The sequence below is a fragment of the Halopseudomonas sp. 4NH20-0008 genome, from assembly GCF_057548395.1.
Window position 1 is genome coordinate 230,686 of sequence record NZ_BAAJMD010000004.1, and the last position, 45,204, is coordinate 275,889.

Annotated in this window: 38 protein-coding genes (1 of these 38 only partly in view); 22 read left to right on the forward strand and 16 right to left on the reverse strand. The window is 57.4% G+C overall.

The features are described from left to right. A protein-coding gene (gene prpB, locus AC27HQ_RS06285; protein WP_487155267.1) for a methylisocitrate lyase crosses the window boundary here: on the reverse strand, positions 1–746 show its 5' portion. It extends 139 nt beyond the left edge of the window; only the first 746 of its 885 coding nucleotides appear in the window; its start codon is at positions 744–746; its stop codon lies beyond the left edge, outside the window. Then, positions 746–1,453: a GntR family transcriptional regulator gene (locus AC27HQ_RS06290; protein ID WP_487155268.1), complete on the reverse strand. Its 708-nt coding sequence runs from the start codon at positions 1,451–1,453 to the stop codon at positions 746–748. Before AC27HQ_RS06290 ends, prpB begins: the two co-directional genes overlap by 1 nt. A gap of 229 nt (positions 1,454–1,682) precedes the next feature. Here AC27HQ_RS06290 and rloB point away from each other — a divergent pair, with 229 nt between their 5' ends. From rloB to pabB, 3 genes are read left to right on the forward strand one after another with little or no spacing between them, the layout of a single operon-like run. Further along, on the forward strand, positions 1,683–3,212 hold the full coding sequence (gene rloB, locus AC27HQ_RS06295; protein ID WP_487155269.1) for an osmotic stress tolerance membrane protein RloB: 1,530 nt from the start codon (positions 1,683–1,685) through the stop codon (positions 3,210–3,212). Between the two features lie 9 nt (positions 3,213–3,221). After that, a complete protein-coding gene (locus AC27HQ_RS06300; protein WP_487155271.1) occupies positions 3,222–4,244 on the forward strand; it encodes an alpha-L-glutamate ligase-like protein in 1,023 nt (340 codons plus the stop codon). Continuing rightward, positions 4,241–5,590 (forward strand): aminodeoxychorismate synthase component I, encoded by a 1,350-nt coding sequence (pabB, locus tag AC27HQ_RS06305; protein WP_487155272.1) that lies wholly within the window; start codon positions 4,241–4,243, stop codon positions 5,588–5,590. The genes AC27HQ_RS06300 and pabB overlap by 4 nt, the downstream gene beginning before the upstream one ends. Positions 5,591–5,826: 236 nt before the next feature. Here the strand turns inward: pabB and thrH are convergent, their stop codons facing one another. Next, the gene (gene thrH, locus AC27HQ_RS06310; RefSeq protein ID WP_487155273.1) at positions 5,827–6,444 is read right to left on the reverse strand and encodes a bifunctional phosphoserine phosphatase/homoserine phosphotransferase ThrH; all 618 of its coding nucleotides are present in this window, start codon (positions 6,442–6,444) and stop codon (positions 5,827–5,829) included. A gap of 263 nt (positions 6,445–6,707) precedes the next feature. Between thrH and AC27HQ_RS06315 the strand changes: the two genes are divergently transcribed. Beyond that, complete coding sequence (locus AC27HQ_RS06315; protein ID WP_487155274.1) at positions 6,708–7,442, forward strand: phosphoadenylyl-sulfate reductase; 735 nt, start codon at positions 6,708–6,710, stop codon at positions 7,440–7,442. A gap of 85 nt (positions 7,443–7,527) precedes the next feature. Here the strand turns inward: AC27HQ_RS06315 and cysB are convergent, their stop codons facing one another. The 3 genes from cysB to AC27HQ_RS06330 form a co-directional block, all read right to left on the reverse strand. Then, positions 7,528–8,502: an HTH-type transcriptional regulator CysB gene (gene cysB / locus AC27HQ_RS06320; RefSeq protein WP_487155276.1), complete on the reverse strand. Its 975-nt coding sequence runs from the start codon at positions 8,500–8,502 to the stop codon at positions 7,528–7,530. Positions 8,503–8,636: 134 nt separating this feature from the next. Next, complete coding sequence (locus AC27HQ_RS06325; RefSeq protein ID WP_487155277.1) at positions 8,637–9,548, reverse strand: 5'-nucleotidase; 912 nt, start codon at positions 9,546–9,548, stop codon at positions 8,637–8,639. Between the two features lie 9 nt (positions 9,549–9,557). After that, the gene (locus AC27HQ_RS06330; protein WP_487155278.1) at positions 9,558–10,514 is read right to left on the reverse strand and encodes a putative 2-dehydropantoate 2-reductase; all 957 of its coding nucleotides are present in this window, start codon (positions 10,512–10,514) and stop codon (positions 9,558–9,560) included. Positions 10,515–10,738: 224 nt separating this feature from the next. On the opposite strand from AC27HQ_RS06330, the gene AC27HQ_RS06335 reads away from it, so the two are divergent. Next, entirely contained in the window at positions 10,739–11,812 is a 1,074-nt protein-coding gene (locus AC27HQ_RS06335; protein WP_487155280.1) for a 3-deoxy-7-phosphoheptulonate synthase, read from the forward strand. A 734-nt stretch (positions 11,813–12,546) separates the two neighbouring features. After that, positions 12,547–13,476: an alpha/beta hydrolase family protein gene (locus AC27HQ_RS06340; protein WP_487155282.1), complete on the forward strand. Its 930-nt coding sequence runs from the start codon at positions 12,547–12,549 to the stop codon at positions 13,474–13,476. An 83-nt stretch (positions 13,477–13,559) separates the two neighbouring features. Here AC27HQ_RS06340 and AC27HQ_RS06345 read toward each other — a convergent pair whose 3' ends face one another. Both AC27HQ_RS06345 and AC27HQ_RS06350 read right to left on the reverse strand, forming a co-directional pair. After that, positions 13,560–13,844 (reverse strand): GNAT family N-acetyltransferase, encoded by a 285-nt coding sequence (locus tag AC27HQ_RS06345; RefSeq protein ID WP_487155283.1) that lies wholly within the window; start codon positions 13,842–13,844, stop codon positions 13,560–13,562. A gap of 90 nt (positions 13,845–13,934) precedes the next feature. Next, positions 13,935–15,335: a GntP family permease gene (locus AC27HQ_RS06350; protein ID WP_487155284.1), complete on the reverse strand. Its 1,401-nt coding sequence runs from the start codon at positions 15,333–15,335 to the stop codon at positions 13,935–13,937. A 206-nt stretch (positions 15,336–15,541) separates the two neighbouring features. On the opposite strand from AC27HQ_RS06350, the gene AC27HQ_RS06355 reads away from it, so the two are divergent. Then, entirely contained in the window at positions 15,542–15,799 is a 258-nt protein-coding gene (locus tag AC27HQ_RS06355) for an Lpp/OprI family alanine-zipper lipoprotein (RefSeq protein WP_487155286.1), read from the forward strand. A gap of 47 nt (positions 15,800–15,846) precedes the next feature. Here the strand turns inward: AC27HQ_RS06355 and AC27HQ_RS06360 are convergent, their stop codons facing one another. From AC27HQ_RS06360 to AC27HQ_RS06370, 3 genes are read right to left on the reverse strand one after another with little or no spacing between them, the layout of a single operon-like run. Continuing rightward, positions 15,847–16,809: a L,D-transpeptidase family protein gene (locus tag AC27HQ_RS06360; RefSeq protein ID WP_487155287.1), complete on the reverse strand. Its 963-nt coding sequence runs from the start codon at positions 16,807–16,809 to the stop codon at positions 15,847–15,849. Next, complete coding sequence (locus AC27HQ_RS06365) at positions 16,796–17,134, reverse strand: hypothetical protein (RefSeq protein WP_487155288.1); 339 nt, start codon at positions 17,132–17,134, stop codon at positions 16,796–16,798. The genes AC27HQ_RS06360 and AC27HQ_RS06365 overlap by 14 nt, the downstream gene beginning before the upstream one ends. Continuing rightward, a complete protein-coding gene (locus AC27HQ_RS06370; protein WP_487155290.1) occupies positions 17,134–17,775 on the reverse strand; it encodes an arylesterase in 642 nt (213 codons plus the stop codon). The genes AC27HQ_RS06365 and AC27HQ_RS06370 overlap by 1 nt, the downstream gene beginning before the upstream one ends. Before the next feature lie 11 nt (positions 17,776–17,786). Here AC27HQ_RS06370 and AC27HQ_RS06375 point away from each other — a divergent pair, with 11 nt between their 5' ends. The 4 genes from AC27HQ_RS06375 to AC27HQ_RS06390 all read left to right on the forward strand — a co-directional run bounded on the left by AC27HQ_RS06375 (position 17,787) and on the right by AC27HQ_RS06390 (position 22,773). After that, positions 17,787–18,467 carry an ABC transporter ATP-binding protein gene (locus AC27HQ_RS06375; protein WP_487155291.1) on the forward strand — a complete coding sequence of 227 codons (681 nt, stop codon included), beginning with the start codon at positions 17,787–17,789 and terminating at the stop codon, positions 18,465–18,467. Then, entirely contained in the window at positions 18,464–20,965 is a 2,502-nt protein-coding gene (locus tag AC27HQ_RS06380) for an ABC transporter permease (RefSeq protein WP_487155293.1), read from the forward strand. Before AC27HQ_RS06375 ends, AC27HQ_RS06380 begins: the two co-directional genes overlap by 4 nt. Next, positions 20,966–21,463, forward strand: coding sequence for a transcription elongation factor GreB (greB, locus tag AC27HQ_RS06385; RefSeq protein WP_487155294.1), 498 nt, complete (start codon positions 20,966–20,968; stop codon positions 21,461–21,463). It abuts the gene before it with no gap. A 146-nt stretch (positions 21,464–21,609) separates the two neighbouring features. Continuing rightward, positions 21,610–22,773, forward strand: coding sequence for a GGDEF domain-containing protein (locus AC27HQ_RS06390; RefSeq protein ID WP_487155295.1), 1,164 nt, complete (start codon positions 21,610–21,612; stop codon positions 22,771–22,773). Between the two features lie 3 nt (positions 22,774–22,776). Here AC27HQ_RS06390 and AC27HQ_RS06395 read toward each other — a convergent pair whose 3' ends face one another. Further along, positions 22,777–23,709: a glutathione S-transferase family protein gene (locus tag AC27HQ_RS06395; RefSeq protein WP_487155297.1), complete on the reverse strand. Its 933-nt coding sequence runs from the start codon at positions 23,707–23,709 to the stop codon at positions 22,777–22,779. Positions 23,710–23,851: 142 nt separating this feature from the next. On the opposite strand from AC27HQ_RS06395, the gene AC27HQ_RS06400 reads away from it, so the two are divergent. From AC27HQ_RS06400 to dacB, 4 genes are all read left to right on the forward strand, one after another. Beyond that, positions 23,852–25,564, forward strand: coding sequence for a DEAD/DEAH box helicase (locus tag AC27HQ_RS06400; protein WP_487155298.1), 1,713 nt, complete (start codon positions 23,852–23,854; stop codon positions 25,562–25,564). Positions 25,565–25,576: 12 nt separating this feature from the next. Continuing rightward, positions 25,577–26,377 (forward strand): TatD family hydrolase, encoded by an 801-nt coding sequence (locus AC27HQ_RS06405; RefSeq protein ID WP_487155300.1) that lies wholly within the window; start codon positions 25,577–25,579, stop codon positions 26,375–26,377. Between the two features lie 44 nt (positions 26,378–26,421). Then, positions 26,422–27,576: a PDC sensor domain-containing protein gene (locus AC27HQ_RS06410; RefSeq protein WP_487155302.1), complete on the forward strand. Its 1,155-nt coding sequence runs from the start codon at positions 26,422–26,424 to the stop codon at positions 27,574–27,576. A gap of 104 nt (positions 27,577–27,680) precedes the next feature. Beyond that, a complete protein-coding gene (gene dacB, locus AC27HQ_RS06415) occupies positions 27,681–29,150 on the forward strand; it encodes a D-alanyl-D-alanine carboxypeptidase/D-alanyl-D-alanine endopeptidase (protein WP_487155332.1) in 1,470 nt (489 codons plus the stop codon). On the opposite strand, the gene rlmKL is transcribed toward dacB, so the two are convergent. Beyond that, positions 29,139–31,352 (reverse strand): bifunctional 23S rRNA (guanine(2069)-N(7))-methyltransferase RlmK/23S rRNA (guanine(2445)-N(2))-methyltransferase RlmL, encoded by a 2,214-nt coding sequence (gene rlmKL / locus AC27HQ_RS06420; RefSeq protein WP_487155303.1) that lies wholly within the window; start codon positions 31,350–31,352, stop codon positions 29,139–29,141. The genes dacB and rlmKL overlap by 12 nt on opposite strands. A gap of 255 nt (positions 31,353–31,607) precedes the next feature. On the opposite strand from rlmKL, the gene rmf reads away from it, so the two are divergent. After that, the gene (gene rmf, locus AC27HQ_RS06425) at positions 31,608–31,823 is read left to right on the forward strand and encodes a ribosome modulation factor (protein ID WP_487155305.1); all 216 of its coding nucleotides are present in this window, start codon (positions 31,608–31,610) and stop codon (positions 31,821–31,823) included. Between the two features lie 104 nt (positions 31,824–31,927). On the opposite strand, the gene AC27HQ_RS06430 is transcribed toward rmf, so the two are convergent. The 3 genes from AC27HQ_RS06430 to AC27HQ_RS06440 form a co-directional block, all read right to left on the reverse strand. Further along, positions 31,928–32,959 (reverse strand): quinone-dependent dihydroorotate dehydrogenase, encoded by a 1,032-nt coding sequence (locus tag AC27HQ_RS06430; RefSeq protein ID WP_487155306.1) that lies wholly within the window; start codon positions 32,957–32,959, stop codon positions 31,928–31,930. Positions 32,960–33,021: 62 nt separating this feature from the next. Then, positions 33,022–33,246 (reverse strand): DUF2835 domain-containing protein, encoded by a 225-nt coding sequence (locus tag AC27HQ_RS06435; protein WP_487155307.1) that lies wholly within the window; start codon positions 33,244–33,246, stop codon positions 33,022–33,024. 12 nt (positions 33,247–33,258) lie between these two features. Next, positions 33,259–38,133 carry an NAD-glutamate dehydrogenase gene (locus AC27HQ_RS06440; protein WP_487155308.1) on the reverse strand — a complete coding sequence of 1,625 codons (4,875 nt, stop codon included), beginning with the start codon at positions 38,131–38,133 and terminating at the stop codon, positions 33,259–33,261. A 180-nt stretch (positions 38,134–38,313) separates the two neighbouring features. Here AC27HQ_RS06440 and AC27HQ_RS06445 point away from each other — a divergent pair, with 180 nt between their 5' ends. The 6 genes from AC27HQ_RS06445 to AC27HQ_RS06470 are packed head-to-tail and all read left to right on the forward strand — an operon-like array spanning position 38,314 to position 45,143. Further along, positions 38,314–39,273, forward strand: coding sequence for an AAA family ATPase (locus AC27HQ_RS06445; RefSeq protein ID WP_487155310.1), 960 nt, complete (start codon positions 38,314–38,316; stop codon positions 39,271–39,273). A 5-nt stretch (positions 39,274–39,278) separates the two neighbouring features. Then, on the forward strand, positions 39,279–40,226 hold the full coding sequence (locus AC27HQ_RS06450) for a DUF58 domain-containing protein (RefSeq protein ID WP_487155311.1): 948 nt from the start codon (positions 39,279–39,281) through the stop codon (positions 40,224–40,226). Continuing rightward, entirely contained in the window at positions 40,223–40,684 is a 462-nt protein-coding gene (locus AC27HQ_RS06455) for a DUF4381 domain-containing protein (protein ID WP_487155312.1), read from the forward strand. The genes AC27HQ_RS06450 and AC27HQ_RS06455 overlap by 4 nt, the downstream gene beginning before the upstream one ends. After that, positions 40,677–41,669 carry a VWA domain-containing protein gene (locus tag AC27HQ_RS06460; protein ID WP_487155313.1) on the forward strand — a complete coding sequence of 331 codons (993 nt, stop codon included), beginning with the start codon at positions 40,677–40,679 and terminating at the stop codon, positions 41,667–41,669. The genes AC27HQ_RS06455 and AC27HQ_RS06460 overlap by 8 nt, the downstream gene beginning before the upstream one ends. Beyond that, complete coding sequence (locus AC27HQ_RS06465; protein WP_487155314.1) at positions 41,659–43,464, forward strand: VWA domain-containing protein; 1,806 nt, start codon at positions 41,659–41,661, stop codon at positions 43,462–43,464. Before AC27HQ_RS06460 ends, AC27HQ_RS06465 begins: the two co-directional genes overlap by 11 nt. Continuing rightward, positions 43,461–45,143 carry a BatD family protein gene (locus tag AC27HQ_RS06470; protein ID WP_487155315.1) on the forward strand — a complete coding sequence of 561 codons (1,683 nt, stop codon included), beginning with the start codon at positions 43,461–43,463 and terminating at the stop codon, positions 45,141–45,143. Before AC27HQ_RS06465 ends, AC27HQ_RS06470 begins: the two co-directional genes overlap by 4 nt. Positions 45,144–45,204: the final 61 nt, after the last annotated feature.

Below are 45,204 nucleotides of genomic sequence, written 5' to 3' on the forward strand. Positions count from 1 at the left end.
ACGTTCTCGGCAGCCTTGTTCATGGCGCGGAAGGCGGATAACGGATACAGCACCAGCGACACGTCCACCGAGGCCAACTCCTCAGTAGTATAGAGCGGCGTGGCGCCAAACTCGGTGATATTGGCCAGAATCGGAGCCTGGATACGATCGGCAAAGGTCTTGTACATGGCCAGTTCGGTGATGGCTTCCGGGAAGACCATATCCGCACCCGCTTCCACACAAGCGGCGGCGCGGTCTAGCGCCGCATTCAGACCTTCCACGGCGAGCGCATCGGTGCGTGCCATGATCACAAAGCTGGGATCGGTACGGGCATCAACAGCCGCCTTGATACGATCGACCATCTCCTGTTGGCTGACAATTTCCTTGTTCGGACGGTGGCCGCAGCGCTTGGCGCCGACCTGATCCTCGATATGGATGGCGGCGGCACCAAACTTGATCATCGACTTGACCGTGCGCGCCACATTAAAGGCACTTGAACCAAAACCGGTATCCACATCCACCAGCAGCGGCAGGTCACAGACATCGGTAATGCGCCGCACATCGGTGAGCACATCGTCCAGGCCGGTAATGCCCAGGTCCGGCAAGCCCAGCGAGCCAGCCGCCACACCACCACCGGACAGGTAGATGGCCTTGAAACCGGCGCGCTTGGCCAGCAGTGCATGATTGGCATTGATGGCACCCACTACCTGCAAAGGATGCTCTGCGGCTACCGCATCGCGGAAAGCTTGACCCGGTGTTGTCGACATTACTTGATCCCTCCTGAGGATGTGTCTGCGTCGCGCTGAGCTTGCATGCGGCGCTCGATGTTGCGGCGTGAGGCGCTGATATGACGGCGCATCAGCATTTCCGCGAGTTCGCCATCACGATCAGCGATGGCCTCAATGATGCGGTGGTGCTCGGCAAAGGCCTGCTGCGGCCGTTTTGGCGTGGTTGAGTAGCGATAGCGGTACATGCGTACCAGGTGATACAGGTCACCACAGAGCATGTCGCTGAGGGTGCGGTTCTTGCTGCCCTGGATGATCAGATAATGAATATCCAGATCACCCTCTTGCTGATAGTAGGATTCGTTGGCTTTCAGTCCACTGTGTTTCTCATGGGTAGCCAGGACATCGCGTAAACCGGCGATCTCGTCATCACTCATATGCTCGGCTGCCAGGCGGCAGGCCATGCCTTCGAGGGCTTCACGTACGTGATAAAGCTCTATCAGCTCTTCATAACTGAGCGAGACCACCCTGACGCCTGCATGGGGTATGCGCACCACCAGACGACGGCCCTCCAGCCGCCGGATCGCCTCGCGAACAGGACCTCGGCTAATGGCAAAGGTAGTGGAGAGATACTGCTCACTGATGCGGGTCCCAGGCGGAATTTCGCCCTTGACGATAGCCGTCTGGATGCGCTGAAAAGCACCATCAGACAGCGTCAGCGCGGGGGCATCTTGCAGCTCTTCGGACAAAGCAGTCACCTTGTATACAATCCATCGAATAAAATTGATTTCAGGCGGAATATTGCGCCCACTAACACAAGATTGTCAACAATCCGAAAATATCCATTCTGGTCTATGCTGAAAAGAATGCATGCAAAGCACTCTACGAGGGACTGCCCGAGCGTGCTAACATGCCGCACTGTTGCGCCCGCGCCGCTTTATGTCGGTGCAACCGCCCTTCACTGCCGTTGAGACAACTATGCAATCGATCAATCTGCACCTGAAAATCCTCATCGCTATCCTGGTCAGCCTTGGCCTGGCCATCACGGCCTACCAGATTTACGTATTGGAAATTCCCGTCACCGAAGATGAAACCGATGACATCTGGAGTCTCGATGCGCGGTTCGAGTTTCAGGCCAGCCCCGGCGTACCGGTCAAGGCGCAGATGTATATTCCGCAATTGAATCAGGACTACATCAGCCTCAACGAAAGCTTTATCTCCAATAACTACGGCGTCAGCATCAATCAGCAGCAGGAAAACCGCAGGGTAACCTGGTCGGCGCGGCGCGCTTCAGGCTCACAGGCGCTGTATTACCGTCTGGTTCTGACCAAGCGCTTCAGCAATGAGGACGTCGCGCTAGCTGCACCTGCGCCGCGTCAGCCCGTTGTTCTTGAGGGCGCAGAACAGATTGCCGCTGATGCCCTGCTCAGCCCTATTCGTCAAACCTCCGCAGATGTTGAAACCTTTGTCAGCGAAGCCATTCGACGGGTCAACGACATCACCGATGACAACGTCAAGCTGCTGCTTGGTGGCAGCAACAGTGCATTGGACAAGGCCAGGGTCATCGACACACTGCTATCCCTGGCACGCATCCCGATGGAAATGGTCCACACCATTCGTCTGGACAATCTGCCAAGCCAGGAGCCAGAGCTCTGGTTGCGCAGTTATAACGGCGAACGCTGGCTGTATTTCCATCCGGAAACAGGGCAGCAGGGCATTCCGGACAATCGTTTGATCTGGTGGACCGGTCCAGCACCACTCTTCAGCCTTGAAGGTGGCCGTCAGGGCCGCGTCAGCATCACCATCAACAACAGCGAAATGAATGCGCTGCGCCTGGCCGAGATGACCACAGAAAATGCCTCCTCAGCGCTGCTGGAATATTCGCTGTATGGCCTGCCACTGCATGCACAACAGGTCTATCGGGTAATGATCATGATCCCGGTTGGGGTATTAGTGATTCTGTTGCTGCGCAATATCGTCGGCATTCAGACCCTGGGTACCTTCACGCCCGTACTGATTTCCCTGGCCTTCCGCGAAACCCAGATCGGCTGGGGCATCGTACTCTTTACCCTGATTACCGCACTGGGCCTGTCCCTGCGCTCGTACCTGGAACACTTGAAGCTGCAGATGCTACCCAGACTATCGATCGTTCTGACTTTTGTGGTGGTGGTCATTGCCATCATCAGCCTGCTCAGCCACAAACTAGGACTGGAACGCGCACTGGCCGTGTCGCTGTTCCCAATGGTGATTCTGACCATGACCATCGAACGTCTGTCGATTACCTGGGAAGAACGCGGCGGTGGGCACTCCTTCAAGGTCGCACTGGGCACCCTGGTTGCGGCCACGCTGGCGCACCTGCTGATGAGCATCCCTGAGCTGGCGTATTTCTTCTTCACCTTCCCGGCCATTCTGCTGGTGCTGGTAGGCTTCATGCTGGCCATGGGGCGCTATCGCGGCTACCGCCTAACCGAACTGGTGCGTTTCAAAGCACTGACCAGTAAAGGCTGAGGAGAGAGCATGTTTTTCTGGCAAACCTGGAAAACCCTCAAAGCCAACGGCGTGATGGGGATCAATCGGCGCAATGCGGACTATGTGCTGAAGTACAACAAGCGGCACCTGTATCCGGTGGTTGATGACAAGATCCTGACCAAGGAACGCGCCATCGCGGCCAATATCAATGTGCCTGAACTGTACGGCATCATTTCCACGGAAAAGGAAATCGACAAATTCGACGAGATCATCAAGGACCGCCGCGATTTTGTGATCAAACCGGCCCAAGGGGCCGGTGGTGACGGCATCATTGTCATCGCCGATCGCTTTGAGGGCATGTTCAAGACAGTGTCAGGCAAGATCATCAGCCGCGATGAGATCGGCCACCACATTTCCAGCATCCTCTCAGGACTCTACTCACTGGGCGGCCATCGTGACCGGGTTCTGATCGAATACCGCGTCAGCCCTGATCCGCTGTTCAAAAGCATCAGTTACGAAGGGGTTCCGGATATCCGTATCATCCTGCTCATGGGCTATCCGGTCATGGGCATGGTGCGGCTGCCAACCCGTCAGTCCGGCGGCAAGGCCAACCTGCACCAGGGTGCCATTGGCGTCGGCGTCGATCTGGCCACCGGCATTACCCTCAAGGGCACCTGGCTGAACAAGAAAATCAACAAGCATCCCGACACCACCAACCCGGTGGATGGTGTGCAGCTGCCTGACTGGGACGGCTTCATGCAACTGGCCGCGTCCTGCTATGAACTCTCGGGACTCGGCTACATCGGTGTCGATCTGGTTCTCGACGAAGAAAAAGGCCCCCTGATTCTGGAGTTGAATGCCCGCCCCGGCCTGAATATTCAGATTGCCAATGATACCGGTCTGACAACCCGCTGCCATATGGTCGAGCGCCATCTGGCAGCTCTGAAGAAACTGGGTCGCGAGGAAAGCGCCGCAGAGCGTGTTGCCTATGCGCAAAAGCACTTCCGCCAACCGGTGTCTGTGAGCGACCTTACCGAGAAGCCAGCGGAGGCCGCGGATACCCCGGCATGAAACCCGCTGTCCAGCCGTATCAGCTTATCGAACTGGCGTACCAGTCGGACCCCCTACCCCGACTGAGTCGCTTACGCCAGTTGGGCCACCCGGTATTGCTGGATTCGGCTGCCGGCACAAACCGTTTTGCCCGCTACAGCGTCCTGGCAGCCGGCCCACGCATGATCATCAGCCCCGAAGCAGGCGAATCAGGATTGGAAACACTGGGGCGTCTGAGGCAGGCGCTTGCAACCCTGCCTGCAGCCAGTTGGCCAGAGGGTTCACCCGGGCTACCCTTTGGCGCCGGCGCACTGGGCTTTCTGAGCTATGACTTTGGTCGTCGACTGGAAAGTCTCCCGGAGTTCGCCCTGGCCGACGTTCAACTGCCTGACCTGCAAATGGGCATCTATGCCTGGAGCCTGGTCAGCGACCATATCGACCAAGGCTGCTGGCTGGTTTGCCATCCCTGCCTGACCGAGGCAGAACGTCAGAGCTTACTAAAAATACTCGATTCACCAGCCCCGCAGGCAGGCGATTTTGCTCTGTGCGGCAGCTTTGAGGCCGAACAGTCGCGTGAAGATTATCAGGCCTCCTTTGACCGCGTACAAAGCTACATCAGTGCCGGCGACTGCTATCAGATCAACCTCGCGCAGCGCTTGCGGGCAGACTGCTCAGGTGATCCGTTAAATGCCTACGCTCGCTTGCGACGCGCCTGCCCTACCCCCTTCTCAGCCTATATCGAAGATCCCTCTTTCAGACTGCTGTGCCTGTCACCCGAGCGTTTTCTCAGCGTCCGCGAGCAGCAGGTGGAAACCCGTCCAATCAAGGGCACACGGGCCAGAGGCGCTACCCCGGAGCAGGACAAAGCGCTGTCCGATGATCTGCAGAGCTGCCTCAAGGATCGGGCAGAAAACCTGATGATCGTTGACCTGCTGAGAAATGACCTGAGTCGCAGCTGCGCCCTAGGCAGCGTCAGAGTGCCCGAGCTGTTCAAGCTCGAAACCTATCCCAATGTGCACCACCTGGTCAGCAGCGTTACCGGTACGCTGGCTGAAGGTCAGGATGCCATTGCCTTGCTGGCTGCCGCCTTCCCCGGCGGCTCGATCACCGGTGCGCCAAAGATTCGCGCGATGCAGATCATCGAGGAACTGGAGCCGGTCAGACGCAGCCTGTATTGCGGCAGCATCGGCTATATCGGCTGTGAAGGCCAGATGGACATGAACATCGCCATCCGCAGCCTGGTGCACCAGCACGACACCCTGTACTGCTGGGGCGGCGGCGGCATTGTCGCAGACTCCGAGGGTGAGTCGGAGTATCAGGAAAGCCTGACCAAGGTGAGAGTGTTGATGGAGGCGTTGGGGGCTTAAGCTGCAAGCTGCAAGCTGCAAGCTGCAAGCTGCAAGCTGCAAGCTGCAAGCTGCAAGCTGCAAGCTGCAAGCTGCAAGCTGCAAGCTGCAAGCTGCAAGCTGCAAGCTGCAAGCTGCAAGCTGCAAGCGTGATCAAAAAGGATCCAGAGACAGCATGTCAAGCAATACTGTCTGTGAATATAATCCTTAGTGGCCTCATAAAACGGCTTGCAGCTTGAGGCTTGCCACTTGTCGCTTTAAAGACTGAGCGTGCGATTCGAGGCCTTGATAAATTCCTTTTTCAAATCCTCAAAACTGTGCACGGCCGGGAACTGCGGGAATTCGGCGATGACGTTGTCCGGGGCGTGAAACAGGATGCCGGCATGGGCTTCCGAGAGCATGGTGGTGTCATTGTAAGAGTCACCGGCGGCAATCACCCGGTAGTACAGGCTCTTGAAGGCCAGCACCGATTGACGCTTGGGATCCTTCTGGCGCAACTGGTAATCCACCACGCGGTCATTCTCGTCGGTAATCAGGCGGTGACACAGTAGGGTTGGAAAGCCAAGCTGACGCATCAACGGCTGGGAGAATTCATAGAAGGTGTCCGACAGGATCACCACCTGAAAACGCTCGCGCAACCAATCGACAAACTCCGGAGCGCCATCAAGTGGCTTCAGAGTACCGATCACTTCCTGAATATCGCCCAGCTTCAGGCCGTGCTGATCGAGGATGCGCAAGCGCTGCTTCATCAGCACATCATAATCAGGGATATCCCGGGTGGTCGCCCGCAACTCGGCGATACCGGTTTTCTCGGCAAAGGCGATCCAGATCTCCGGGACCAAAACGCCTTCAAGGTCTAGGCAAGCGATTTCCACAGGTCTCTCCTGAACAGGGGTAGGTGTTATTCGCGCCACAATCTACCGGCAAGCCTGCCCTGGCGCAATGCCCAGCGATCAATGCCGGCCTGGCTTCATATCAATAAGGCATAAAAGTATAACCAAATAAAAGCAGATGGACTAAAAAGCCTTTGCTAGACTGCACACCAATTGTTATGCCCCGAACAGCCACGGAACATCAGACGTGAATCGCAATATCCCGTTTGAGTCCTGCCCGGGGCGGGCCATCCCTGGAGAAACCCATGCCACACAACCATCTCGACATCAGCGCGCTGGCCGAATCCCATGCCAGCAAGACCCCGCAGCAGATTCTCGGTCTGGCCTTTGAGCATTTCGATAACTTATGGCTGTCCTTCAGTGGTGCCGACGATATCGTCGTGCTGGATATGGCCTGGAAGATCAACAAGGACATCAAGGTATTCACCCTCGACACTGGTCGCCTGCACCCTGAGACCTACCGCTTCCTTGAGCAGGTGCGCAAGCACTACGGCATCGCCCTTGAGGTCATGTCGCCTGACCAGCAGGCGCTGGAGGCCTATGTCAAGAACAAGGGCCTGTTCGACTTTTACGAGAGTGGCCATGGCGAGTGCTGCGGCATTCGCAAAATCGCGCCCCTGCGCCGCAAGCTGGCTACGGTTGATGCCTGGATCACCGGACAACGCCGGGACCAGAGCCCGGGTACCCGCAGTCATGTACCGGTGATCGAACTGGACACGACTTTCGGTAATGCCGAGCACCCGCTGGTCAAATTCAATCCGTTGGCGAATGTCAGCAGTGAAGATATCTGGGCCTATATCCGCATGCTTGAAGTACCCTATAACCCGCTGCACGAACGCGGTTTTGCCAGCATCGGCTGCGAACCCTGCACCCGCCCGACCCTGCCCAACCAGCACGAACGCGAAGGCCGCTGGTGGTGGGAGGAAGCCACCCAGAAAGAATGCGGGTTGCACGCCGGGAATGTGATTGCAAAAGGCTGAAAGCCTTAAGCTGCAAGCTGCAAGTTTATAGAATGGCGGCTTGCTTGAAGCTTGTGGCTTGAAGCTGATGCCGCCCTTGGCGGCATCAGTGCACCGGCAACTCTACTCCGTCAAACAACTCGTCCAATTCCGCCTTGCTGTGACACTGCAGCGCCTGCTCTACCCGTTCGCGGGTCAGGTGCGGGGCGAAGGCTTCCATGAAGTCGTACATGAATCCACGTAGAAAAGTCCCACGGCGAAAGCCTATCTTGGTAATGCTCGACTCAAACAGATGGGCCGCATCAATCACCACCAGATCGTTATCCAGCTCAGGATCAACCGCCATTTTGGCGACGATACCGACTCCCAACCCGAGCCGCACGTATGTCTTGATCACATCGGCATCAGCGGCAGTAAAGACCACCTTTGGCGACAGACCTCGGTCACTGAAGGCCTCATCGAGTTTTGAACGACCAGTAAAACCGAACACATAGGTCACCAACGGGTGCTCGGCCAGTGCTTCAAGGCTGAGCTTGTCCAGCCGAGTCAGGGGGTGCCCCTTGGGTACGATGACGCAACGATTCCAACGGTAGCAGGGCATCATCACCAGGTCCGAAAACAGCTCCAGGGCCTCGGTGGCAATGGCAAAGTCGGCCGTACCATCCACCGTCATCTCACAGATCTGGATCGGCGTACCCTGGTGCATATGCAGTGACACGTCTGGGTAACGCTGAATAAAGCGACTGATGATGGGCGGTAGGGCATAGCGTGCCTGGGTATGGGTGGTCGCCAGCGTCAAATTACCCTTGCGCTCGTTACTGAACTCCTGGGCAATCTGCTTGATGCTATCGACCTTGCGCAGGATCTCGCCGGCCGTCTGGATAATACGTTCACCGGCAGGCGTTACCCGCGTCAGATGTTTGCCACTGCGGGAGAATACTTCAACCCCAAGCTCGTCTTCGAGCAAGCGGATCTGCTTGCTGATGCCGGGCTGGGATGTATACAGGCTTTGCGCCGTGGCCGAGACGTTAAGGTCATGGTGGGCCACTTCCCAGATATAACGCAGTTGCTGAAGCTTCATTACCAATGTCCCCAAGGTTAATCATCGCCACGATGCAAGGCTGCCATATAACCACAATAGCCTTTTTTTTCTTAAGCTTAGACGATAATTTCAGAAGCAGAGCCGAAATACCTAGCCAATCTACCTCATGCCTATCAGGTCTTTTTAGCTCGGTTGCTGATGCCATGCGGCACGTGTCCAGTGGGTACCACGCCGACAGCACTGCGGCAGTGGCCTTCCTGGTCATCAAAGAACAGGTCGGCACCAAAGGCGCGGAGAAACTCGGATTTATCCATACCCCCTAGAAACAACGATTCATCCAGACGGATATCCCACTCGCGCAGGGTACGAATAACCCGCTCATGGGCCGGTGCACTTCGGGCGGTGAAGAGTGCTGTGCGTATCGGGCAATCGGCACCGGCAAACTCGGTCTGGATGCGGCTCAAGGCCGCAAGAAAAGCCTTGAACGGCCCGCCACCCAGCGGCTCGCGGGCCGCAGCCAATTCATTCGCCTGAAAGGCTTCGAGACCGTCTCGTTGAAAGACCTGCTCGGACTCATCGGAAAACAGTACGGCATCGCCATCGAAGGCAATACGCAATTCATCACGCGCTTCTCGGGGGTGCTTGGAGGGCAATATGGTCGCTGCGGCGAAGCCCGCTTCAAGCGTACTACGAACGTCTTCGGCATGGGTTGAGAGGAACAATTGACTGCCAAAGGCCGGAATATAGACAAAGGGGCTACGGCCGCCGGCAAAGGCAGCACGGGTAATGCCGAGCCCGTAGTGCTGGATCGAGTTGAACACGCGTAAACCGGTGTCGGCACTGTTACGTGACAGCAGCACGACTTCAACCCGACTGTCGCCTTCCAGCATGCTGTTGATACGCAACAGCTTCTGCACCAGAGCGAATGCTTCACCGGGCTCTAGGGGCGAATCCTCGCGAGCAATCTGATACTGCCGGTAGGCTTCCAGGCCCTCCTGCTCATAGACCTGGTGACTGTCATCCAGATCAAACAGCGCTCTGGAGGAAATGGCAATGACCAGCTTGTCACCCAGCCTGACCGGCATCGTGCATCCTTATTCGGTTTGCAGGTATGCGTCCTGTACATACCTCAGCATGTACAACAATGCCTCGGTTTTCGGCATGCTGCAACCAGCAGCCGCAGCTAGGTTGAGGGCTTCCTGATACAGACTCTCCAGCTCCATCGGGCGCTTGTGCAACCAATCGTGATACATGCTTGGATAGTAGTCCGGCATATGCCGCGTCGCCTTGAGCAGTTTGGCCGCATAATCCTCCGGCATCTGATGTCCGCAGGCACTGGCGGCTGCAACCACCTCACCCATCAGACTCTCAATCAACTGACGGCTCGAGGCATTGCCCAGAAGCGCATCGGTACCGGCGTCAAGCAACACCGACACACCATTGAATGCCGCGTTCCAGACCAGCTTTTGCCAACGCGCCGCATCAATATTGGCCATTTCACGCGCCTCGATATTCGAGCTGCGAAACAGCTCGGCCGCCGTGGCGATAATATCCTGCCCTTCCTGCTGATTGGCCGGGCCGGAGTGGTAGCCAAGATCGACCAGCCCGTTGGACTGATGCTTGATCTGCCCGGGGCCTTCACGGAAAAGGCAGACATAGCAAAGGCCACCGATCAGGTGAATATGCTCAGGTAACAGGGGACGCAGGTAGGTTTCATTGTTGAGCCCGTTCTGAAACAGGATGACCTTGGCATTCTGCGCAGCTGCAGCGGCAATGATCGGTGCCAGCTCCGCATTGCCAGTTGCCTTGGTACCCACCAACAACCAATCACAGGCTGGCATATCGGCCACATCACGGTAGGCCTGAACCGGGTTCAAAGCCATTTCGCCATGCACCAGGCTGTCAACGCGGATGCCATGCTCGGCAACCGCGGCATACTCGCTGCGCAACAAAAAGTGCACATCATGTCCGGCCCTGGCCAACATCAAGCCGTAAAATCCACCGATTGCACCGGTGCCAATGACGCCTATGCGTGGTTTTGTCTGTTGCATGCGAGACCTCGATTATTCAGCTTGTGACGTGTACGTACTTCAATACCAGGCAAGGATACGCGACAGTCCGGGCCAAGACCGTCAGCAAGGTGACAAAGTCGATTGACTGCGTATATCAGATCAATACCACAGAACGGGCTAGCCTAGCCCGTCATCCTTGATTAAGCTGTCAGCCAATCAAAAGGCAGCCCGATTGGCGGCCTGGCAGACTGTTAGGATTAATGATGGCCGAATTACCTATTAATGACCTGAATATTGCCTCCAACGAGGTTCTCATCACACCTGCCCAGCTCAAGGCCAAAATCCCGATGAGCCAGGCGTCCCATGACACCATAGTCGCCAGCCGTCAGGTTATCCGCGACATTCTGGACGGCCGGGATCACCGCTTGTTCATCGTCATCGGTCCCTGCTCCATCCATGATCTGGATGCCGCCAAGGATTACGCTGCCCGGCTGAAAAAGCTCGCCGAAGAAGTCGGCGATACCCTGTATCTGGTCATGCGCGTGTACTTTGAAAAGCCGCGTACCACGGTCGGCTGGAAAGGCTTGATTAACGACCCCTACCTGGATGACTCGTTCAAAGTAGAGGATGGCTTACATATCGGCCGGCAATTGCTCAGCGACCTTACAGCCATGGGCCTGCCCACCGCGACTGAAGCATTGGACCCGATTTCACCCCAATATCTGCAGGACCTGATTTCCTGGTCTGCCATTGGCGCACGCACTACTGAATCCCAGACCCACCGGGAAATGTCATCGGGCCTGTCTTCAGCTGTCGGCTTCAAAAACGGTACCGACGGCAGCCTGACCGTAGCCATCAATGCTCTGCAGTCAGTTTCCAGCCCACACCGCTTCCTGGGTATCAACCAGGATGGCCAGGTCAGCATTGTGACCACCAAGGGCAACCAGTACGGCCATGTGGTGCTGCGTGGTGGCAATGGCAAGCCGAACTATGACTCGGTCAGCGTCGCCCTGTGTGAGAAGGACCTGGAGAAGGCCGGTATCAAGCCGAACATCATGGTTGACTGCAGTCATGCCAATTCCAACAAGGACCCGGGCCTGCAACCACTGGTGATGGATAACGTCGCCAACCAGATCATTGAGGGCAACAATTCCATTATTGGCCTGATGGTGGAAAGTCATATTGGCTGGGGCAGTCAATCGATACCTAAAGACCTATCGCAACTGCAGTATGGCGTCTCCGTAACCGATGCCTGTATTGACTGGGATACCACCGTCACCAGCATTCGCAGCATGCACGCCAAGCTCAAGGATGTACTACCCCAGCGCTCTCGTTAAAACATGCCCGGCACGGGTTTAACCCAATCTGTGCCGGTCATTACCCCCATACGCCCCACCATACTACCGCTTGCCCCGCCCATGGCCGGAACCATCATCAGCCTGCCCCACGGCAAACTCTGCACTGGACCAGTCAACCCCGCCATCACTTTTTTCAACACATGAGATCGCGTCTCGAGCGCAAGCCTCTCATCTCTCAAAGTTGCAAAAAAGAGTCAAAAAATTATATCCGAATCAAACTGTCAAAAGACCTGTTTCAACTCAAGTAATTGATGGTACGCGTTACCCCAATATTAACTTTGAGCAATGTTCTTTACGCAAGTAAGTTAGCCGCTAAGTTATTTATATAAAACCAATTAAAATACTGGTTCATCGAGCATTATAAGGCGTAAAGCAAAAAACCAAGAACCAACAGATCATCGCTATGAGCCAGAGCTTACGGCGTATTTGCCGAAGAAAAGAAAATAAAGCAATCACCCGCTTGGGTGATCAAGATAGTCTTTTTAATGATATCCGGTCTCACTCTTTGGAAGACGTATTAATACTGAAAAAGGTGCATTAACCGCAAACAATAAACCATGTCACCCATACAGGTGAAATTGCACTAACTGCATTGACAAGACTATGTAAAGGATAAAAACTCAGCGCCAGGTTGATAGTAACTTTTTGTAGCCGGGCACTTTCAACCACGGAAGTAGCAATAATAAATCAAACAATAGCTCCCTGGAGTTCCAATGAAAAACCACTCTTTCGCAAAAACCGTTCTGTCCGCTTTGGCTGCCGGTGCGTTGCTGTTTTCAGCTGTGACCATGGCGTCAAACCCGACACCGACACCCACACCTACACCCACTCCAACCCCAACACCAGGTAACAATCCGTTCCAACGCGGACCGAACCCTTCACTGTCATTTGTTGAAGCCAACAGCGGCCCGTACTCCGTTCGCACCAGCCGCGTATCCAGCTTTACCAGTGGCTTTGGCGGCGGCACCATTCATTACCCGACAGGTCAGAGTGGCACCATGGGCGCCATCGTCGTCATTCCAGGCTTCGTCTCTGCCGAGTCTTCGATTGAATGGTGGGGTCCTAAGCTGGCGTCCCACGGCTTCGTGGTCATGACCATTGACACCAACAGTGGCTTTGATCAGCCACCGAGCCGCGCTCGCCAGATCAACGCAGCACTGGATTATCTGGTTGCCCAAAACCGTTCCAGCCGGAGCCCGGTTCGCGGCATGATCGATACTAACCGCTTGGGTGTAGTGGGCTGGTCAATGGGTGGTGGCGGCACGCTGCGTGTGGCCTCAGAAGGTCGCATCAAGGCAGCTATTCCTCTGGCTCCCTGGGATACCACCAGTTTCCGCAACGTGAAGGCCCCAACGCTGATTTTCGCCTGCGAGTCTGATGTCATTGCACCTGTTGGTCAGCACGCCTCGCCGTTCTACAACGAGCTGCCCAACAACATCTCCAAGGCCTTCGTTGAGCTCAATGGTGGCAGCCACTACTGCGGTAACGGCGGCAACTCCTATAACGACGTACTGAGCCGATTCGGCGTATCCTGGATGAAACGCTTCCTCGATAACGATACCCGTTACAGCCAGTTCCTCTGCGGCCCGAACCACACCTCAGATCGTGACATTTCCGCGTACCGTGGAAACTGCAACTATTGATGGGTCGATGTGGCGCTGATCCAGTGCCGCATCTGCAATAAAAAACCCCGAGCAATCGGGGTTTTTTATTGCACTGAATAACGTTACTGGAGCTTGGCCTGGGTCAACCGCGACTGCCGAGCCATGTAGCGCTCAACATAGGAACAAGAAGGGATGACCGTGTAGCCCTCGCCTTCAGCATACTCCAGCGCGTGTGCCGTAAGCCGCGCCGCCAGACCTTTGCCACGCAGCGCGTTGGGAACGTAGGTACGGTAAATATCCAGGGTCTTCTTGCCCAGATCCATGTAAGCCAGATACGCCCGCGTACCTTCCAGAGCAACATAAAACTGCTTGCCCTGAACGTCATGCTGAATTGTTGTTGACTCCATGTCACCGTCCCCTGAGGCTGATCAAACTGTCACTGACAACAGTTGACCACCCACAGCGGGAAAAATTCACCGCTGGAGTGGCTCATTTCCTTAACCGACCGGGTTCACACCGATACCCAACGCCATCAGTAGGCCAATTGAGGCCAGGCAGGCAATGACCGGAATTGCCACTGTGACCATAAACATGTCCTTGTAAGCTTCCCTGTGAGTCAGCCCCATGATCATGAAGGTGGCAATCACCGCGCCACAATGCGGCAGCGAGTCCAGACCACCCGAGGCGATGGCGGCTATACGGTGCAGTATCTCGGGTTCCACACCCATTTCCAGATAATGCGGCGCCAGACTTTGCATGAAAATCTGCAAACCGCCGGAAGAAGAGCCGACAATGGCCGAGACCACACTAGCCGAGGCAAAAACCGATAACAAAGGCGGCAGGTTGGCACCAAGTATCCACTCAGCAAACTGGCCAAAACCGGCTGTCTGAGTCACGACCCCACCAAAACCGATAACCGCAGCGGTATTGATCAGCGGCATGATGGAATCCTCGGCACCCTGACCAAAGACCTCCATGGTCTTGCGGCGCATGCTCGGAAACAGCACAACACAGGTCAATGATCCGAGTATCAGTGCCATGGACGGCCAGATGATGGGTTGCGTCTGGCTGAAGCGCAGCATATCGGCAAACCAGCCCTGGACCTCAGTCCAGTCACCCAGCCCGATGATCAGCCTGGGCAGCATGATCACGCCCAGCACCACCACCATAGGTATGATCGCCAATTTCCAGGAAGGGGCATCTGCCGGATCACCGGCCAACTGCTCCATTCGACGGTCCTGGGTATTTTCCACAAAACCTTCGCCGCTTGCCCGAGCCAGACGCCAGCCACGCTCGACATACCACATGCCCAGACCGACCATGATCAAGGCAGCAAAGAGTCCAATCCAGCCGCCGGCAAACAGGTCTGTACCCAGCGAACTGGCTGAAATCACGTTATGGATTGAGGGAGAGCCCGGCAGCGCCGTCATGGTGAAGGTACCCGCTCCCACCGAGGTCGCCGCCGCCCACAGGCGTTTGGGCAGATTGGCTTCACGCATCAGGGTGATGCCCAGCGGATACATGGTAAAGACCACAACAAAGACCACCACGCCGCCATAGGTCAACAAGGCACACACCAGCATGCCGACCAGCAGGGTCTGCTTGACCCCCAGACTGCGGGTAATGGCCAAAGCAATACTTTTCGCGGCCTGGCTGGTAGCCATGGCTTTACCAAAGATGGCGCCGCAGAGAAACAGCAGAAAAAAGCGCCCGGCAAAACTGAAGGCACCCAATTGACCCGCCGGATAATGCTCCAGCAACGTGCGCGGAATCAGCATACCGTTGGTCACGGCGACCACCAGCGAGCAGACCAATGAAGCGACGAAGATATTGATGCCGCGCATGGCCATGTAGATCAGCAGCGCGAGGCCCACCAGCAGTCCCAGGTTTCCCAGCATAGGATGCAGTCCTTTTAATTGTTGGATTTGACCGCGACACAATACCGCAGCTGCTGGACAATACAAGGCTGTAACTTGTCCTGCGACAGGCTGAATACCTGATGTGCCCGATAATTTATGACGCAAGTCAGTTCCGTATTGTGCCAGCGCTGCTAGACTGTAATGCGCCAACTGACTGGCAAGGACTTTTACACAAGGTGAACGTTATGACTAACACGCTAAAACTCTCGGCCGTTGCACTGGCCGCGCTGTTGGCTGTCGGCTGCAGCAATACCCAGCAATTCCAGGAAACCAGCGCACGCCTGTCGGCGAATGAAACGGCCACTGCGCGCGCTCAAGCCCGCGCTGACGAAGCCTACCGCAAGGCTGAAGAAGCCTTGGCTGCTGCCCAACGCGCGCAGCAAAGCGCTGATGAAGCCAATGAGCGCGCCCTGCGCATGCTGGAAAGCGCCAGCCGCAAATAAGCCAGGCACTCAGGGTGGCCGCCGGCTCGTGCCGGCGCTCACCCTGGTTAATTGTTCAAGCTGCCGATCCTGACCGGCACACCCTCTTCAGCAAAAACCGCATCACGGATAACCGCCCAGTCCAACCGATAGCCCGCCAGACTCTCCTGCTGCACGCTCAGCAACTGCTGGATAGCCGCCTGACGATCAAGTGTTGATGGCAAACCGTGCTCATCCAGAGGCGCATGCACCTCGAGATAGAGATCACCGTCCCTGCGACCCAGCTTGAAAGGCTGATTGATAATGGACACAGGCGTGCCAATTGGAATCTGCGGAAAGAGTGCCGTTATATCTTCATTGCGCATTCGGAAGCAGCCATGGCTGACGCGCATGCCAATACCGAACTTCTTGTTGGTGCCATGGATGACATAGCCGCTCATGGCCAGATTCATCTTGAACGGGCCCATGGGATTGTCGGGGCCCGGTGGCACCACAGCAGGGAGAATATCGCCTTGCGCGGCATGCTCATCCCGGATTGACTGGGGTGGATACCAGGACGGGTTGGCTTCCTTGCGTGCGACGCGGGTATCGCCAATGGGCGATGACCAGCCCTCTCGCCCTATACCAACTGGATAAGTGACAACGGTTCCGCCTTCCGGTGGAAAATAATACAACCTGAATTCTGGCAAATTGATCACGATTCCCTGTTGAGGCGCGCTTGGCAGGATTCTTTGTGCCGGCAACAGAATGACTGTTCCCTCACCCGGCAACCAGGGATCGACCGCCGGATTAGCCGCTATCAACTCCAGGTAACCGAAACCGTATTGCTTGCCCAGGTCAGCAAAGGTGTCTTCATATCGCGCCGTGTACTGCAGGTTGTCGCCGATCAACTGTTGCTCAGGCTGCAATATATAGTCAAAGCCCCATGAAGGTGCCATGTACAAACACAGCAGCAGCCACAGGCCGCTCGCCCGACCAATGACCGACCAGTTGGCGCTGGTGAGCCTTTTCCGCACATCAATACTGTTCATGAATATCCATCTGTTGCTGGGGATACGCTGCTTCTTTTGCCGGGCCAGCCCCGAGAACAGGTCCGACTGTCGAGCGCCTGGCCGGTACCAGCAGGGCCTTGGCCTGCGACAGACACTGAGGGCACAAGGCACCCAGTGCGGCACGGGTCAGCTCGCGGTAAACCGGCCTGAACGGCAGCAGGTCGCCACAAAGCGTGCGCTCAAGGGGCACATCCAACTGTAGATTGATCTCGACCAGGTGGGCATGCAAACGATCGCCGACAAACAAATCGTGCTGTTCATCAAGAGCCACCATGCACCAGCGCTTGCTCAGACGCTTCAGCATCAGCGGCTAGCCCGCTGTTTTTCAACCAGCCATTGCTCGAACAGGGGCCAGACGTTTTCCAAAATACGCGGCTGTGCTTCAGCCGTCGGATGGATGCCATCCTGCTGCATCAGGCTCTCATCCAGCTCCCCGGCAATGCCGTCAAGAATAAACGGGATCAAGGGAATATCCTGTTCTTCGCTGGTCTCAACAAAAGCCTGCTCAAAGGCTTGGGTGTAACGCCTGCCGTAGTTGGGTGGAATTTTGATACCGAGCAGCATCACCTCTGCACCCTCACCCTTGGCCAGCGCGACCATGGAAGAAAGATTCTGTTGCACATTAGCCGGAGACAAACCACGCAGGCCGTCATTACCCCCCAATTCAATCACTACCAGCGCCGGCGAATACTGCTCAAGCAGCCGTGGCAGGCGGGCCAGCCCCCCTGCAGTGGTGTCTCCACTGACGGACGCATTGACCACGTCAATCGCCTGATCCCGGGCCTGCAAACGCTGTTCCAGCAGATTGACCCAGCCCTGATCGATTTCCAGACCGAAAGCGGCACTGATACTATCGCCGACAATCAGTACCGTCTGCGCGCTGACCGGCAGCACTATAAGCCACAGCAGCACAGCGGCCAGGCCATTTCTCAAAAAACTCATCAAGGGCATGCCCCATGTCAGACAACGTGATTGTTGCCAACCACCTTAGCAAAGTCGTCCACAGCTCGGAAGCTGCGCTGACCATTCTTGACGACGTCAGTCTGATAATTGAACGCGGCAGCAGCGTTGCGATCGTTGGCGCCTCAGGATCCGGCAAGTCCACCTTGTTGAGTCTGCTAGCCGGTCTGGACTTGCCGAGTGACGGTGAAGTCGAGCTGGCCGGGCAGCGCCTGAGCAGCCTCAATGAAGATCAGCGCGCCGCCCTGCGTGCTGATCACGTGGGCTTTGTGTTCCAGTCATTTCAGTTACTCGACAGCCTGACAGCGCTGGAAAATGTCATGCTGCCCCTTGAGCTGCATGGCCGCCGTGATGCCAGAACCGCTGCCAGCCAATTACTCGAGCGGGTGGGACTCGGTCAACGGCTGAGTCACTACCCCCGTCAGCTGTCCGGTGGCGAGCAACAGCGCGTCGCCATCGCCCGCGCCTTTGCCAGCGAGCCCGACATTCTGTTTGCCGATGAGCCGACCGGGAACCTTGATGCCGTGACCGGCCAGAAAATTACTGACCTGCTGTTTGACATGAACCGCGAACAGGGCACCACTCTGATCATGGTCACCCACGACCAGCGGCTGGCCGGACGCTGCCAGTCCGCGTTGCAACTGGACGCCGGGAGACTGGTGGAGAGCACGCCATGAATCCGACAGCCTGGCCACTGGCTTTCCGCCTGCTGGCGCGTGAGTGGCGCGCCGGTGAACTAAGGGTACTGGTATTGGCGCTGATCATCGCGGTACTGGTCAGCACCGCGATCAGTTTTTTTACTGATCGACTGCAACGCGGCATGGTCAGCCGGGCTGCCGAGTTTCTGGGTGCCGATATGGTCCTGTCATCGCGGGCACCCCTGGCCGACGAACTGGTGGAGAAAGCCACGGAGCTGGGCTTGAATCATGTCAGGGTTGTGGAGTTCAACAGCGTCATGGCCAGTGACCGCGACATGCAGCTGTCAAGTGTCAAGGCCGTCGGACCCGGTTATCCGTTGCGCGGCCAGGTTCGGATTGCCGATACAGCACTGGGCGAAGAACGTATCGTCGACCAGGTTCCTGGGGCCGGACAGGTGTGGATCGAGCCAAGACTCTCGGCACAACTGGCGCTTGAACGCGGCAGTCCCCTTGAAGTGGGTCGTATCGAACTGAACATAGCCGCCCTGCTGACCCATGAACCGGATCGTGCCGGCGATTTCTACAGTCTTACGCCGCGCGTATTGATGAATCTGGTGGACCTGGATGCAACCGGCGTTATTCAGCCAGGTAGCCGGGTACGCTATCGGCTGTTGTTCAGTGGTGAAGAGCAAGCCTTGCAGACCTACAGTCAATGGCTTCAACCACGTCTGGAAGCTAACCAGCGCCTGACCACGGTAGCCGATGATAACCAGCAGATCGGCAGCGCGCTGGATCGTGCAGCCCAGTTTCTCGGGCTGGCCAGCATCGCTGCCGTGGTCCTCGCCGGGGTGGCCGTGGCCCTGTCCGCCAGTCGCTTCGCCCAACGGCATTTCGATACCAGCGCGCTGTTGCGTTGCATGGGAGCGAGCCGACGACGGGTCATGGGCCTGTTCATAACGCAGTTGGCCTGTCTTGGCCTGGTCGCCACCCTGATAGGCCTGACCTTGGGCTGGGCGATGCAGTGGGGGCTGGTTATCCTGCTGCAGGATCTGCTGCCACCGGATCTACCCGGTGTCGGCCTCAAACCCCTGCTGGTCGGCGCAGCAACCGGCCTGATTGCCCTGGCGGGCTTTGCTCTGCCACCGTTGCTTCGGTTAGGCGAGGTGGCACCGCTGCGCGTATTGCGCCGTGACCTGGCGCCGCTGCCCAGCAGTGGCTGGTTAATCTATGGCCTGGCCCTGACCAGCCTCTGTCTGCTGATGTGGCAGTTCACCGGCAACCTGCGCATTACTCTGGCCGTGGTGCTTGGCGGCGCTTTTGCAGCGCTAATACTCGGCCTGGTTGCACTTCTGCTGCTCAAGGTCAGTGGCAACCGTCTCCGCCATGCCAGCCTGGCCTGGCGCTTGGGCAGTGGTCAGCTACTGAAGCAGCCGACGACAGCAGCGGGCCAGATTCTGGCCTTTGGCCTGATTCTGATGTCCATGGTGGTGGTGCTGATTTTGCGTACCGAATTGCTGGATACCTGGCAACAGCAACTACCGCAGGACACGCCCAATCACTTTGCCCTGAATATTCTACCCAGCGAGCAACAGGCCTTCACAGAAGCACTTGCGCGCATTGGTGCGGTTAGCGCACCGCTGTACCCCGTCACCCCGGGGCGACTGACAGAGATCAACGGCCAGCCGGTACGTGATCTGGTAACCAAGGAAAGCCAGGGCGATCGGGCCATCAGCCGGGATTTGAGTCTGACCTGGTCAGCGCAGCTGGCAGCAGACAACCAGTTGCTTGAGGGCAATTGGTGGCCGGACGACATTGCCACCGATGCCGCGCTGGTCTCGGTGGAGTCTGAATTGGCTGACAGCCTGGGCCTGAAACTGGGAGATGAGCTGGGCTTTGTCATCAGCGGCCAGACGCTGGAGGCCACGGTCAGCAATATTCGCCAGGTCAACTGGGACAACTTCACCCCGAATTTCTACATGATCTTTTCCCCTGGCACCCTGGATGAGCTGCCGAGCACCCTGCTCACCAGTTTCAGGCTGCCCAGCGAGGAAAGACACAAGCTCCGGGAACTGACCCAGGCCTTTCCGGCCATGACCTTGCTGGAGGTCGAGGCCATTCTCAAGCAGATTCGCGAGATCCTTGCGCAAGTCACGCTGGCGGTGGAGTACGTGCTGATCTTTGTGCTGTTGGCGGGCTTTACCGTGCTGTTTGCAGCACTGCAATCCACCCTGGACAACCGTCTTTACGAGGGCGCGCTGCTGCGCACACTGGGCGCCCGCAAAGCACTGCTGCGCAGCGCCAACCGCATGGAGTTTGCCCTGCTGGGCGGGCTGGCCGGGACCATGGCGATTGTCGCCGCCGAGTTAATTACCTGGCTGCTGTACCGCTACGCCTTGAACCTGGACTGGCAACCGCATTACCTGCTGTGGCTGCTGATCCCCCTTGGCGGCGCCCTGCTGATTGGCACGGCAGGTGCGCTGGGTACCCGCGCCGTGGTCCGCGAAAGCCCCATGCGCTTGATCAACCGAGGCACCTGAGTGAGCCGCTATCGGCCGCCGAGAGCGGCCAGCACGCCACTGATCAGCCCGCAGGGCATGCAACGACTGCGCGACGAACTGCATGAGCTCTGGCATGTACAACGCCCGGAAGTAACCCAGGCAGTAAGTGACGCCGCCGCACTGGGCGACCGTTCGGAAAATGCAGAATATATCTACGGCAAAAAGAGGCTGCGCGAAATCGACGGGCGCGTGCGTTTTCTACGCAAACGCCTGGAGCAGCTCAAGGTCGTCGATCAGCCCCCTGCCGATCTCAGCCGGGTATTCTTTGGCGCCCGTGTGGAGCTGGAAGACGATCAGGGTACGATAATGAGCGTACGCATCGTCGGAGCCGACGAAATCGATCCAGCTAAACGTCATATCAGTATTGATAGCCCCATGGCTCGTGCGCTGCTGGGCAAAACCCGCGACGACGAGATCACCGTCATCTCACCTTCAGGAGAAAGACAATACTGGGTAAGTGATATCTGCTATACCTGACGACTCATAAGCGGACAGTGTCACAGTTCCGATATATGAGTGATAGCATGCCTTTCAAATGAGCCATTTTTGCGTACTATGGTACGAAATAACTATATGGCTTTATGCCATACTCCGACCTCATCATAATAAAAATGGATATCGGCATGGATAATCCGGATATCAGCAAAGAACCTGCAGCCGTCGCTCGGGCAAAAAACCCTGAAACCCTTGCCAACCAGCAAGCGCTGCGCAAGCGCCGCGTACTGATGTCCTTCGCATCCTACTCGGTGACGGTGATTGTCATAGTGATCTTTCATCTGCAGGGCATGATCCCGCTGGATCTTGTTGTGCACTTTGCCTTATTTGCTCTCTTGGCCAGCGTGACATTCTGGCTGCTGATCCACTTCAATATCAATTTACGACTACGCGATCCCAGCATGACCGCCCCTCAGATTATTGCCTGCCAGTGGCCTGCGTTGTGGGTCATGTATGCGCTTGAGCCTGGGCAAGCACGTGCGGTATTCCTGCTGCTCACGATAGTGCCCATGCTGTATGGCATTCTCGGCCTGAGTGTGCGGCATTACATTCTGGTCTGCGTGGTCTTTTTCATCCAGTACAGCCTGCTGATGCTGGCGCTCTGGCTATTCAAACCGACCTCAATCAATACCTCACTGGAACTCATTCAAGCCTTGGCCTACGTACTGGTTCTGGCCGAGCTGGCCTTGATTGGCGGTTTTATCAGCGGCCTGCGCGGGAAGCTGCGATTACGCAACAATGAACTCAAAACCGCCATGGCACGGATTCAGGAGCTGGTCAACATCGATGAGTTGACCGGCGTATTCAATCGCCGGCGAATATTTCAGGTGCTGAGCGAGGAATCCAATCGTTACAAGCGTGCACCCGGCGCCTTCAGTCTTGGCATCCTCGACGTGGACTACTTTAAACAGATTAACGATACCCACGGCCACCAGGCCGGGGATGAGATTCTACGCAACTTGGCCGCGGCTATAGCCAATGATTTAAGGGTGATCGACAGCTTCGGCCGTTATGGTGGTGAGGAGTTTCTGCTGGTCATGCCACAAACCGGACTGGCAGGCGCCCTGATCAAGACAGAGCGTATCCGCAAGTCAATCGAACAACTATCCTTTGCCGCCCTTCCGCCCGGCGCCCGAATCACGGTATCGATTGGCGTTGCCGAGTTTCAGGCTGGCGAAACCACCGATGACACGCTGGCGCGTGCCGACAAGGCGCTGTATCAAGCCAAGGAGGCCGGGCGCAATCGCGTGATCTGCGCCGAAAACCCGACCCAAAGCGGATTGGAAGACTGACGCTCAACCGCGCCCATGGGCCAGCGTCAAATCCATGCCCTGGCCCAGGGGCACGATCCGGGTTGGATTGATCGTGTCGTGACTGTAGTAGTAATGCTGCTTGATCTGCTCAAAATTCACCGTCTCGGCAATACCCGGCCATTGATACAACTCGCGCAAATACCCCGACAGCTGCGGGTAATCCTCAATCCGTCTGATATTGCACTTGAAGTGACCATGATAAACCGGGTCAAAACGCACCAGCGTAGTAAAGAGACGCCAATCCGCTTCGGTTAGCTGCTCACCCAGGAGATAGCGTCGCTGCGACAACAGTGATTCAACCCAGTCCAATGCCTTGAAAAGGGCCTGGCAGGCCTCTGCGTAAACCTCTTGCGAGGTGGCAAAGCCAGCCTTGTAGACGCCATTGTTGATCTCGTCGTAAACCCGCTGATTGATCTGGTCAATCTCGGCACGCAGATGCTCTGGATAAAAATCCAGGGTGTTGCCCGTCAGATCATCAAAGGCGCTATTGAAAAGCCGGATGATCTCGGCGGACTCGTTATTGACAATGGTCTGCAACTGTTTGTCCCAGAGTACCGGCACTGTTACCCGGCCAGTGTAATCGGCCTTGGCATGGGTATAGAGCTGGTGATGCCGGGTATAGCCATAGAGTGGCTCGGGGGGATCGTAGGTCCAGCCCTGCTCCAGCATGTGCGGCTCCACTGCAGTCACCTCAATATGATTATCGAGCCCTTTCAAATGACGCATGATCAGCGTTCTGTGCGCCCAGGGACAGGCCAGCGATACATATAAATGATAGCGGCCTGACTCCGCGGCAAAGCGCCCATCCTGAGAAATGGATTCGCGAAATCCGGCATGTTCCCTGACAAAGGCCCCACCGTTACTCTCGGTGTCGTACCATTCGTCATGCCAGTTGCCCTCGACCAGCCTGCCCATAAGCTCACCTATAAACTCTGAATGTTCGGAAAGCCTGACAGCTACAGCAATTCATAGCCAGACACTGAAAAACCTTGCGGCAATTTCCCGCAAATGCGCGTATACTCTTTGATCAATTTTTCCCCCAAGGTTTACTCCAAGTATGTCCGATACCGCTCCGGCGGCACCGCAGTTTGCCGATCTCGGCTTGCCTGCACCGCTCCTTGAGGCTCTGACCAGCCTCGGTTATGAAACACCCTCCGCTATCCAGGCCGAGGCTATACCCACTCTTTTGGCTGGCGACGACCTGCTTGGCCTGGCCCAAACCGGCACCGGCAAGACGGCTGCCTTTGCTTTGCCAGTACTGGCTGGCATTGACGTCAGCATTCGCGCGACCCAGGCTTTGATCCTGACGCCCACCCGTGAACTGGCCCTGCAAGTTGCCGAGGCCTTTCAGCGCTATGCACAGAACATGCGCGGCTTCTCGGTATTGGCCCTGTATGGCGGTTCCGCCTTTGCACCGCAGTTCAAGGCCCTTGAGCGCGGCGCCCACGTAGTGGTGGCGACGCCTGGTCGCCTGACCGATCACATGCGTCGTGGCAGCATCAAATTCGACAACATGCGCTTCCTGGTGCTGGATGAAGCGGATGAAATGCTCAAGATGGGCTTTGCCGACGACCTCGACGCGGTTTTCGAGAAAGTGCCGGATACCACCCAGAAAGCCCTGTTCTCGGCCACCATGCCCCCAGGCGTGCGCACAGTGGCACGCAAGCACATGCGCGACCCCAAGGAAATTCGTCTGCACAGCAGTGCGACCAGTAGCCTTGACACCATTACCCAGATTGTCTGGGAAGTCTCCAATCACCACAAACTGGATGCCATGACTCGCCTGCTTGAAGTCGAGCCAGTCGAGGCGATGATTGTCTTTGTTCGGACCAAGACTGCCAGCATGGAAATTGCCGAACGTCTTGAGGCCCGTGGCTTTGCCGCGGCCGCACTGAACGGTGATCTTAGCCAGCAACTGCGCGAACAGGTGGTTGATCGTCTGAAACGCGGCCTGCTGGACATCGTCGTTGCCACCGATGTGGCTGCGCGCGGTCTGGACGTTGAGCGCATATCCCACGTCTTGAACTACGACGTGCCGCATGACAGCGAGTCCTATGTTCACCGCATCGGTCGTACTGGTCGTGCCGGTCGTTCCGGCACCGCGATTCTGTTCGCCACGCCACGCGAGCGTCGTCTGCTGCACCTGCTGGAAAAGGCCACCGGTCAGAAGATTCAGACCCAATCGCTGCCCAGTGCCGATGCTGTTCGCAGCGGCCGCCTGAGCAAGCTGGCTACGCGCATCAATACGGCCCGCGAAAACACCGGCGCACTGCACGAGAAACTGGTTTGTGACCTACTGGAACTGACCAGCCTGCAGCCCGATGAACTGGCCGCCACCTTGCTGTCCTTGCTGCCCAGCGCCAAGGCACTGGTTGAACCCGTCAAGGATCTGCCGGTAGCCCCGGCCGCCAACAGTCGCGAAACCGGCTTTGCCGAACGTGACAGCGGCCTGTTGCGCTACAAGGTCAAGGGTGGGCGCAGTAATGGCTTGATGCCCAAGCCGCTGGTCGATGCCCTGTGCCGCTTTGGCGGTCTGAAGCGCCCGGAAATCGGTCATATCAAGATGTTTACCGAGCATACAGGTGTCTATCTGCCGGAACTCAGCGAGGCCACCTTGGCCAAGCTCGCCAGCGTCGAGATCAACGGCGTGGCTCTGCAGATTCGCGCCTGGCCCTTGCCAGCCGGTGAAACCGAGCGCCCTGCGCGTCCCAAGCCGCGCAAGGAATTCCCGAGCAAACCCCGCGCAGCTAAACCTCGCCCAGCCAACTGATAACAGCTTGGCATGGACTGGATTGATATCGGCGTCAACCTGACCGACAGGGCCTTCGATCACGATCGTGAGGCCGTGTTGGAACGGGCCTGGGACGCCGGCATCAGCCAGATGGTCTTGACCGCAACCTCACTACCCGTCAGTCACCAGGTACAAGGTTTGTGTGCGGCATCGCCAGCACGGCTTTTTTGTACCGCAGGTGTCCACCCGCATCAGGCCAAGGACTGGAATACTGAACTGGCTGCCGAGCTTCGCCAACTGACCAGCAGCGACTGCGTGCGCGCCATCGGTGAGTGCGGATTGGACTTCAATCGCGACTTTTCCCCTCGACCTGCCCAACTTCTGGCGCTGGAAGAACAGTTAGGCATGGCCATAGAACGGGGTCTGCCGGTCTTTCTCCACGAACGCGATGCCAGCGAGACCCTGGTCGACCTTCTCAAAGACTATCGTGACCAGCTAGGCAACGCCGTGGTCCATTGTTTCACGGCTGACCGCAAGGCACTCTACGGCTATCTCGATCTGGATCTGCATATTGGCATCACCGGCTGGATCTGCGATGAGCGCCGTGGCACGCATCTACAGGAACTGGTCGGTGAGATACCCGTCGGACGCCTGATGCTTGAAACCGATGCCCCCTGGTTGCTACCCCGCAGCCTGAGGCCAAAACCCAAAAAAGGCCGCAACGAGCCGGCCTTCATTACAGAGGTTGCCGCCACCGTCGCACACTGCCGCGGTGAATCCCTGGCACACCTGGCAACACATAGCAGTGCTACCGCACGCGATTTTTTCCAACTGCCTGAGCAAAAAGCCTGAAAGCCACTAAGCTGGAAACAGACAGGCTCTGACAGGACGCTGCCATGCCCAAGGCAACTGCCCCACACCATCGCAATGAACCGCCCCTCTGGGCCATGTTACTGATCAGCACAACCTTGCTGCTGTTATTGGGTGTCGGACAGGCTATCTTTCAGTATCAGCAACACAGCCGCGTGATCCTCAGCACCGGCGACGCCTTGTTCCAACGCATAACCCATCAGGTAGAGCAGGATCTGGTCAATCTGTTCACCCCCCCGATCCAGGCCTTGAACCTGCTGGCCCTGACAGAGCTACCTGACACCCAGACTATTGATGCTCGCCTGTCCCATCTCCCCAAATTGGCACGTATTCTGGAAGACAATCCGCAACTCAATTCGCTGTACCAGGGCTGGTCAACCGGCGACTATCTGATGCTGCGTCCACTCAGCAGCCCTGCTCTGCGAAATCGTTTTGCTGCGCCGGAAGAGGCCTTCTGGATGGTCTGGCATATTGACGCTACGGCCGAGCAACGCGAGGTACAACATCTATTTCTCGACCAGCAGCTGACGCTGATCGAACGTCGCAGGGTGGCCGATGACGGTTTTGATCCGCGCAGCCGGCCCTGGTATGTACTGGCTCATGACTCCGATGCGCAGATAATTACCACCCCGTATATTTTTTTCTCCACCAGCGAGTTTGGTACCACCCTCGCTCGGCCAGCCGGTCGCGACACGGTTATTGGCGCGGATCTGACTCTGACCCAGCTATCAAACACCTTGAACACACAACAGATCACCCCATCGACCGAACTACTGATGTATGACAGTAGCGGCGTGGTCATTGCCTACCAGGATATTTACCGCATTCTCAATCCGGCCCATGGGGGCTCCCTACGGCTAAAGCATTTCAACGAGCTGGGCAGCACGCTATTGGCGCGACTGGCTGAAGACGGCTATCAACAGGAGCGTAGAACCAGCCTAAGACTCGAGGGTGCGCACTGGATCATTTCGCAAAGCCGTATCGACATGCAGGGAATACCAGACGTCTTCATGGCCATTCTGATTCCTGAAGCAGAGCTGCTGGAAGAGGCCTATCGCATACGTCGCCAGAGCGTCTGGTTTACCCTGCTAGCCAGCCTGGTTCTTCTGCCCGTACTCTGGGTAAGCGCAAGACTGCTTTTTCGTCTGAGCCCTAGAAGGTCCTTTAGCAGGCAAAATTGAACAGGCCTTGGACTTTGCTAGAAATTGGGTGATGATGGCCTCATAAGGTCAAGAAAGCGCTTGTCATGCGCCTTGCCAGTCCGTTACCGGAGTACCCTATCATCATGCTGTATTCTCTGCGCCGCACCTGCCATTTACTGCTGACAGCGCCGGCATTGCTGATGACGCTCAGCCTGTCCGCAGCCGACATCGGTGGTTTGCCCGAGTCTGTTCAGCGCTCGCTGGATTCGGCTCGCATTCCGGCCGAAGCCATGTCGCTGGCTATCATTCCTTTGGAAGGCCAGGGTATTGCCCAATTCGTTAATGCCGAGCAGGTCGTCAACCCGGCCTCGACCATGAAGCTGCTGACCACCTATGCCGCCCTCGAATTGCTTGGCCCTACCCACCAATGGCGGACCGAGCTGTATACCAGCGGGCAGATCAATAACGGCGTACTGGACGGCGACCTGATCTACCGCAGTGGCGGTGACCCGAACCTGACGATGGAACGCATGTGGCGGCTGATGCGTGAACTGCGTGCTGCCGGCGTACGTGAAGTCAGGGGCGATCTGGTTCTGGTTCCGGCCGATTTGCGCTTGCCTGTCAATGCTCAACCCTTTCCGGATGACGGCAACGACCCTACCCGCCCCTTTCTGGTTGAGCCTGATCCACTGCTGAGCAATCTCAAATTATTGACCCTGCGCAGCAACGCCGAGTCAGATGGCGTGCGTATCCAATTGGAACCGGCACTGGCAGAAGTCAACATCGACAACCAGTTGACGCTACTGCCACCGGTCACATCCTGCCCCTGGCCGAATGTGACCTATGGCGTACAGGACCGCGGCAACTCAGCCACCATTACCCTGACCGGCGCACTGCATCAGGGATGCTCGGCACAGCGCTATCTTTCCGTACTGGACGCGGCCACTTACACGGGCAGCACACTGCGCAGTTTGTGGCAGGACATGGGTGGACGTATCAGCGGCACAACACGCATTGGCCGCATGCCACCCAACGCCCGCTCACTGGCTGTCAGTGACTCTCCGGATCTGGTACACCTGATTCGCGAGATCAACAAGTTCAGTAACAACACCCTGGCACGTCAGCTGTTTCTCAGCATCGGCCGTGAACAACGCAGCGCCACGGATGCCGATGACTACCAGGCCGCCGTACGCAGCATCAATCTGTGGTTACGGGACAAGGGCATTCAGACCGACAGCCTGGTACTGGATAATGGCTCTGGCCTCTCGCGGATCGAACGCATGACCGCCCGCGATATGTCCAGATTGCTGGAACAAGCCTGGAACAGCCCCTATTCCGCCGAATTTATCGCCTCAATGCCACTCGCGGCCATGGATGGCACCATGCGCCGTCGGCTACGCAATACCCCGGTTGCCGGGCAAGCTCACATCAAAACCGGCACCCTGCGTAATGTTCGCGCGATTGCCGGCATCACCCGTGATGCCAACGGCCAAAGCTGGGCGGTTACAGCCATCGTCAACCACCCCTCAGCGGGTGGCAGCCGAGAGGCGCTGGACCGTGTGCTGACTGAAGTACACCGCCGCACCCAGTCCACGGTGGCATCAGGTAACTGATGCCGCCTGAGCTGGTTCAATGCGCCAGGTTCGGTGGATCTTAGTGTTGCGCTGAAAGTCACGATCCAGGGTTTGCGCTGAGATGTCAGTTATCCGGTAGCGCTCGCTCAGCTCTGGATCCAGCTTGAAACGCCGGAAGTTGTTCGAGAAGTACAACACCCCCCCCGCAGTCAGGCGCGCCATGGCCATCTCGATCAAGTGCAGATGATCGCGCTGAATATCAAAAACATCGTCCAGCCGCTTGGAGTTGGAAAAGGTCGGCGGATCAATGAAGATCAAGTCGTATTCTCCGGTATCCGCCGCTAACCACTGCATGACATCCGCCTGCACCAGCTTGTGCAGATCCGACAACCCGTTCAATGACAGGTTGCGCCGCGCCCAATCCAGATAGGTCTTCGACAGGTCGACACTGGTGGTACTGCGTGCCCCGGCAACAGCCGCATGCACAGTCGCACTGGCGGTATAACAGAACAGGTTGAGAAAGCGCTTGCCCCGGGCCTCTGCTGCCAGTTTCAGGCGCAGGGGACGGTGATCAAGGAACAGGCCTGTATCCAGATAATCGGTCAAATTAACCAGCAACTTGACCTGCCCCTCAGTTACGGTATGGAACTCGCCCTTGCGGTCCATGCGCTGATACTGGCTGGTGCCACTCTGGCGCTGACGCTGCTTGAGCACAATATGACTGGCTGGCAGACCCAGTACCGTGGGCAAGGCGGCCAGCACGTCCTGCAAACGGGCGCGGGCCTTGTCCTCGGGGATGCTGTCGGGCGCCTGATATTCCTGCACATGCACCCAATCGGCGTACAAATCGATGGCCACGGCAAACTCTGGCATATCGGCGTCGTACACCCGATAGCAACTGATGTCATTCTGTCGCGCCCATTTACCCAGGGTCTTGAGGTTCTTCTTCAAGCGGTTGGCGAACATCTGCGCTGACTCACTCAGGCGCGCGCCCTGAACCTCGCTACTACTCGGCGCGGTCTGCGGCTGCTCACCCTCGACCGCACGCGGGCTGGCCGTACCGGTCACGTAGCGTTCGGGTTGCAACTCCATCAGCAACAGCTTGCACGGCAAGGCGCCGTTGAAAAAGGCGTATTGCTTGTGGCTGCGAATGCCCATGCGCTTGCCCAGATCCGGGTTACCGGTGAACACTGCCGCGTGCCAGCCGCTGCACTGTTCACGCAATACATCACCGAGCTTCTGATACAGATAGACCAGACTGGCAGCATCACCCAGACGCTCACCATAGGGCGGGTTACAGACGATCAGACCGGTCTGGCCGCGATCCGGATGCGGCGCAAAGGTCGCCAGCTCGCCCTGATAGACCTTGATCCAGTTACCCAATCCGGCACGCTGAATATTATTGCGCAACGGCTGCAACAGACGTGGATCAGCCTCATAACCACGGATCCACAGTGGCTCGCGGGCCAGACCCTGTTCAGCACGCTGCTGCGCAGCGCTCAGTACGCCCTGCCAAACAGCCGGACGGTGCTGCAACCAGCGACTGAAGCCCCAGTGCTCGCGCTGCAGATTGGGTGCCATGTCGGTAGCCATCATGGCCGCCTCAACCAGAAAGGTACCCGAGCCACACATGGGATCAGCCAGTGCCTGCCCGGCGGCGGCCATCTGCGGCCAGCCGGCACGCATCAGAATGGCAGCGGCCAGATTCTCCTTCAAGGGCGCTGCGCCCTGCTGCAAACGGTAGCCACGTTGGTGCAAGCTATTACCAGAGATATCCAGAGCCAATTGCACTTCACCACTGCGGCAATGCACATTGATGCGCAGATCCGGTTGTTGCTTGTCGACGCCCGGCCTCGTACCGTCGGCCTGCCGCAGCTGGTCAACCACTGCATCCTTGACCTTGAGCGCGCCAAAGTGGGTATTGTCGACTGCCGCCAGGGTTCCGCTGAAATCCACACTCAGGCTGCCACTGGGTTGCATGTGTTCAGCCCAGTCAATCGCCGACACGCCGTCATACAGCGACTGGGCATCCTCTGCCGGAAAGCGCGAGAGGATCAAGAGTACGCGGTTGGCCAGACGCGACCACAAACAGATGCGATAGCCCAACTCCAGATCACCCTGAACACTGACGCCCGCCAGGGTTTCACGCGGCGATTGTGCTCCCAACCCGGTTAATTCATCGAGTAAAAGGCCTTCAAGGCCCTTCGGGCAGGTGACAAAAAATTCAAGAGTTTCGCGCATCTATTTGATTTCCGGATAACGGTGACAGTTTTATTGCATACACGGCTAAAGGATAGCCCAGGTATGCCAAATCGATCTTTGGGTAGGCGCTGTTGGTAGGGTACAACAAGCTATGCCTTGAGTAAGCGCAACCCTTCGGGCGGTCAGTCGGTTGAGCTGACTGCCCTGGTACGGCAACGCAGTCTGTGCTGTGCCTCTTTGCCCCGTTCGTGCTCTGCGAATCGGGTTTGTTTTGAAACATGAGGGATCTACTGTATGAGAAGACTCAAGCGTGACCCGATGGAACGTGCCTTTTTGCGCGGTTATCAACAGGGTGTTCATGGCAAGTCCCAGGATGCCTGCCCTTTCAACACCCCGTCAGCCCGACAGAACTGGATCAATGGTTGGCGTGAGGGAAGAGCAGATCACTGGGCCGGCTTCACCGGTATTTCTGGCGTACATCGACTTAACGAGATGCACGCGGTAGGTTAATTCCCCTTTTTACGATTTCTCCCATGGCGCTTCCCTAAAGCGCCGGGCCTTCAAGGCCCATCCGGCCCCCGCTATGCGGGGGCCTCTCATTTCTGCAGCAAACCTCAGGCCGCAGAAGCTTGCATGGCGGCGATGGCATCCACCGAAGCCCTGATCAATTCTGGTCCGCGATAGATAAAACCACTGTAAAGCTGTACCAGACTGGCGCCGGCAGCGATCTTATCAGCCGCATCGTTGCCCTCAAGAATGCCGCCCACACCGATAATCGGCATACGGCCCTTGAGCTCGTCCGCCAGAAGGCGGATTACCTCGGTAGACACATCGGTCAAGGGGCCACCCGATAATCCGCCGGACTCATCAGCGTGTTCCAGACCAATAACCGCCGTGCGCTCCAGGGTTGTGTTGGTGGCAATCACCGCATCCATGCCCTGCTCCAGTAGGGTATTGGCTACCAGTATCAAGTCCTCTGGCAACATGTCGGGCGCAATCTTGATGGCAATCGGCACATAGCGGCCATGCTGGGCATGCAGTTCAGACTGGCAGTCCTTGATCTGCTGCAACAACAGCTTCAAGGTGTCGCCATACTGCAAGGTACGCAAGCCCGGGGTATTCGGGGAGGACAGGTTGACCGTCACATAGCTGGCCCGAGAGTAGACCTTGCGCAGGCAGATCAGATAGTCTTCTACCGCCTGCTCAACGGGCGTTACCGCGTTCTTGCCGATATTGATTCCCAGCACACCGCGATAACGCACCGAGTCCAGACGTTGCAACAGAGCATCGACGCCCAGATTGTTGAAGCCCATGCGATTGATGATTGCACTCTGCTCCGGCAGACGGAACATGCGCGGCTTGGAGTTGCCCGGCTGCGGTTTGGGTGTGACAGTGCCGACCTCAATAAACCCGAAGCCCATGGCAGCAAAGCCATCCACTGCCAGAGCGTTTTTATCCAGACCGGCCGCCAGCCCCACCGGGTTATCGAAGGTCAGGCCCATGACCTGCACCGGTTGCGGGGCAACCGGCCGGGCCAACTTGCCGGCCAGCCCCAGACGGCCTGCGGCGCCAATCATATCCAGAGCCAGGTCATGGGAGGTTTCGGCAGGCAGCCTGAACAACAATGAGCGCATCATGGAATACATTGGCGGGACCCCTTGGAAAAATCAGCGCAGAGTATACCTGTTCCTGCCAGGTTAGGCTGCGTTCAAAGACGTTCAAGCGACAGCAACTTGCCATCGCTGGTAAAGCGCATCAGAAAACTGCCGTAAACCCCTTCATGGCTGAGAAAGGGTCGCAGGTGATGCGCTGGCAAACTGACCTTGCGCCCGTCTCGGCTGGTCATCAACACCCGACCGGCCTGGCCCCGATACCAGGCCAGGTAACGCTCCGCTGGCAGGGCAATATCGACAATCAGCTTTTCCTGCGTCAATCCATCCGCTCCTCATGGCTCGTCCACACTCGCTGCATCAGCCTTGCTGTGCCGGGCGGCCTGCGCCAGATCAAGCAACTCGCGCATGGCCACCGCGACCATGGGATAGTCACCCATGCCGGCACTTTTCAGTTCGCCGAGCATGACACGCCAGCGCTGCACAAGAAAAGGGTTGAGCTGCAGCCACTGCTCAATCATCGGCGCTACTGAAGCATGCTTGCCCGCCAATTGCAGGACCGATTCGGTCATGGTTCGGGTCTGCCAATCCAGGTCATCTCGGTAGCTTTCCCGGGCCAGCGCCTGCCAGTGGTTTTCGACCGGGAGATTATTGATCTGCGCAGCAAACCAGGGTAATTGCAGCTCGCTTCCTAGCGCAAAGAACAGCTGTGCTACCAGTTCAGCGGGCTGCCCGGTGGCATCGGCGGCCTCGATAATACCCAACAGGGTGTAGAAATGCCCGGTCCCGGCAACCAGACGAGCAATAGCCTCCGGCACACCGGACTCAACATAGGTCTCGTAGCGTGCTTCCCACTGCGTGCGGACAGGCCCTTCGAACAGGCTGTCGAACTGCTCTGCCAAAGCCTGGATACGCGGAGCAAAACAGGCTACTTCAGCTTCCGGGCTCAGCTGACTGCGGCGATTACGCAAAAACCAGCGTGTCGCCCGCCGCCCCAGTCGCATCAAGTCGGTCATCAGTTCCATTTGCACCCGGGCCGGAACCTTATGATCCAGCGCCTCGACGGCGGCAAAATGACTGCGCAGTTTGAAGACGTCGCGCGCCACGACATAAGCGCGGGCAATATCACAAGGTAAAGCCCCGGTGGATTGCTCCAACCTGCGCAAAAAGGTAATACCCATATGATTGACCAGATCATTGGCCAACTGGGTTGCGATGATTTCCCGCTTGAGCCTGTGGCTGCTCAAGGCCTGCCGGTGCTTTTTGACCAATATGGCCGGGAAAGCGGTGTCCAGCTCCCTGGCCAGATAGGCATCCTCCGGCACGTGTGAAGCGGCCAGCGCCTGCTTGAGGTCACCCTTAGAGTAGGAAATCAGGATCGACAGCTCCGGACGAGTCAGCCCCATACCCTGGGCCGAGCGCTCGGCCAACTGGTCATCTTCGGGAATGAACTCCAGAGAGCGACTCAACTTGCCGACACTCTCCATGGCGCTGATGAAGCGCCGATACTCGGCCATGGATCGAGCTGCCTGATGCTGCGCCAGACTGATCGCCTGGGTCTGTTTGTAGTTGTTGGCCAGAACCAGTTCGGAGACGGCATCGGTCATGCTGGCCAACAAGGTATTGCGCTGCTTGTGGGTCATATCCCCAGCGGCCACCACCTCGTTGAGGAGAATCTTGATGTTGACCTCATGATCAGAGCAATCCACGCCACCGGCGTTGTCGATAAAGTCGGTATTGGCGGCGCCACCATGCAGGCAATACTCGACACGGCCCAGTTGGGTCATGCCCAGGTTACCGCCCTCCCCTATGACCTTGCAGCGCAGGTCGCGTCCGTTGACCCGCAAGGTATCGTTGGCCTTGTCACCCACATCAGCATGACTCTCTGTGCTGGCTTTGACGTAGGTGCCAATGCCGCCGTTCCAGATCAGGTCGACGGGTGCACGCAGCAGGTAACTGATGAGTTCTGCCGGTGTCAGATGCTCGACCTGAATATCGAAAAGGGCCTTCATTGGCTCACTCAGTCTGATTTGCTTCAGGCTGCGTTCGAATAGCCCACCCCCCTCAGAAACCAGGCTTTGGTCATAGTCGGCCCAACTTGAGCGCGGCAAATTGAACAACCTTTGCCGCTCAACAAAACTGAGCTCGGGGTCAGGATTCGGGTCAATGAAAATATGCTGATGGTTGAAGGCCGCCACCAGCTTGATACTGCGCGACTGCAGCAGGCCATTACCGAAGACATCCCCGGCCATGTCGCCAATCCCGATCACAGTGACCGGATCGGTCTGCACATTGACACCCAGTTCACGGAAATGCCGCTGAACGGACACCCAGGCGCCACGGGCCGTAATCCCCATCTTTTTATGGTCGTAACCCGCCGAGCCACCCGACGCAAAGGCATCACCAAGCCAAAAGCCATAGTCCGCCGCAATACCATTGGCAATATCCGAGAAGGTCGCCGTACCCTTGTCAGCGGCGACCACCAGATAGGGGTCATCATCGTCATAGCGCACCACCTGGGCAGGCGGTATCAACTTGCCGTCTTGCAGGTTGTCGGTCAGGTCAAGCAGCCCCATGATAAACAAGCGATAGCAGGCGATGGCTTCCTGCTGTATCTCATCGCGACTGCCATTGACTGGCAAACGCCGCGGAACGAAACCGCCCTTGGCACCGACTGGCACAATCACCGCATTCTTGACCTGCTGGGCCTTGACCAGGCCAAGCACCTCGGTTCGGTAATCCTCCTCGCGGTCAGACCAGCGCAATCCGCCCCGCGCCACCTTGCCACCGCGTAAATGGACACCCTCGAAGCGCGGAGAATAGACGAAGATCTCGTACATGGGCCGTGGAAGCGGCAAATCCGGAATGACCTGCGGATCAAATTTCAGGCTGATGTAGTCGCGCATCTGGCCGTCGCTGCCCGGCGCGAAGAAGTTGGTTCTCAGGGTCGCCTTGATCAGATCCAGATAGCGCCTGAGAATCCTGTCTTCATTGAGTACCGCCACCTTCTCCAGTGCACTCAGAATCGCCTGATCGAGACGTTGCTGCTTGTCCTGCAAGTCCTCAGCGGACAGCTTGCGCGCCAGGTAGAAGCGGGTACGGAACAACCGCACCAGTTCCCGGGCAATATCAGCATGGGCAACCAGGGTATTGGCAATGTAGGGCAGTTCAAAACCCATGCGAATCTGTTTCAGGTAACGCGCATAGGCTCGCAGCAGAGAGACGTCACGCCAGGAAAGTCGAGCCAGCAATACCAGACGGTTGAATCCGTCATTTTCTGCCTGACCCCGCCACACCTGCTCAAATGCCTCCTGAAACAGGGTATTGACCTCCTGGATGTCCAGGCCGGCATCCAGGGCATAGGTGAACTCAAAATCGTGTATCCAGTATTGCCTGCCATCCTCTCGGGAAAAACAGAAGGGAAACTCACCCAGCACGCGCAGGCCGAGGTTTTCCAGAATCGGCATGATGTCGGACAGTGGCAGAGGCTCATGCAGGTGATACAACTTGCAGTGCAGCACCCCCGGACGCTGCGCCAGCGGCTGATAAAAGCTCATGGCCAGGTTTTTTTCATCACTCAGGGATAACAAATGCTGCATGTCGACAACGCCACTGGCAGCGGTAAAACGTTCAGTGTATCCAGCGGGAAAGCCCGCCGAAAAAGCATCCAGGGCAGCCGTCGCCTGGGCCTCACCGAGGGTTTCAAGTAGTCGATCACGAAAATCATCCTGCCAGCTACGGCAAACCTGGATCACATCCTGTTCAATCTTCACCGGATCCACGAGCAGTTCCTGTTTGGGGTCAACACTGAGAATAAATTGGGTGCGCGCCAGAACCGACTCGGAGAAATAGGTCCAGAACTCGCAGTCGGTTGCCTGCAGCCGACTCATAAGCACCTGTTGAACTTTCTCACGGATGGCCGTCGAGTATATGTCCCTCGGAATAAAGGTCAGAACGTAGTAAAAGCGTCCATAATTGCCACTGCGCAGAAATACCCTGATCTGATTGCGCTCCTGCATCTGCACCACGCTCAGGGCCGTCTGGCCGAGTTCGTCTTCAGACATCTGAAACAGATCATCCCTTGGCAAGACCTGCAATACCTGGTCAAGCTCCTTGCCAAGATGGCTATGCGCATTCAAACCCGAGGCTTTTCTGACAGCAGCTACCTTACTGCGCAGGTAGGGTATGGCATCAACACTGCCGGTATAAACCCGCGAGGTATACAGGCCCATGAAGCGGTGCTCAAGCACCACTTGCCCCTCTTTATCCACCTCGCGAATCGACACATAGTCCGGATAGGCTGGGCGATGTACCTGACTGAACGAAGACGCCTTGGCAAAGGACAGCAAATGGGGCGCCTGTAAATAGTCCAGAACACGTTGCGGCAATCCGGCAATCGACTCGTCCCGCGGCAGCAACCTGGGTATGCCCAGGCTATCCGAGTTGCGAAGACCCAGACGCCGCTCAGGCAGGCCCTGCACAATACTGAAGCATTCATAGCCAAGAAAGGTAAAGTGGTCATTCAGCAGCCACTGCAAAAAGGCCTGCCCCTCTTCGCGCTCGGCCTTGGCAAAATAGCTGAAGCCCTTACCCGCAATGGACTTGATCAAGGCCTGTGCCTGAGCGGTCATGGCCGGAAAATCCGCAACGGAAACCCGCACCTGAGCCAATACGGACTGCAGCTGAGCCTCGAGCGATTTCAGCTCGGCCGTGTTGGCGCAGCGATCAATCTCGATATACATCACCGACTCAAGGGCCGCTGGCCGCTGCTCAGCGCGGGAGTACAACTGCTGCAGTCGACCCGCAGCATCACGCTCGACAGCCATGACACTGTTTTGCAGCGTGTGGATCGCATACCCTTGCCGGTTGAGTTCCATGCGCACCGAGTCAACCAGAAAAGGGCAGTCCGGGTGGATGATTTCGACAACCGAGTGAGTCGATTGCCAGCCATGCTGCTGGGTGTCTGGATTGAATACGCGAATCTTTTCAGCGCCACCGGCAACGGTCTGGAGAAAGCGCCAGAAAGAGAGGGTACAACCCAGCAGATCGGCATCCTGCCTGGTAAGCAATTCGCTGAGCGGCACAATGCCAAAGAACTGCTCGCAAAACAGGGCCAACCTGTCCCTGTCATCCGGTTCGACGAGATCCCTCAGACGTGACTGCAAAATGGCAATAAACTCTGCCCTGCTACTTGCCAGAATAAATGCCATAGGTCCTCCAACCTTTCCCTCGGCCCAGTGTGGCAAGGGTTCACCGTATTCAGTAAAAAAGAACCTGCACGCCGTGCTTAAATAATCTGCGTTTTCAGGTTACTGTCAGTCTAGACCATTGGGCATCGAAGACTGCTACAGATTCATGCCAGGACATTTTCGGGGGTTGTTGACAGGGCTATGAAACACCATGAAGCGCTGCTGGCATTACGCAGCTGGATGGGCCGACAGATTATTGGCCAGGAACAACTGATTGATCGCATGCTCATCTGCCTGCTCGCTGGCGGGCATGTGCTGGTTGAAGGGGCTCCGGGACTGGCGAAAACCAAGGCCATCAAGGCCTTGTCCGAGGCCATCGAGGCCGATTTTCACCGTATTCAATTTACCCCTGACCTGCTGCCGGCCGACATCACCGGCACGGAAATCTATCGACCGGAAACCGCCAGTTTCAGCTTCCAGCAGGGACCGATTTTTCACCACCTGGTACTGGCCGACGAAATCAACCGGGCGCCAGCCAAGGTCCAGTCCGCCCTGCTTGAGGCCATGGCCGAACAGCAAGTCAGTATCGGCCGGGAAACCTATTCCCTGCCCGAGTTGTTCATGGTCATGGCGACCCAGAACCCGATCGAACAGGAAGGCACCTACCCGCTGCCGGAAGCCCAGCTCGACCGTTTCCTCATGCACGTGCGGATCGGCTTCCCCGATGCCGCACTGGAACGTCAGATACTGCATCTGGCGCGCGGCGAGGCACAGGGAATAAACAGCAGGATCGAACGCCGTATCAGCCAGCAGAATATCCTCGGCGCCCGTCAGGAGGTACTGGAGCTCTTCATGGCCGATGCCGTAGAGGAATACCTGATCCAACTGATCATGGCCACCCGACGTCCCGAACTCTATAACCCGCAGCTCGCCGAGTGGCTGCAACTGGGCGCCAGTCCGCGCGGCACCATCGCCCTGGACCGCTGCGCACGTGCCCATGCCTGGCTAGCCGGGCGTGATTTCGTCAGCCCTGAGGATGTTCAGGCTATTGCCCACGATGTATTGCGCCACCGCATCATTCTCAGTTTCGAAGCCGAGGCGGTTGGCATAGACGCGGACCGGGCCATCACCCTGTTACTTGAATCTGTTGCGGTTGTCTGATCTTGATGGCAGAGCACATTGACAACCGTCTGTTCATCACCCTTGAACACCTGCTCGAGAGCCGCCAGCACTGTCAGCGTCTGACGCGCGGACGCGGCCCGGCCAAGGCCAGCCGGCAACTTGGCCAACAGTTCACTCGGTTGCGTGGTCGTGGTGTGGACTTTGATCAGGTTCGCACCTATCAACCGGGCGATGATATACGCAGCATTGACTGGCGCGTCACCGCACGAACCGGCAAGGTTCACACCAAGGTGTTCAATGAGGAACGCGAACGCCCGGTTTTCATCCTCTGCGAGCAAAGCAGTCGACTGTTCTTCGGCAGCCAGACCTGTTTTAAATCGGTGATTGCCGCTGAAGCCTGCAGCATGATTGCCTGGACGGCACTGGCCAACAACGACCGGGTTGGCGGCATGATCTTTGGCAGCGCCTGCCATGAGGTCAGACCGCAGCGCAGCCGGCAGGCAATCCTGCGTCTTTTCAATCTGCTGCTGGCCGCCAATCATGCACTGAGCCCGGCCTTACAGAGCATATCGGACAGTCAGGCAGAACCACTGAACATGGCCCTGCATCACAGTCGCGAGATTCTCAGACCTGGCAGCATCCTGTATGTCATCTGCGATCACAGTGCCATTGAACACCTGAATCAAAGCCTGCTTGTGCCCTTGGCCGCGCACAATGATCTGGTTCTGTTACCGCTATTTGATCCACTGGAAGCGGCTCTGCCGGCGCACCATCAGTTGGCCTTTGTTCAAGGTCAGGACTACCTGAGCATCAATACCGCCAGCCGTGAATTACGCCAGGTCTATGCCAGCCAGTTCGACAGCCTGCAACTGGGCTGGCAAAAGCTGTCCAGACGCCTTAACTGTTCATTGTTCACCCTGGATACCCGCCAATCGGCAGTGCATCAGCTACGGCATGTCCTTGGCCGACACAGACAGGCTGGACAGTCTTGAGCAGCACGCTGCAGGCCGCATTGATCCACCCGGTGGCACCGCCACCGGTCCCATGGTGGCCGCCTGCACCCGGCTGGTGGTTGCTGTTTGCACTGATATTGATCAGCTTTGGGCTGATGCCCTGGTTACGCAGCACATTGCGCCGGCGTACCCAGCGCGGCCAGCAGGCACAACGCATATTGGAACACATTCCTTATCAACTTAATGACCAGCAATGGCTCAGCGCAATCAATCTTCAATTGAAACGCCTTTGCAAGAGCAAGGGACATGAAGCAGCAACCCGACTGTACGGATCAGCCTGGCTTGATTATCTCTGCCAGCACTACCCCAGGCCGCAGCGCGGCCCGCTGGAGCCACTGGCGAGTGATCTCTATCGGCCGGCACCTGATTTATCCAGCCAGCAGCGACAGGCATTACTGCGCGAACTAAGGCGCTGGCTGAGGTATAACCATGTTTGAGTTCGCCTGGCCAGCCACCCTGCTGCTGTTCCCTCTGCCCTGGGTTTTTCGCTGGTTACTACCTCCGGCAAAGACGCACGCCGCCGCGCTGCAAGTCAGCTTTCTTGCCCGCCTCACTCTTCTGTTGAATCACGCACCCCTGACCCGCTCAACTCGGTTGGGCTGGCCCTTTGTGCTGATCTGGAGCCTGCTGATCCTCGCCGCCTGTCGCCCACAATGGCTTGGCGAGCCCCTGCCGATGGAGGTAAGCGGTCGTGACATGATGCTGGCTATTGACCTGTCAGGCAGCATGGAATACCGCGACATGACCCTGGACAATGAGCAAGTTGACCGGCTGACGCTGATCAAATCCTTGATGGGTGAGTTTATCGAACAGCGCCGGGGCGATCGTGTGGGGCTTATTCTGTTTGGTACCGAAGCCTATGTTCAAGCGCCACTAAGCCATGATCTTTCCAGCATCGGCACCTGGCTCAACGAAGCCTTTGTCGGCCTTGCCGGACGCCAGACGGCGATTGGCAACGCCCTGGGCCTGTCCGTCAAACGACTGAGTAGCGAGCCAGCACAGAGCCGTGTACTGATTCTGGTTACCGACGGTGCCAACAATGCCGGGCAGCTCAGTCCGATGCAGGCGGCTCGCCTGGCCGCCGATCAAGGCATCCGCATCTTTACCGTCGGCATCGGCACTGATCAGCCGCAAGCTCCGCCTCCCGGTGCTTTCAGCCGGGAAGCCGACCCCTCCATTGAACTGGATGAAGGTCTGCTGACAGATATTGCACTGCTGACCGGCGGCGACTATTTCCGCGCGCGGGATGACAAGGACTTCAGGGCAATTTACCAACGTATTGCCACCCTGGAGCCTGCCCTGCGCAGTGGCAGAGCATTGAGACAAAGCCACCCACTGTATGGCTGGCCCCTGGGGTTTGCTCTGCTAGCAAGTTTTGCGCTGGCCGGACGCCATGTCATCAGGAGCCAGGATGTTACCTGAAGCCCTTTCCAGCATAAGCCTGGCGCGCCCCTGGCTGCTTCTGCTGCTGCTTCCGGCCGCCGGACTCAGCTACCTGCTGTATCGCCGCTCGCGGCACTTTGGCAGCTGGGATAATCTACTTCCCCTTGCCATGCGCAAAGCACTGCTGTCCGGCAAACCGGAACAAGGTATGGCTGGACGCCATATCCTGCTTGCCCTGGTCTGGTTCCTGAGCATCGTCACGCTAGCCGGCCCGGAGTGGGAGTCAGGCCCCGCCCCTCTGCAGCTTGAGCAAAGCGCCATTGTCATCGTCTGGGACATGTCGCGCGATATGCTGGCCAACGACCTGACGCCGAATCGACTGGAAAGAGCCAGACTGAAAATCCGTGATCTGATGCAGCTCCGTGCTGACAGCCAGCTCGCCCTGATCACCTTTGCCGGCAGCGCACATCCGGTCACGCCTCTGAGCACCGACATGGCCACCCTGGAAAACCTGCTCCAGGCGCTTGAGCCTGGCTTGATGCCGGTTGAGGGCCAGAATATCGATGCCGCCCTGCGCATGGCCACCGGGATGATTGCTGACCTGCCCAGCAACAGTGCGCGCATATTATTGATCACCAGTGGTGTCGAACCAGCGCAACTGACTGTGCTGGAGCGTCATGCCGCCGAGCTGGGTCCGCAGTTATCCATTTTGGGTGTGGGCTCTGCCGGTGGGTCACCTGTACCGTTGCCAGAGGGTGGCTTCATGCGTGATGATCAGGGGCGTATCGTTCTTGCCCGCCTCGATGTTCAAGCGCTTTCAGCCCTGGCCCAGCGCAATGCCAACCGCTATCGAACCATTCAATTGAACGACAGCGATATCGAGTCGCTGCTGCCGCTACAAAGCCGTCTGCAGCAGCAAGCCAGCGACGAGCAAGCTGCCCGGCAATCGCAGGGCCATTGGCTGCTGCTGTTGCTATTGCCGCTGGTCGCGCTGGGGGCCCGACGCGGCTGGCTTGGCATGCTATTGCTGTGCGCGCTAGCCCTGCCCAGCGAAAGCCAGGCGATTGAATGGTCAGATCTATGGAAGACGCCAGACCAACAGGCAATGCAATTGCTCTTGGCTGAGCAACCGGCATCAGCCGCTCAGCGCTTTCGTGACCCGCTGTGGCAAGCCTGGTCCCATTATCAGGCCGGTAACTTCAGCGCCGCCGTATCCATTTATCAGGCACTGATCGCGCTCGAGCCGGATAATGCCGAGCTGCACTTCAATCACGGCACAGCACTGGCCATGGCAACGCGCTATGAAGAGGCGCTGGAAGCCTATGAGCAGACCCTGACACGCGCACCCGAGCATCAGGCGGCACGCCACAACCGCAGCCGCGTCGAAGCACACCTGAAAGCCCTCAAGGAGAAGCAACAGGCTGAGCAGGATGCGCAGCAAAGCAGCACCGATACCGAGGATGAAGGAAATTCGGACAACCTGAACGACACAGCCGAGAATTCGCAAATCGACGATGCTGTTGAACAAGAATCAGCATCCGCGCTTGAGACACAAGCAGGGACCCCTGCTGATAGCGGAGAGGCACAAGGCAGTGACCCGGCTGCGCAGACTGGGCAGGGGCAAAACACCCTTACGGATAACGTCGACACAGGCGAACAGGCTGTAACTGGCGAGTCAGGATCAGAGGCAGCAGGTGACAACCTGCTGTTGCAGGGCAACAATGAGCGTCAGGCGGCTCTGCAACTCTGGCTGGAAGAGCTGCCCGATGATCCCGCGGAACTTCTGCGCCGCAAGTTCCTCTACCAGCGACTGCAGCAAATGGACACACCATGAGCCTGACCCGACGCCTGCTTTACGGTTTCCTCCTGACATTGGTTTGCAGTCAGACACTGGCTGCATTGGAAGCCAGTATTGACCGTACACGGCTAGTCGAAGGCGAAACCCTGGAACTGACGCTGGAAAGCAGCTCTGCGAATCGCTTCAGCCGGCTTGATCTGGACGCGCTAGAGGAGCACTTTGTGATTCAGGGCACTCGCCAGTTAAGCCTTGTGACCCAGCTTGATGGTCGTAGTCAACCCGTGACACGCTGGGTCATCACGCTGATCCCAAAACGAACCGGCTTTGTGGTTATCCCGCCCATCAAACTTAATGACCAGCAGAGTGAGCCGATCAGCCTGCATGTCATCTCACTTGATGAAGCCGCCAATGACAACAGCATTAAACTGGCACCGGTATTCATCGACAGCGAAGTGGATAATCCGTCGCCCTATGTGCAAGCTCAAACACTGCTGACGCTGCGCATTTACCATTCGGTCCCCCTGTTCGATGACGCCCACCTGACCGAGCTGGTTATCAACGATGCCAAGGTTGAGCGGCTTGGGCCACCACGCAACTACGAGCGGGTAATCAACGGGGTGCGTCATGGCGTACGCGAGGAACGCTATGCCATCTTTGCACAGGTCAGTGGCAACCTGGAAATCCCATCCCAGCTGTTCAGCGCCACTACCATGCCGCAACGTGATCAGAACAGCGCCATTCCCCGTAACGGGCGCCTGGTCCAACTTCGATCACCAAGCATCAATCTTGATGTCCAGCCCATACCCGCCGCCTATCCCAGCAATGCCCCCTGGATTCCGGCACGACAATTGAGTGTCGAGCAGAACTGGCAACCCGATCCGACGCTGGACCTGCTGACCGGTGAATCGCTGACCCGTTCAATGCGCATACAGGCCGAAGGGCTTCCAGCTGCCCTGCTCCCGGACCTGGCTGTGATCAACAACAACCGAATCAAAGGTGTGCGGCAATATGCTGATCAACCCAGACTGGACAACATCATTCACGAAGATGGCCTGCGCAGTCTGCGCCAGGACAGCGCCGCATTGTTGGTTCAGGAAGCCGGCCGCTTCGAGCTGCCTGCCCAGAACCTGTTCTGGTGGAACACGGTCGAAGACAGCCTGCAGGTCATAGAACTGCCGGCTGTTACCTTGACGGTGATCAATAGTGACAGCTTTGTCTCTTCCCAGGCACCTATACAGTCCGGCGCCGACCCCGACCAGGTTGATACAACATTGCTCTGGCCCTGGCAACTTGCCAGCGCCCTGCTCAGTCTGGCATTGCTAGCCAGTCTGTATGCCCTTTATCACACTCGACAAAACCTGTTGCGCTTGCTCAAGCCGGATCAGGATGAAGAAATTTTTGATACCAGCGTCGTGCAGGGAAACCCACTGGGCGACTTGCAATCCGCCTGCCGCAGCAACCAGCCTGCCGAGGCGCGCAAGGCACTGGAGTTGTGGGCCCGCCAACAGGACCCGGAAGGACTGATTGGCCTGGCCCAACGTCACATAGAAATAGCCGATGCCCTGGAGGGTCTGAACACCTGTCTGTTCGGCCAAAATGAATATCCCTGGCGCGGCAAACCTTTGTGGCGTGCCGTGCGCATGGTCATACAGAGTCAAAAACAGGTAGCGACACCCGACAGTCCGGTCAACGAAGGTCTGTATCCAGAGGTTTAAGCTGGAAGCTGGAAGCTGGAAGCTGGAAGCTGGAAGCTGGAAGCTGGAAGCTGGAAGCTGG

Excerpts from the sequence above, each read along its gene's own strand:
- pabB (WP_487155272.1), top strand. The coding sequence starts at position 4,241 with ATGAAACCCGCTGTCCAGCCGTATCAGCTTATCGAACTGGCGTACCAG.
- AC27HQ_RS06330 (WP_487155278.1), bottom strand. The coding sequence starts at position 10,514 with ATGCAACAGACAAAACCACGCATAGGCGTCATTGGCACCGGTGCAATC.
- AC27HQ_RS06360 (WP_487155287.1), bottom strand. The coding sequence starts at position 16,809 with ATGAACAGTATTGATGTGCGGAAAAGGCTCACCAGCGCCAACTGGTCG.
- AC27HQ_RS06380 (WP_487155293.1), top strand. The coding sequence starts at position 18,464 with ATGAATCCGACAGCCTGGCCACTGGCTTTCCGCCTGCTGGCGCGTGAG.
- dacB (WP_487155332.1), top strand. The coding sequence starts at position 27,681 with ATGCTGTATTCTCTGCGCCGCACCTGCCATTTACTGCTGACAGCGCCG.
- AC27HQ_RS06300 (WP_487155271.1), top strand. The coding sequence starts at position 3,222 with ATGTTTTTCTGGCAAACCTGGAAAACCCTCAAAGCCAACGGCGTGATG.
- AC27HQ_RS06390 (WP_487155295.1), top strand. The coding sequence starts at position 21,610 with ATGGATAATCCGGATATCAGCAAAGAACCTGCAGCCGTCGCTCGGGCA.
- AC27HQ_RS06430 (WP_487155306.1), bottom strand. The coding sequence starts at position 32,959 with ATGTATTCCATGATGCGCTCATTGTTGTTCAGGCTGCCTGCCGAAACC.
- rloB (WP_487155269.1), top strand. The coding sequence starts at position 1,683 with ATGCAATCGATCAATCTGCACCTGAAAATCCTCATCGCTATCCTGGTC.
- cysB (WP_487155276.1), bottom strand. The coding sequence starts at position 8,502 with ATGAAGCTTCAGCAACTGCGTTATATCTGGGAAGTGGCCCACCATGAC.
- AC27HQ_RS06405 (WP_487155300.1), top strand. The coding sequence starts at position 25,577 with ATGGACTGGATTGATATCGGCGTCAACCTGACCGACAGGGCCTTCGAT.
- AC27HQ_RS06355 (WP_487155286.1), top strand. The coding sequence starts at position 15,542 with ATGACTAACACGCTAAAACTCTCGGCCGTTGCACTGGCCGCGCTGTTG.
- AC27HQ_RS06340 (WP_487155282.1), top strand. The coding sequence starts at position 12,547 with ATGAAAAACCACTCTTTCGCAAAAACCGTTCTGTCCGCTTTGGCTGCC.
- AC27HQ_RS06315 (WP_487155274.1), top strand. The coding sequence starts at position 6,708 with ATGCCACACAACCATCTCGACATCAGCGCGCTGGCCGAATCCCATGCC.
- AC27HQ_RS06470 (WP_487155315.1), top strand. The coding sequence starts at position 43,461 with ATGAGCCTGACCCGACGCCTGCTTTACGGTTTCCTCCTGACATTGGTT.
- AC27HQ_RS06400 (WP_487155298.1), top strand. The coding sequence starts at position 23,852 with ATGTCCGATACCGCTCCGGCGGCACCGCAGTTTGCCGATCTCGGCTTG.
- AC27HQ_RS06345 (WP_487155283.1), bottom strand. The coding sequence starts at position 13,844 with ATGGAGTCAACAACAATTCAGCATGACGTTCAGGGCAAGCAGTTTTAT.
- AC27HQ_RS06445 (WP_487155310.1), top strand. The coding sequence starts at position 38,314 with ATGAAACACCATGAAGCGCTGCTGGCATTACGCAGCTGGATGGGCCGA.
- AC27HQ_RS06335 (WP_487155280.1), top strand. The coding sequence starts at position 10,739 with ATGGCCGAATTACCTATTAATGACCTGAATATTGCCTCCAACGAGGTT.
- AC27HQ_RS06440 (WP_487155308.1), bottom strand. The coding sequence starts at position 38,133 with ATGGCATTTATTCTGGCAAGTAGCAGGGCAGAGTTTATTGCCATTTTG.
- AC27HQ_RS06325 (WP_487155277.1), bottom strand. The coding sequence starts at position 9,548 with ATGCCGGTCAGGCTGGGTGACAAGCTGGTCATTGCCATTTCCTCCAGA.
- AC27HQ_RS06350 (WP_487155284.1), bottom strand. The coding sequence starts at position 15,335 with ATGCTGGGAAACCTGGGACTGCTGGTGGGCCTCGCGCTGCTGATCTAC.
- rmf (WP_487155305.1), top strand. The coding sequence starts at position 31,608 with ATGAGAAGACTCAAGCGTGACCCGATGGAACGTGCCTTTTTGCGCGGT.
- AC27HQ_RS06460 (WP_487155313.1), top strand. The coding sequence starts at position 40,677 with ATGTTTGAGTTCGCCTGGCCAGCCACCCTGCTGCTGTTCCCTCTGCCC.
- AC27HQ_RS06410 (WP_487155302.1), top strand. The coding sequence starts at position 26,422 with ATGCCCAAGGCAACTGCCCCACACCATCGCAATGAACCGCCCCTCTGG.
- AC27HQ_RS06375 (WP_487155291.1), top strand. The coding sequence starts at position 17,787 with ATGTCAGACAACGTGATTGTTGCCAACCACCTTAGCAAAGTCGTCCAC.
- AC27HQ_RS06450 (WP_487155311.1), top strand. The coding sequence starts at position 39,279 with ATGGCAGAGCACATTGACAACCGTCTGTTCATCACCCTTGAACACCTG.
- AC27HQ_RS06465 (WP_487155314.1), top strand. The coding sequence starts at position 41,659 with ATGTTACCTGAAGCCCTTTCCAGCATAAGCCTGGCGCGCCCCTGGCTG.
- AC27HQ_RS06365 (WP_487155288.1), bottom strand. The coding sequence starts at position 17,134 with ATGCTGAAGCGTCTGAGCAAGCGCTGGTGCATGGTGGCTCTTGATGAA.
- rlmKL (WP_487155303.1), bottom strand. The coding sequence starts at position 31,352 with ATGCGCGAAACTCTTGAATTTTTTGTCACCTGCCCGAAGGGCCTTGAA.
- AC27HQ_RS06395 (WP_487155297.1), bottom strand. The coding sequence starts at position 23,709 with ATGGGCAGGCTGGTCGAGGGCAACTGGCATGACGAATGGTACGACACC.